Origin of the sequence: Streptomyces colonosanans, assembly GCF_001866645.1 — a bacterium.
GTDB lineage: Bacteria > Actinomycetota > Actinomycetes > Streptomycetales > Streptomycetaceae > Streptomyces > Streptomyces colonosanans.
On sequence record NZ_MLYP01000058.1, the window covers coordinates 286813 to 341881 of the forward strand.

47 protein-coding genes and 8 pseudogenes (1 of these 55 cut by a window edge) are annotated in these 55069 nt (G+C 68.6%); 21 read left to right on the forward strand and 34 right to left on the reverse strand.

From position 1 onward, the window contains the following. The 3 genes in view from BIV24_RS22770 to BIV24_RS22780 are tightly spaced (at most 19 nt apart) and all read right to left on the reverse strand, a layout consistent with a single transcriptional unit that may run on beyond the window. On the reverse strand, positions 1-735 hold the beginning of the coding sequence (locus BIV24_RS22770; RefSeq protein WP_071368253.1) for a GMC oxidoreductase. 888 nt of this gene lie to the left of the window's left edge; only the first 735 of its 1623 coding nucleotides appear in the window; its start codon is at positions 733-735; the stop codon falls past the left edge of the window. Positions 736-754: 19 nt separating this feature from the next. Further along, entirely contained in the window at positions 755-1699 is a 945-nt protein-coding gene (locus tag BIV24_RS22775; RefSeq protein WP_107459634.1) for a cyclase family protein, read from the reverse strand. Then, positions 1660-3552: a glycoside hydrolase family 15 protein gene (locus tag BIV24_RS22780; protein WP_079168449.1), complete on the reverse strand. Its 1893-nt coding sequence runs from the start codon at positions 3550-3552 to the stop codon at positions 1660-1662. Before BIV24_RS22780 ends, BIV24_RS22775 begins: the two co-directional genes overlap by 40 nt. Positions 3553-3755: 203 nt before the next feature. Here BIV24_RS22780 and BIV24_RS22785 point away from each other — a divergent pair, with 203 nt between their 5' ends. Both BIV24_RS22785 and BIV24_RS22790 read left to right on the forward strand, forming a co-directional pair. Then, on the forward strand, positions 3756-4595 hold the full coding sequence (locus BIV24_RS22785) for an SDR family oxidoreductase (RefSeq protein WP_071368254.1): 840 nt from the start codon (positions 3756-3758) through the stop codon (positions 4593-4595). 364 nt (positions 4596-4959) lie between these two features. Further along, positions 4960-6600, forward strand: coding sequence for a molybdopterin-dependent oxidoreductase (locus BIV24_RS22790; RefSeq protein ID WP_245766900.1), 1641 nt, complete (start codon positions 4960-4962; stop codon positions 6598-6600). A gap of 390 nt (positions 6601-6990) precedes the next feature. On the opposite strand, the gene BIV24_RS22795 is transcribed toward BIV24_RS22790, so the two are convergent. Continuing rightward, positions 6991-7668, reverse strand: a complete 678-nt coding sequence (locus tag BIV24_RS22795) for a GAP family protein (RefSeq protein ID WP_071368255.1) — start codon at positions 7666-7668, stop codon at positions 6991-6993. 557 nt (positions 7669-8225) lie between these two features. On the opposite strand from BIV24_RS22795, the gene BIV24_RS22800 reads away from it, so the two are divergent. From BIV24_RS22800 to BIV24_RS22815, 4 genes are all read left to right on the forward strand, one after another. Continuing rightward, entirely contained in the window at positions 8226-8816 is a 591-nt protein-coding gene (locus tag BIV24_RS22800; protein WP_245766901.1) for a hypothetical protein, read from the forward strand. 109 nt (positions 8817-8925) lie between these two features. Continuing rightward, entirely contained in the window at positions 8926-10278 is a 1353-nt protein-coding gene (locus tag BIV24_RS22805; RefSeq protein WP_071368257.1) for a Dyp-type peroxidase, read from the forward strand. 57 nt (positions 10279-10335) lie between these two features. Further along, the gene (locus tag BIV24_RS22810) at positions 10336-11466 is read left to right on the forward strand and encodes a catalase family protein (protein ID WP_071368258.1); all 1131 of its coding nucleotides are present in this window, start codon (positions 10336-10338) and stop codon (positions 11464-11466) included. A gap of 191 nt (positions 11467-11657) precedes the next feature. After that, positions 11658-12722 (forward strand): integrase core domain-containing protein, encoded by a 1065-nt coding sequence (locus BIV24_RS22815; protein WP_245766902.1) that lies wholly within the window; start codon positions 11658-11660, stop codon positions 12720-12722. Between the two features lie 29 nt (positions 12723-12751). Here BIV24_RS22815 and BIV24_RS32330 read toward each other — a convergent pair. Together BIV24_RS32330 and arr are read right to left on the reverse strand one after the other, a co-directional pair. Beyond that, positions 12752-12958 (reverse strand): annotated as a pseudogene (locus tag BIV24_RS32330) (IS5/IS1182 family transposase); the annotation flags it as partial. A gap of 43 nt (positions 12959-13001) precedes the next feature. Next, entirely contained in the window at positions 13002-13412 is a 411-nt protein-coding gene (gene arr, locus BIV24_RS22820) for an NAD(+)--rifampin ADP-ribosyltransferase (protein ID WP_071368260.1), read from the reverse strand. A gap of 101 nt (positions 13413-13513) precedes the next feature. Here arr and BIV24_RS22825 point away from each other — a divergent pair, with 101 nt between their 5' ends. Together BIV24_RS22825 and BIV24_RS22830 are read left to right on the forward strand one after the other, a co-directional pair. Beyond that, positions 13514-14524, forward strand: coding sequence for an IS3 family transposase (locus BIV24_RS22825; protein WP_218149330.1), 1011 nt, complete (start codon positions 13514-13516; stop codon positions 14522-14524). Positions 14525-14657: 133 nt separating this feature from the next. After that, positions 14658-15836 (forward strand): CPBP family intramembrane glutamic endopeptidase, encoded by a 1179-nt coding sequence (locus BIV24_RS22830; RefSeq protein ID WP_245766904.1) that lies wholly within the window; start codon positions 14658-14660, stop codon positions 15834-15836. A gap of 536 nt (positions 15837-16372) precedes the next feature. Here BIV24_RS22830 and BIV24_RS22835 read toward each other — a convergent pair. Beyond that, positions 16373-17935 carry an MFS transporter gene (locus BIV24_RS22835; protein ID WP_079168451.1) on the reverse strand — a complete coding sequence of 521 codons (1563 nt, stop codon included), beginning with the start codon at positions 17933-17935 and terminating at the stop codon, positions 16373-16375. 89 nt (positions 17936-18024) lie between these two features. Between BIV24_RS22835 and BIV24_RS22840 the strand changes: the two genes are divergently transcribed. Further along, positions 18025-18390 (forward strand): winged helix-turn-helix transcriptional regulator, encoded by a 366-nt coding sequence (locus tag BIV24_RS22840; RefSeq protein WP_071368262.1) that lies wholly within the window; start codon positions 18025-18027, stop codon positions 18388-18390. A gap of 102 nt (positions 18391-18492) precedes the next feature. Here the strand turns inward: BIV24_RS22840 and BIV24_RS22845 are convergent, their stop codons facing one another. From BIV24_RS22845 to BIV24_RS22855, 3 genes are all read right to left on the reverse strand, one after another. Continuing rightward, positions 18493-18714, reverse strand: coding sequence for a hypothetical protein (locus BIV24_RS22845; RefSeq protein ID WP_245766910.1), 222 nt, complete (start codon positions 18712-18714; stop codon positions 18493-18495). Between the two features lie 375 nt (positions 18715-19089). Next, on the reverse strand, positions 19090-20370 hold the full coding sequence (locus tag BIV24_RS22850) for a M14 family metallopeptidase (RefSeq protein WP_071368264.1): 1281 nt from the start codon (positions 20368-20370) through the stop codon (positions 19090-19092). Beyond that, a complete protein-coding gene (locus tag BIV24_RS22855; RefSeq protein WP_071368315.1) occupies positions 20370-22421 on the reverse strand; it encodes a Xaa-Pro dipeptidyl-peptidase in 2052 nt (683 codons plus the stop codon). The genes BIV24_RS22850 and BIV24_RS22855 overlap by 1 nt, the downstream gene beginning before the upstream one ends. 507 nt (positions 22422-22928) lie before the next feature. Between BIV24_RS22855 and BIV24_RS34520 the strand changes: the two genes are divergently transcribed. Together BIV24_RS34520 and BIV24_RS22865 are read left to right on the forward strand one after the other, a co-directional pair. Further along, a complete protein-coding gene (locus tag BIV24_RS34520) occupies positions 22929-23132 on the forward strand; it encodes a hypothetical protein (protein WP_071368265.1) in 204 nt (67 codons plus the stop codon). Further along, positions 23129-23655: pseudogene (locus BIV24_RS22865) on the forward strand (integrase core domain-containing protein); the annotation flags it as partial. The gene BIV24_RS34520 and the pseudogene BIV24_RS22865, both read left to right, overlap by 4 nt. Here BIV24_RS22865 and BIV24_RS22870 read toward each other — a convergent pair. Both BIV24_RS22870 and BIV24_RS22875 read right to left on the reverse strand, forming a co-directional pair. After that, a pseudogene (locus BIV24_RS22870) lies at positions 23630-24754 on the reverse strand (RNA polymerase sigma factor); the annotation flags it as partial. The pseudogenes BIV24_RS22865 and BIV24_RS22870 sit on opposite strands and share 26 nt — an antisense overlap. Beyond that, positions 24751-25104, reverse strand: a complete 354-nt coding sequence (locus tag BIV24_RS22875; protein ID WP_071368316.1) for a YciI family protein — start codon at positions 25102-25104, stop codon at positions 24751-24753. The pseudogene BIV24_RS22870 and the gene BIV24_RS22875, both read right to left, overlap by 4 nt. A 251-nt stretch (positions 25105-25355) precedes the next feature. On the opposite strand from BIV24_RS22875, the gene BIV24_RS22880 reads away from it, so the two are divergent. After that, entirely contained in the window at positions 25356-25643 is a 288-nt protein-coding gene (locus BIV24_RS22880) for an integrase (RefSeq protein WP_071368266.1), read from the forward strand. A 50-nt stretch (positions 25644-25693) separates the two neighbouring features. Continuing rightward, positions 25694-25771: pseudogene (locus BIV24_RS36540) on the forward strand (transposase); the annotation flags it as partial. On the opposite strand, the pseudogene BIV24_RS22885 reads toward BIV24_RS36540, so the two are convergent. Next, positions 25771-25998 (reverse strand): annotated as a pseudogene (locus BIV24_RS22885) (helix-turn-helix domain-containing protein); the annotation flags it as partial. The pseudogenes BIV24_RS36540 and BIV24_RS22885 sit on opposite strands and share 1 nt — an antisense overlap. Before the next feature lie 5 nt (positions 25999-26003). Between BIV24_RS22885 and BIV24_RS33550 the strand changes: the two are divergent. Continuing rightward, positions 26004-26132: pseudogene (locus BIV24_RS33550) on the forward strand (IS5 family transposase); the annotation flags it as partial. A gap of 197 nt (positions 26133-26329) precedes the next feature. Here BIV24_RS33550 and BIV24_RS22895 read toward each other — a convergent pair. From BIV24_RS22895 to BIV24_RS22905, 3 genes and pseudogenes are all read right to left on the reverse strand, one after another. Continuing rightward, on the reverse strand, positions 26330-27139 hold the full coding sequence (locus tag BIV24_RS22895; protein ID WP_071368268.1) for a hypothetical protein: 810 nt from the start codon (positions 27137-27139) through the stop codon (positions 26330-26332). After that, positions 27136-27768 (reverse strand): RNA polymerase sigma factor, encoded by a 633-nt coding sequence (locus tag BIV24_RS22900; RefSeq protein WP_071368269.1) that lies wholly within the window; start codon positions 27766-27768, stop codon positions 27136-27138. The genes BIV24_RS22895 and BIV24_RS22900 overlap by 4 nt, the downstream gene beginning before the upstream one ends. Positions 27769-27919: 151 nt before the next feature. Continuing rightward, positions 27920-28249, reverse strand: a pseudogene (locus BIV24_RS22905) (transposase family protein); the annotation flags it as partial. 254 nt (positions 28250-28503) lie between these two features. Here BIV24_RS22905 and BIV24_RS22910 point away from each other — a divergent pair. Together BIV24_RS22910 and BIV24_RS22915 are read left to right on the forward strand one after the other, a co-directional pair. Then, positions 28504-31938, forward strand: coding sequence for a S8 family serine peptidase (locus BIV24_RS22910; RefSeq protein ID WP_071368270.1), 3435 nt, complete (start codon positions 28504-28506; stop codon positions 31936-31938). 234 nt (positions 31939-32172) lie between these two features. Further along, a complete protein-coding gene (locus tag BIV24_RS22915; protein ID WP_071368271.1) occupies positions 32173-32733 on the forward strand; it encodes a hypothetical protein in 561 nt (186 codons plus the stop codon). Between the two features lie 309 nt (positions 32734-33042). Here the strand turns inward: BIV24_RS22915 and BIV24_RS22920 are convergent, their stop codons facing one another. Together BIV24_RS22920 and BIV24_RS22925 are read right to left on the reverse strand one after the other, a co-directional pair. Further along, positions 33043-34488, reverse strand: a complete 1446-nt coding sequence (locus BIV24_RS22920) for a DHA2 family efflux MFS transporter permease subunit (RefSeq protein ID WP_071368272.1) — start codon at positions 34486-34488, stop codon at positions 33043-33045. A gap of 116 nt (positions 34489-34604) precedes the next feature. Next, positions 34605-35261 (reverse strand): DUF899 domain-containing protein, encoded by a 657-nt coding sequence (locus tag BIV24_RS22925; protein WP_071368273.1) that lies wholly within the window; start codon positions 35259-35261, stop codon positions 34605-34607. 114 nt (positions 35262-35375) lie between these two features. Between BIV24_RS22925 and BIV24_RS22930 the strand changes: the two genes are divergently transcribed. Further along, on the forward strand, positions 35376-36026 hold the full coding sequence (locus BIV24_RS22930; protein WP_071368274.1) for a winged helix-turn-helix transcriptional regulator: 651 nt from the start codon (positions 35376-35378) through the stop codon (positions 36024-36026). Positions 36027-36372: 346 nt separating this feature from the next. On the opposite strand, the gene BIV24_RS22935 is transcribed toward BIV24_RS22930, so the two are convergent. After that, positions 36373-36600 carry a transposase gene (locus BIV24_RS22935; protein WP_079168455.1) on the reverse strand — a complete coding sequence of 76 codons (228 nt, stop codon included), beginning with the start codon at positions 36598-36600 and terminating at the stop codon, positions 36373-36375. Positions 36601-36933: 333 nt separating this feature from the next. After that, complete coding sequence (locus tag BIV24_RS22940) at positions 36934-39180, reverse strand: penicillin acylase family protein (protein WP_218149326.1); 2247 nt, start codon at positions 39178-39180, stop codon at positions 36934-36936. A gap of 888 nt (positions 39181-40068) precedes the next feature. On the opposite strand from BIV24_RS22940, the gene BIV24_RS34525 reads away from it, so the two are divergent. After that, positions 40069-40245: a hypothetical protein gene (locus BIV24_RS34525; RefSeq protein ID WP_177198795.1), complete on the forward strand. Its 177-nt coding sequence runs from the start codon at positions 40069-40071 to the stop codon at positions 40243-40245. 82 nt (positions 40246-40327) lie between these two features. Here the strand turns inward: BIV24_RS34525 and BIV24_RS35630 are convergent, their stop codons facing one another. Continuing rightward, positions 40328-40510 (reverse strand): hypothetical protein, encoded by a 183-nt coding sequence (locus BIV24_RS35630; RefSeq protein ID WP_245766911.1) that lies wholly within the window; start codon positions 40508-40510, stop codon positions 40328-40330. Between the two features lie 353 nt (positions 40511-40863). On the opposite strand from BIV24_RS35630, the gene BIV24_RS22945 reads away from it, so the two are divergent. After that, positions 40864-41316, forward strand: coding sequence for a hypothetical protein (locus BIV24_RS22945; RefSeq protein WP_143064651.1), 453 nt, complete (start codon positions 40864-40866; stop codon positions 41314-41316). 200 nt (positions 41317-41516) lie between these two features. Here the strand turns inward: BIV24_RS22945 and BIV24_RS22950 are convergent, their stop codons facing one another. The 3 genes from BIV24_RS22950 to BIV24_RS34535 form a co-directional block, all read right to left on the reverse strand. Beyond that, positions 41517-42119, reverse strand: a complete 603-nt coding sequence (locus BIV24_RS22950; RefSeq protein ID WP_079168457.1) for an SRPBCC domain-containing protein — start codon at positions 42117-42119, stop codon at positions 41517-41519. 53 nt (positions 42120-42172) lie between these two features. Beyond that, positions 42173-42784 carry a TetR/AcrR family transcriptional regulator gene (locus BIV24_RS34530; RefSeq protein WP_071368276.1) on the reverse strand — a complete coding sequence of 204 codons (612 nt, stop codon included), beginning with the start codon at positions 42782-42784 and terminating at the stop codon, positions 42173-42175. A 230-nt stretch (positions 42785-43014) separates the two neighbouring features. Beyond that, the gene (locus BIV24_RS34535) at positions 43015-43395 is read right to left on the reverse strand and encodes a hypothetical protein (protein ID WP_177198796.1); all 381 of its coding nucleotides are present in this window, start codon (positions 43393-43395) and stop codon (positions 43015-43017) included. 66 nt (positions 43396-43461) lie between these two features. On the opposite strand from BIV24_RS34535, the gene BIV24_RS34540 reads away from it, so the two are divergent. After that, on the forward strand, positions 43462-43620 hold the full coding sequence (locus tag BIV24_RS34540; RefSeq protein WP_177198797.1) for a hypothetical protein: 159 nt from the start codon (positions 43462-43464) through the stop codon (positions 43618-43620). A 451-nt stretch (positions 43621-44071) separates the two neighbouring features. On the opposite strand, the gene BIV24_RS22965 is transcribed toward BIV24_RS34540, so the two are convergent. The 10 genes from BIV24_RS22965 to BIV24_RS23010 all read right to left on the reverse strand — a co-directional run bounded on the left by BIV24_RS22965 (position 44072) and on the right by BIV24_RS23010 (position 54639). Next, positions 44072-45310: a M20 family metallopeptidase gene (locus tag BIV24_RS22965; protein WP_071368278.1), complete on the reverse strand. Its 1239-nt coding sequence runs from the start codon at positions 45308-45310 to the stop codon at positions 44072-44074. Further along, a complete protein-coding gene (locus BIV24_RS22970; RefSeq protein ID WP_079168459.1) occupies positions 45297-46778 on the reverse strand; it encodes a diaminopimelate decarboxylase family protein in 1482 nt (493 codons plus the stop codon). Before BIV24_RS22970 ends, BIV24_RS22965 begins: the two co-directional genes overlap by 14 nt. Next, positions 46768-48462: a thiamine pyrophosphate-binding protein gene (locus BIV24_RS22975; protein WP_071368280.1), complete on the reverse strand. Its 1695-nt coding sequence runs from the start codon at positions 48460-48462 to the stop codon at positions 46768-46770. The genes BIV24_RS22970 and BIV24_RS22975 overlap by 11 nt, the downstream gene beginning before the upstream one ends. Positions 48463-48534: 72 nt before the next feature. Continuing rightward, complete coding sequence (locus BIV24_RS22980; protein WP_071368281.1) at positions 48535-49248, reverse strand: GntR family transcriptional regulator; 714 nt, start codon at positions 49246-49248, stop codon at positions 48535-48537. Continuing rightward, positions 49245-50048, reverse strand: a complete 804-nt coding sequence (locus BIV24_RS22985) for an SDR family NAD(P)-dependent oxidoreductase (RefSeq protein ID WP_177198798.1) — start codon at positions 50046-50048, stop codon at positions 49245-49247. The genes BIV24_RS22980 and BIV24_RS22985 overlap by 4 nt, the downstream gene beginning before the upstream one ends. Beyond that, on the reverse strand, positions 50045-50779 hold the full coding sequence (locus tag BIV24_RS22990) for an SDR family NAD(P)-dependent oxidoreductase (RefSeq protein WP_071368282.1): 735 nt from the start codon (positions 50777-50779) through the stop codon (positions 50045-50047). The genes BIV24_RS22985 and BIV24_RS22990 overlap by 4 nt, the downstream gene beginning before the upstream one ends. After that, positions 50776-51885, reverse strand: coding sequence for an ABC transporter ATP-binding protein (locus BIV24_RS22995; protein WP_071368283.1), 1110 nt, complete (start codon positions 51883-51885; stop codon positions 50776-50778). Before BIV24_RS22995 ends, BIV24_RS22990 begins: the two co-directional genes overlap by 4 nt. Beyond that, positions 51882-52673 (reverse strand): ABC transporter permease, encoded by a 792-nt coding sequence (locus BIV24_RS23000; protein ID WP_071368284.1) that lies wholly within the window; start codon positions 52671-52673, stop codon positions 51882-51884. The genes BIV24_RS22995 and BIV24_RS23000 overlap by 4 nt, the downstream gene beginning before the upstream one ends. Continuing rightward, entirely contained in the window at positions 52670-53536 is an 867-nt protein-coding gene (locus tag BIV24_RS23005; RefSeq protein ID WP_177198799.1) for an ABC transporter permease, read from the reverse strand. The genes BIV24_RS23000 and BIV24_RS23005 overlap by 4 nt, the downstream gene beginning before the upstream one ends. Positions 53537-53550: 14 nt before the next feature. After that, positions 53551-54639: an extracellular solute-binding protein gene (locus tag BIV24_RS23010; RefSeq protein WP_079168461.1), complete on the reverse strand. Its 1089-nt coding sequence runs from the start codon at positions 54637-54639 to the stop codon at positions 53551-53553. A gap of 184 nt (positions 54640-54823) precedes the next feature. On the opposite strand from BIV24_RS23010, the pseudogene BIV24_RS23015 reads away from it, so the two are divergent. After that, positions 54824-55069, forward strand: a pseudogene (locus BIV24_RS23015) (IS256 family transposase); the annotation flags it as partial.

A 55069-nucleotide genomic window follows, 5' to 3' on the forward strand; every position in this document is an offset into this window, starting at 1 on the left:
ACCGGTCACCAGGGTGACGTTGGGGTATTCCAGGGCGGGGTCGACGCAGATGACCTGGGAGTCGGACTTGGCGCCCAGCAGGCAGGGGAATCCGTCCACCCGGTCGCAGCGGATGCAGGCACTGCGATGGGTGGGGCGCCCCTGCTCATCCTGGGTGAGGTTGACGCCGATGGGGAGGTGGAAGGGGCGCAGTCCCTGCTTCTCCAGGTCGTCGCTGAGTTGCTGGATCCTCGGCTCGTGCTGGACTGGGGGGTGAGCGTACTGGGCGCTGGTAGGTCCTTCGGTCGGGTCCTCTCCGTGGCGCCCGTGGACGAGGTAGAGGTGTTCGGCCTGGGTGTAGTACGGCTCGAAGTCCTGGTAGCTCAGGGGCCAGGCGGGGGAGATGCCGTCGTGGTGGCGAAGTTTGCCGAAGTCCTCGGGGCGCAGCCGGAACAGCGCGGCCCCGTAGAACTTGGTGTTGCCGCCGACGTAGTAGTTGACCTCCGGCGGGAAGGTCCTGCCGTTCTGGTCGTACCACAGTTCGGGGGCGCGGTACTTGGCCCTGACGAAGACGGCGGAGGAATCCCAGTTGTCGCGCTCGCGCGGCAGGTAGCCGCCGCGTTCGAGAAGGAGGATGCGCTTGCCGGTGCCGGCGAGGCGGTGAGCGAGTGTGCCACCGCCCGCGCCGGTGCCGATGACGATGACGTCGTAGTGCTGTCCTGTGTCGGAGTGCGGGCCGGTCGGCTCGTCGTGCATGGTGTTCCACCTTCTTCGCTCAGAGAATGGCGATCGGATTGACGGGGCAGCCGGTGGCAGCCGGGAGCCGCAGCGGCGCGACGACGCACAGGAAGGACCAGCGGCCCTGCTGCGCGCACTGCGGCGCCAGCTCTTCGAACTGCAGGTAGTCGAGGAGGTGCAGTCCCAGGGCATGGACGGCGAGCACGTGCACGGGAAAAGCGACTCCGTCGACGGCGCTGGGTGCCGGGTCGCTGTTGCTGTCACAGCCGAGCGCGGCGATCTGCCGTGCGGCGGCGAACTCCAGGGTGGTGGGGTGCAGCCCGGCGCGTGCCCGGGTCACGTCCCAGGCGCCCAGGTCGATGCGACGTCGCCGGTGCCCCACGCGCACGAAGAGCAGGTCGCCGCGGCCGACCCGGACGCCCTGGGCCGCTTCGGCGGCGGCGAGTTCCTCGGTGGTGACCTGGGTGCCGGGCTCCAGCCACGGCACGCCGTTCAGCCTGGGGATGTCGAGCAGTACGCCGCGTCCGACGATGCCGTCGTGGGTGAGGTCGAGGGAGAGGGCGCCGGCCCCGGTGGAGGTGAAGGAGTCGGCGGGGAGGTTTCCGTAGAGTGTTCCGTCCCAGATGACATGGCAGAGGGCGTCGAGATGACTGTCGACGTCATTGTGGACGTTCATCGCGAAGCGGTCCCGGGCGAAGTGGAGCGCGTCACCGGGCGGCTCGCTGTCGACCGGGGCGGTGAGCTGGTGCCGAGCCGGGTCTGGAGCATCGGGTGCCGGAGTCGTCTGCACCGGCGCGGCCAAGGAGACGGCGCGTCCGGAGCGGACTTCCGCCGCGGCGGTGAGCACCTGCTGTGGGGTGATCGTGGCCAGGGCACCGCGCTCTGGTCCGCCGGCGCGTGCGGCGTGCAGGCGGCCGTGCAGGAGGCGGAAGTCCGTGGCGCTCAGAGCGAGTGGTCCGCCGGATTCCGTCCGGTGAGCCATGGGGCTGGTTCCTCGCGTTCCGGCCCGCCGCCGTCCTGCCGGCGGCGGTCGAGGGCGTCGTCGAGGGTGGAGGCGGCCATGATGAGCGAGAGGTGGGTGAAGGCTTGAGGAAAGTTGCCCAACTGGGCACCGTCCGGGCCGATCTCCTCCGCGAACAGGCCGACGTGGTTGGCGTAGGTGTGCATCTTCTCGAAGGTGTAACGCGCCTGGTCGAGCCGACCGGTCCGGGCGAGTGCGTCGACATACAGGAAGGTGCACAGGCTGAAGGTGCCTTCCGAGCCGCGCAGGCCATCGGGTGAGGCGGCCGGGTCGTAGCGGTAGACGAGGCTGTCGGAGACCAGCTTGCGGTCGATGGCGTCCAGGGTGGACAGCCAGCCCGGGCCCAGCGATGGCAGGAAGCCCACCCGGGGGACCAGCAGCAGGGAGGCGTCGAGTACGTCGCCGTCGTAGTGCTGCACCAGGGCCTGCTCGGTCTTGCTCCAGCCGCGCTCCATGACCTGGGCGAGGATGGCGTCGCGGGCCGCGGTCCAGCGTTGGACGTCGGCCGGGCGACGCCATTCGTCGGCCAAGCGCAGTCCGCTGTCAAAGGCGGCCCAGCACATCACCCGGCTGTAGGTGAAGTCTTGGCGTCCGCCACGGGTCTCCCAGATGCCTTCGTCCGGGCGGTCCCAGGAGTCGGCGAGCCAGTCGAGGGTGCGGGCGAGCGCCGTCCATTCGTCGTAGCCCACGTGCATGCCCAACTGGCGGCTCTCTGCCAGGGCGTAGAGGGCCTCCCCGTAGATGTCCAACTGCACTTGGGCGGCGGCGGCGTTGCCGGCTCGCACCGGGGAGGAGCCGCGGTAGCCCTCGAAGTGGTCGAGGATCTCCTCGGTCAGCCGGGGGTCGCCGTCGACCCGGTACATGATCTGCAGGGGCTCACTGCCGGGGCCGCCCTGCTCGTGCAGCCGCTGGCCGAGCCAGCGAACGAACGCGACCGCCTCCTCGACGAAGCCGAGGTCGACCAGGGCCCGCACTGACAACGCACCGTCTCGGATCCAGGTGTAGCGGTAGTCCCAGTTGCGCTCGCCACCGACCTGCTCGGGCAGGCCCATGGTCGCCGCCGCGACGGGGGCGCCGGTGGGGGCGTAGGTGAGCAGTTTCAGGGTGATGGCGGAGCGGTGCACCATGCCCGGCCACCGGCCGCGGTAGCGGGAGGTAATCAGCCAGCGGTGCCAGAAGCCGACCATCCCCCATAGTTCGCGGGCGAGCTCGTCCTCGGTCGGCTGCGGCGGAGCGGGGCCGCCGGCGCGGCAGACGGTGAACAGTGTTCCGGCGACCTGCCCCTCGCGCAGCGTCACTTCGCCGCGGACGTCCTGGCCGTCGCGCTGTAGCGGGAAGGTGCTGCGCAGGTGGGCGGTGAGGTGGGGGCTGTGGAAGGCTGCTCCGCCGGGATCCAGGTCGAGGGTGTGCTCGGCGCGGGCGTAGTCGAAGCGCGGCCGGCAGTCGAGGGTGAAGCGCACGGTGCCGCGCACTGCCCGGGCGACCCGCACGAGGGTGTGCCGGTCGGTGGCCCGGCACGAGGGGTCGGGGACCATCCCGTCGATCACCTCCCCGACTCCGTCGGGTGACATGAATCGGGTCACCAGCAGCGCACTACCCGGGTAGTAGAGCTGGCGCCAAGTGCCCTGACCGCTGTCTTCGGGCGCCAGCCGGAACCAGCCACCGCGGTCGTGGTCGAGCAACGCGGCGAAGACGCTTGGCGAGTCGAATCGCGGGGCCGCGAACCAGTCGACGACGCCATGATCCGAGATCAGAGCGGCTGTCTGCAGGTCCCCGACCAGTCCATGGTCGGCAATGGGAGGGTACCGATCCATATCTCCAATATGCGACTCTTTTTGACTAATTGCGCGCCCAGAATGGCACCGAGGCGAGCACCCAGAGTTATCATTTGGACACGATCCGCATTGCACCGCCAAGGTGGGGTTCATGAGCCGGGACCACCGCGCACGCGGTGCTCCCGGGAGCAGCTTGCACCCCGGGGCGGGCCCGGGCGACGGACAGAGACGGAGACCCACCCGTGGCAACCACCGCCAGCGAAACCCGGCCGCTTGCTGCCTTGCCGCTGCTGAAGGGGCAGAAGGCGCTGGTGACCGGCGCGAACTCCGGCATCGGCAAGGCCACCGCCATCGGTCTGGGCCGGGTCGGCGCCGATGTCGTGGTCAACTACGTCGCGGGCAAGGAGGCCGCCGAGGACGTCGTCCGGGAGATCCAGAGCTTCGGGGTGCGCGCTTACGCCCACGAAGCAGACGTCTCCCAGGAGGACCAAGTCGTCGCGATGATCGCGCGCGTGGTCGAAGAGTTCGGCACCATCGACATCATGGTGGCCAACGCTGGGTTGCAGCGGGACGCGTCGGTCACCGACATGACTCTGGCCCAGTGGCACAAGGTCCTGGACGTCAACCTGACCGGGCAGTTCCTGTGCGCCCGCGAGGCGGCCAAGGAGTTCATGCGCCGTGGCGTCGTCCCCGAGGTGTCCTGCGCGGCAGGGAAGATCATCTGCATGAGCTCGGTCCACCAGATCATCCCCTGGGCCGGGCATGTGAACTACGCGGCTTCCAAGGGCGGCGTGCTGATGATGATGCAGACCCTGGCCCAGGAGCTCGCACCCCACCGGATCAGGGTCAACGCGGTGGCGCCCGGCGCGATCCGCACTCCCATCAACCGCAGCGCCTGGGACACTCCTGAAGCCGAGGAAGCCCTGCTGCGGCTGATCCCTTACCGGCGGGTGGGTGACCCGGAGGACATTGCCAATGCCGTCGCGGTCCTGGCCTCGGACTTCATGGACTACGTGGTGGGCAGCACCCTGTACGTGGACGGCGGCATGACACTCTTCCCCGGCTTCGCCACCGGCGGCTGACGACGGCGCATGTGGAGAGCCTGCTGGCGCAGACCCCGGCCCAGGAACTGCCCTGGCGGGAACTAACTGATGGCCTTCATCCTCGCCGCCCACATCACCCTGATGCCGCTCGCGGTGGCACTGCCTGAGCACACATCTGCACGCAGCTATTTGGAGTGACGAGGTCCTCATGAGTCGGCCTGAGGGTCAACCAGACAGAAGGGGCAGGGCGGAGGAGGCGCGCGCAGCCACTGGCGCGGCATCGGGCTCCGACCCTCTCGGCGCCCCCGATCCCCTCGAGAACGAGCTCAGCTCTGCCGAGGACCGCGTCGTCGTCGCGGAGTGGTCGCGGCGGATCCCCCCGATCAGGGCGCGGATCCCGGAAGTGCGCATCGGCAAGCGCTGGTACAGCACCGCCTGGCTGATCCCGATAAGCGTCGCGGGGCTGATCGTCTGGATCGCGGTGTGCCAGCAGTTGCGTACCTATTCGGCGGTGCAGAGTTGGCTCGCCAGCCATCCCGGGACGGGCGACTTCCAGCCGCCAGTCATCAGCGGGTTCCCGTTGTGGCTGCGCATCCTGCACTTCCTGAACTTGCTGTTCATGCTGTTCATCATCCGGGCTGGGATCCAGATCCTGGCCGACCATCCACGACTGCAAACAGACGCCGGGTCCATGCCCGGCCGGGAGCGACTGCGGCTGCGCGGCCCTGTGCCGCCCGACCGGATGGCGCAGGAACCGCCAGAGCGTGCCTGGACGGCCAAGGACGACGCGGTCACCCTGCCTCGCTGGCTCGGCCTACCGGGGATCCGGCACTCGATCGGCCTCGCCCGCTGGTGGCACTTCAGCTGTGACTTCCTGTGGGTCCTTACCGGCGTGACGTTCTATGTGCTGCTGTTCACCACCGGGCAGTGGGCGCGGCTGGTGCCGGTGAACTGGAGCGTCATCCCCAATGCCATCTCGACTGCTATCCAGTACGGGTCGCTGGACTTCCCCGCGAACAAGGGCTGGACGCAGTACAACGGCATGCAGATCATCGCCTACTTCGTTGTGGTCTTCATCGCCGGGCCACTGGCGCTCATCACCGGCCTGCTGCAGGCGCCGGCCATCGCCGCCAGGTTCGGGCTGGGCTGGGGCCGGATCAACCGCCAGACGGCCCGCATCGTCCATTTCATGGTGCTCGTAACTTTTGTTGGGTTCATTTTCATCCACACCGTCATGGTCTGGATCACCGGGCTGCTCAAGAACCTCAACCACATCACCATCGGCATGAACACCGCCTCCTGGACCGGATGGTGGCTGTACGTCATCTGGATGGCCATCGTGGTGGCCGTCTGGTGGGCCGCATCACCGCTCACGCTGCGCTATCCGCGGGTGGTGCAGAAGACCGGCAGGTTCCTTATCGGCTGGGCAAAGGCGCTGTTGGAGAATACGGATCCGCGCGCAACCTACCCCGAAAAGGCGATCTCGCCGTTCTTCTGGCCCAACGGCACGCTGCCGGACAGTCAGGAATACGCAGACCTGCGGGACAACGGCTTCCGCGACTACAGGCTGCGCGTCGACGGACTCGTAGACAAGCCCGTCACCCTGTCCTACGAGCAGCTGAGGGCGATGCCCAAACAAGAGCAGACCACCCAGCACTACTGCATCCAGGGCTGGTCAGGCGTCGCCAAGTGGGGCGGCGTGCCAATGCGGGAGATCCTCAAGCTGGTGCAACCATCGCCGAAGGCGCGTTTTGCGGTGTTCTACTCCCTCGCCTCCGGTGCCGAGGGCGGGGTCTACTACGACGCTCACAAGATCGAGCACATGCAGCACCACCTGACCATCCTCGCCTACGAGATGAACGGTGAACCGCTCAATGAGCTACACGGCGCTCCGCTCCGGCTGCGTAACGAGCTTGAGCTGGGTTTCAAGCAGGTCAAGTGGATCCGGGCCATCGAGTTCGTCGAGAGCTTCTCCCACCTCGGCGCGGGGCAGGGCGGCTACAACGAGGACCATGAGTTCTACGGCTACCGAATGCCTATCTGACAGCCCATCGCCAGGAATCTCTGCCGCCCCTGCGGCGCGCTCCGGCGAGGACGGCATCGCGTTGGGAGCAGTGCCATGCTGGCGAACGTGACCTGTCGCAGGACCCATGAGGAAAGTACGCCCGGGGACGGCAGCCGGACCCTGGTGGCCCATGTCCGGCCTCGCCGAACGCAGGCGGAGGCGAACCGCGACGAAGGGCTGCATGACGTCGCCCCCGCCGTGCGACCGCGCTGCCGGCACGCCCGCGAGCCGCGCCGCCTCAACGACCTGGCCCGAGGCTCGCACCGGCACTGCGGAAGCCTAATGCCGTGTCGGTCTCATCCGAGATCGCGATCTTCGCCGGTTCGCGCGCCCGTGATCGAATCACGCCACCACACCTGGCGAATCCCGTCAGGAGGTGAGGATGGAGATGCCATCTCCGAGCAGTTTCAACCCGAGAACGAAGAACAGGATGGCCATCACAGCGACGCTGTGCTGAGCTGCCCACTCTTTCCAGTTGCCGAGCGTGGTCTTGGCTCGCTCTCCCCCGAGGAGAAAGACTGCCAGCGGGGCCAGCAGGCCGAGGGTGGCGATCACGACGAAGATCGCCAGCGATGCGATCTGCTGCCCGACCGGTAGTCCTGCTGAGCCGATCGCGGCGCCCGCGGCGATGGTCAGCGGTGCGTTCTTGGCGTTGAGCGCGGCCAAGGCCAGTCCGAGTGCGAAAACCTTGACCGGCGTGAGGCGGTCGGTCGCGCCCATCCACTTCGGCAGCTGGGCTTGCGAGGGATCCCTTGGGCGTCGGCGCCACTGCCGGGCACCGAAGGAGACGAGGAACACGCCCAGAGCGAGCTTGAGCGCTCCCACCCAGGTGGCCGGGTGCTTGTGGGCGGAGGCGCCTGCCGGGGAAGCGATCGCCAGCATCACCGCGCCCAGTGCCGCGAGTCCCAGGATCCAGCCGACGGTGAAGAGGACGCCGTTGAGCCGTCCTCGGGGCGTGGCGAGTATGAGGATGACGGCGATGATCGGGAGGGGACTGACCGCGACGGCCGCCGCGAAACCCAGCACGTCACCGAGAACTGCGCCCATGGTTGCCTCCGGATGGCGATCCAGTGGAGCGGGCTTGGCGGAAGCGGGTGATCCGACCCTCTGTACGGTGCAACGGCTTGTTCTGTGATCGGCTGCGCCGTTGTCTTCACGGCTGTGCGGAAGTGGTTGCCAGAAATGGCGACGGCGGCATACTCAGCACGTCCCACCGCTTCCATCTTCCTGTGCCTATCCGGATCTGTCCTCGGGAGCTTCTCGGGACGCGAAGCCCCCGGGACTGGTCTGCCGCACCCACTCTGATGCCGTCTCGGAACCGGTCGGCAAGCTGGCACTCGAGGCTGCTTTTCCTGCTCAGCACCATGACGGAAACGCTGCACGGAACGTAGTCGCCCCTGGTGGGGGCATCGTGAAGTGGTCAGGATGAACACTCGCCAGTACCGGAGTTTCCCAGGGGAATCCGTCCCAGGTGAAAGCGTCGATCAGGGTTTGAAAATGCGAGGCAGAGCATCCGCCGAGAGGATTGACATGTGAGGGCGATGGCGCTCCATGTTCGGGTGCTTGGCGACCCTCGCACCGATCCGTGGCAGGAGAGTTTCACGATGACTGCGACGACAGGTGCAGCCCAGTCAGCGCGCCCCGAGCGGCCAGGCAGGTCGGATGGGGTCTGCAGCGAGTTCACCGTCTTCACCGAGATCAAGCCGGGCCATGCGGAAGCGTTGCGTGAGGATCTCGCCGCGATGGCTGACGCGGCGGCTGCCGAGAGGACTCATGCGGCGGTGCGCCAGATCGGCACCTTGCACGACGCACGGCATGTGATCTTCGACAACGACACCCGGTTCATGTTCGCCAGCGTCTTCGACGGCTCCTGGGACACCTACATCGACGACTTCGCGAAGACGGTGGTCGGGGAACGCTTCGACAAGGTCTTCTCGCACAGCGAAGGGTTCCCCGGCGTCAAGGATCCTGGGGTGAAGGACTGGTTCCTCGCCCACCAGGAGCCCGCCGGAGTGTTCGTCAGCGCCTATCCCGACCTGACCGTTCAGCAGATCTACAAGGACCAGCGCGTGGACGACGCGTTCCAGGAGGTGCTGGACACCCCCGAGTTCCGGTCGGCCCTGGAGAACCCGGCCAACGCGGAGTTGGTGGCCACGCCTGCCTTCCAGAAGCTGTTGGAGCAAGCCTCGGCCTAGAACCCGGACACAACCGATCCTCGGAACCGACCCAACGTTGGACCGCATCGGCGGGTGCGGCCGCAGCGGTGTTGCCCAGGCAGAGACCGATGTGGAGGCACAAGCGATCATGAACAGCGCGGACAGCAGCAGCGCGGCCGGTGTGAGCGTCGAGATCGACGATGTCCAGAGCGGGGCGCTGCGTCCGAGGCCCGTGCCGTACGAGGGAAAGTTCGTCTTCCTGCGTGTCGATGACCGTCATGCCGGGCGCGCCCTGCTGCGGCGGCTGCTCCCGGTGACCTCGGGTGGTTTGCCCAGCGTGGAACGGAGCCAGGATGCCTGGGTCGCCGTGGCGTTCACCTATGAGGGGCTGAAGGCCCTAGGGGTACCCCAGGCGTCGCTGGACAGCTTTCCGCGGGCGTTTCGTGAGGGCATGGCCGCGCGGGCGGAGCTGATCGGCGACGTGGGCGAGAGTGCACCGGCCCACTGGGAGGCACCGTTCGGAACGGGCGGTGTCCACATCGCGTTGAGTGCCCTCTCCTCAGATACGGCACAGCTGGACAAGGAACTGAAGCGGGCCCGTGTCGCCTACGAGGAGACACCCGGTGTCCAGGTGATCTGGCAGCAGGACGTCCACCAGCACCCGACCGGGCGCACCACCTTCGGCTTCCGTGACGGCATCAGCCATCCGAACATTGAGGGCGTCGGACTGCCCGGCTCCAACCCGCAGGAAGCCCCCATCAAGGCCGGCGAGTTCATCCTCGGCTACCTAGATGAAACCGGCAGCCTGCCGCCCATGCCCAGCCCCGATGTGCTGGGGCGCAACGGGACCTACGCGGCCGTCCGCAAGATCCACACCAACGTGGCGGCCTGGCGCCGGTACCTGCGCGCGAACAGCTCCAGTGCCGAGGAGGAGGCACTCCTGGCAGCCAAGATGGTCGGGCGCTGGCCGAGCGGAGCGCCGTTGACGCTGACCCCGGAGCACGATGATCCGGAGCTGGCGGGCGATGCGCACCGCGTCAACAACTTCCTGTACCGGGAGAACGACGACCGGGGGTACCGGTGCCCCGCCGGTGCGCACATCCGGCGCACCAACCCCCGTGATTCCATCATCATTGGCGATGCGCGGATGCACCGCCTCATCCGCCGTGGCACCACCTACGGCCCGCCGCTGCCGGAGGGCGTGCTTGAGGACGACGGCGCCGACCGGGGCCTGGTCGGAGTCTTCCTCGGGGCCCATCTGGAACGGCAGTTTGAGTTCATCAAGGCCGAATGGGTCAACGACGGCAATTTCATCGGCTACCCCGGCGAGAAGGATCCAGTAGCCGGGCATCACGGCGGAACCGGCAGCGTCACCATCCCGGAGAAGCCGGTCCGGCGCCGTCTGCAGAACCTGCCCAGCTTCGTGGTCACCCGGGGCGGCGAGTACTGCTTTGTGCCGGGGCTGCGCGCTTTGCGCTGGCTCGCCGAACTGGAGGGCTGAGGGTAATTCCAAGCCCCTGAGGTGCGATCACGGTCTCCGAGAGGAGAGGTCGAAGTCATGGCAGCACAGTTCGTCCGCTACACGCCTGACGTCGAAGACGACGACCCGGACTTCGACCGCAACGTGCAGATGGTGATCGAGAAGACCGAGAGCTACATCGCCGAGTCGGTTAAGGCCGGCGGCACCGGGCGGGCCCTTCGGGACGCTCATGCCAAGGGTTACGGGCTGCTCCGTGGGGAAGTGGAGATCCTGGACGGGCTGCCCCCGGAGTACGCCCAAGGTATCTACGCGACCCCGGGAACGCACGATGCGCTCATTCGCTTTTCCAACGGCTCGCCTCACACTGGAGCCGACGCACGACTGGGCACCGCCACCGGACTGGCGCTGAAAATATTCGACATCCCGGGCCCGACCTTGCTGGAAGACGAACCGGACACGGGCACCTTCGACTACGCCAACATCAATGGACCGATCTTCTTCTGCAACACAGTCGAGCACTACCTGTTCATCCAGGAACTGTTCCTGAACGCGCCGGCCTACTTCTCCCAGGGCCGTCCCGGAGCACATCGCTTCTTCACCGAGTTCGTGACCGGAAAGGGAACGCTGGACCAGGACAACTGGGCATGGGACGAGTTCCTGGCCTTCCTGCGTCTCTCCAAGACCCCTGCGGTGAACCTGCTGCTTTCGAGCTACTGGACCATGGGCGCGGTCCGGCACGGGGACTACATCGCCAAGGTGCGCATCACCCCCGACCCGTCCTTCGCCGCCGCGGTGGTCCGGCGCACGATCGACCCGACCTCGGGGGCGGAGGTCTTCCGACCGGCCCTGCAAGCCGAGCTGCACGAGCGACCCTACGCCTTCGACATCCAGGTCCAACTCTGCACCGACCTCGAGCGCATGCCGGTGGAGGACACCACCGTGGAGTGGCCCGAACAGCTCTCGCCTTCCGTCACCGTGGCCAAGCTGCGCCTGCCGCAGCAGGACATCTCCGAGCCGGAGAATCTGGAGAAGATGGACGCCCTGTCCTTCACGCCCTGGCGGGTCACCGCCGAGCACGCGCCCCTGGGCAACATCATGCGTGCCCGCAAGGAGGTCTACCGGCGATCCTCCATCGCGCGCCACAAGCTCAACCAACAGCCACGCACAGAGCCGCGCAGCGCCGACGAAGTACTTGGCCCGGCCCAATGAGGCCGACTGATGTAACGGCAAGCGACCCCCAATTTCGGGGCAGAGTGTGCGGGTGCCGATAAAGCATCCGCCCAGGTCACGACCTTGATCGAGTATCTCGGCTGTGGTCGCGGCTCGCCCCGGACCTTCACCTGCCGGGGGCATCGGCGGCATGATGACCTGTCGTACTGCTGCGCCTGGCCTATCTCGCTGTGACCAACGCCTTCGCGCTCCTGCGCCTGCTGCCGATGAGCGGCCGGGACAAAGACCTCGAAATCCTGGCGCTGCGGCACCAACTCCTGGTCCTGCAGCGCCAGGCCGCAAAACCGGTGTTCACCGACACGGACCGCGCGGTCCTCGCCGGCCTGCTCCACCACCTCCCTACCGACAGGCTGCGGCGCCTCCTGCTGCTGGTCCGCGCGGACACAGTCCTGCGGTGGCATCGCGACCTGGTCGAACGGCGCCACGCCACCGCCTGCGTGCCGAAGCGTCGCGTGCGCCCGCCTACCGTCCGCTCGATCCGCGCCCTGGTCCTACGCATGGCCCGCGAGAACAGCTCGTGGGGCTACCGGCGAATCCACGGCGAACTCGCAGCCCTCGGCATCGAAGTCGCCGCCTCCACCGTCTGGGAGATCCTCCGCAAGCACGGCATCCCACCAGCGCCCGAGCGGCAGAGCGCGACCTGGGCCGACTTCCGGCGCAGCCAGGCCGACGCCCCGCTCGCCTGCGACCTCTTCGAGACCCGTGCCCTGACCGGAGCCCGCCTGTACGCCTTCGCCGTCATCGAGCACGCGACCTGCAGGATCCGGATCCTCGGCGCCACCGCACGCCCCACTGCAGAGTGGATCGTGCAACTCGGACGCAACCTCCTCATGGACCTCGAAGACGCCGGCAGCACGGCCAGGTTCCTGATCCGCGACCGCGACGCCAAGTTCACCGCCGCCTTCGACGCCCTCATGGCCGGCGCCGGCCTGAAGGCCGTCACCACCGGCATCCGGATGCCACGGATGAACTCCCTGATGGAGCGCTGGATACAGACCTGCCGCAGAGAGCTCCTGGACCGCACTCTGATCTGGAACCAGCGCCACCTCCTGCACGCGCTCCGCGAGTTCGAGACCCACTACGACCAGCACCGGCCACTCCGAGCCCTCGGGCAAGCCGCACCGCTACGCCCTTTCCCCGAACCGATCAACCCGCCAGCCCACATCACCCACCTGGACGTCCGACGACGAGATCGACTCGCCGGAACCCTCCACGAGTACAGACATGCCGCTTGACCAGCCTGGATGATGCATCGGCACCCGCACAGCTGGCGCAGCGTCAAGTCCGTGCGCCAGTACGCCGCGACCAGCAGCACCCGGTCCTCCAGCGGCAGTCCCCACCGCCGTCCGCGCCGCACCTCGTCAGCGCCCTCGCTGCGCAGTGCGGTCACCAACTTGCCGGAGTAGCGCGGGCTCAGCCCGGTGAACGGGGCTATCCAGGACGGCTCGGACGCCGTGATCACACCAGCCACAGCAAGATCATCTCACCGTGACCCAGTAGTTGAGGAACGATCCTTAGTTGATGATTTCGGCGCGGTCATCCATGCGGATTGCAGCCAGCCGGTCTCGCCACACCTGGAGAGCTTCGGGTGTCTGTCGCGTCCAGTCGGTGACCTCGCCAACGATCCGGAGCGGTTCCCTGCTGCGATAGGAGCGGGTGGGGTTGCCAGGGAACTTCTTGTCGGTGACGTTTGGATCGTTCTCGAACTCCCCGGTCGGTTCGACGACGTACACTCGCGGGGCTCCGTCGCCTGCGGCGAGTTCGGCGGCGAGTCCCGCGCCGTCGCGCAACGCGGTGAAGTAGATGTGGTTCATCACGATTTCGGGCCGGTAGTTGGAACGGAAACCGGCGGTGAGGTGATCTCCGACCCGGAGCTCGGCCTTTGTGCCGTGAAAGAATGGCCCCTCGTCCAATGCCTCGTCCATCGCCACAGGTTATCAACCCAGGCTGTCGTGACGGCCAGCTATCCAGGACGGCTCGGACGCCGTGATCACACCAGCCACAGCAAGATCAGACCGAGCACGGCATCCCGCACACCGTCTCGTGCCGCGCCCTGGGCGTGAGCGAGTCGTGGTTCTACAAGTGGCGCGACCGGCGGCCCACCGGGCGTGAACTGCGCAGGCAGCGCCTGACGGACGAGATCAAGGAGATCTTCACCGAGTCCGGTGGCACCTACGGATCACCGAAGATCTTCATCCTGCCGGTCCGCAAGGGCTGGCGCATCTCGGTGAACACGGTCGCGAAGCTGATGGCCGAACTCGGCCTCGCTGCCCGGGTGGTGAGACGCCGGAGCGGGCTGACCAGGCCGGGCAGGCGGCCGGCCGTACCCGACTTCGTCAAGCGGGACTTCGCTACCGAGGAACCCGACCTCGTCTGGGCGGGCGACATGACGGAGATCGTCACCGAGGAGGGCAAGCTCTACCTCGCCACGGTCATCGACCTGTTCTCCCGGCGCCTGCTCGGCTACGCGATAGGCGCCCACCACGACGCGGACCTGGTCGTGGCCGCGCTGAACATGGCAGCGGTCACCCGCGGCGGCGACGTCCATGGCGTGATCTTCCATTCGGACCGCGGCAGTGAATACACGTCCCGGAAGTTCGCCCGCGCCTGCCGCCGACTGGGCGTCACCCAGTCTATGGGCCGGGTCGGCTCGTGCTTCGACAACGCCGTCAGCGAGGCGTTCAACAGCGTCCTCAAGGTCGAGTACGTCCACCGTCACGCCTTCCGCACCCGCACCGAGGCGCGGAGCAGGATCGCCACCTGGATCACCGACTTCTACAACACCCGCCGACTACACAGCGTGTGCGGGTTCAAGAGCCCGATGGACTACGAGAACGAGTACTGGGCCGGCCTCACCGTGAGACTGGCTGCCCAGGAAGGACTCCACAGTTCGAGGGGATTGACAGTATCCCGTGCCCCTCCGCCCATGATGCTGCCCGCAATCCGCACCGCACGAAGATCGCCTGGATGCGAGGAAAGACATGCCTGTGATGGGATACTCGCCGGGGTGGCGAGCACCGGCCGCACCGAGCCCTGAGTCAAGCGACTCCGCTCCGTCTGCTGCCGGAGGCCGAATGCGGGGTTCTTGGTCGAGGTCCTGGCCGGGCGGATGGGCCCGGGGCTGAGCAATGCGTACACCTGCCCTAGTCCGACCGGGCACGATGTCGCTCATGACAGCAACGCCCCCTCACCTTCCCGGGCTTCCGTATCACCGCATGGCCCGGTACACCGCTTTCCACCGCTGGTGGCGACCGCTGCTCGGCACTCTGATGCTGGTCTGCGGGTCGCTCCTGGTCACGGTCTTCCTCTACATCCTCGCCGACTTGCTCGGGAGGGCCGCCGGCTACCCGGAACTGCCGGACGGCGACGTCGACTTCGGCCCGATTCTGGGCACGGCACTGGATCTGGCGTTCATAGCCCTGGACCTGCCGCTGGTCCTCCTGGCCGTGCGCTGGGTGGGCCGGCGTCCAGCCGGCACGGTGTCGTCGGTGACCGGCCGCCCGCGTTGGCGATGGCTGGCCTGGTGCCTGCTGGCAGCAGTACCCGCCATGGTGCTGCTGCCGGTGGTCTCGATCTTCCTGCCGGACGAGCAGGGCGGCGCCGGAACGGCCGACGTATGGGTGGGGTGGCAGACGTTCCTCCTCTCCCTGGCCATGTTGGCCGCCCTCGTGCCTCTGCAGGCCGCGGCAGAGGAGTATGTCTTCCGGGGCTGGCTGTTGCAGGCGACAGGGAGCTTCGTCCGTTACCCCTGGTTCGCGGTGCTGCCGCAGGCGGTGCTCTTCGCGGCCGCGCACGGATGGGGAACGGCCTGGGGATTCGCCGATCTGGTGTTCTTCGGCCTGGTGGCCGGCTGGCTGACCATCCGCACGGGTGGCCTGGAGGCATCCGTCGCCCTGCATGTGATGAACAACCTGCTGGCCTTCGGTCTGTCCGCCGCGTTCGTGGACGGCCTCGCGTCCGACGACACGGCGGCCGACGCCCCCTGGCAACTGGCCGTCGCCGACATGTCGACGGTCCTGGTCTACGCCGCGATCGTGCTGTGGCTGGCCCGGCGCCGCTCTCCGCTGAACGTGTCTCGCCCGGCCCCGGCGCTGACCGCGCCCTTTTTTCCGTACCCGCAGGCACCGTACCCGTACAGCCCGTACCCGCAGCCGCAGGGCCTGTACGGCTCCTACCCGCAGCCGCAGGGCCTGCACGGCTCCTACCCGCAGCCGCAGGGTCCCTACGGGCCGTACCCGCCATCGCAGAGCACGTACGGGCAGTACGGAACGCCGCCCCCAGACCCGGACGTGCCCGACGCCGGTGGGCCCGACGCCCACGAGCAGCCGCCGCACCCTCGGGACAGCTGAGGCGCCAGGCTCGACACCGCTCGGGTGAGAACCACGTACAGGAGGCATAGGCCGGTGCGTTCGCCGGGTTCGCCATCGACCACGGTGCGGCTCGTCGAGGACTACCCAGTTACACCCGAGGCCCTTCTCCGGGGTTCCGTAGCTGCGGCGTGAAGCCGCAGCTCTGCGGGTGCCAAATATTGCGTCCTTGTAGGTCAACCGGCACGAGCGTACTCGTGGAGGACGCCGCCGAGTCGATCACGTCGATGGACTTCGACCGACACCGGCCACACCAAGGCCGAGATCAACTCGCTCCCCTCGACGACCCGAACGTCACCCCCCTTCCCCGCCGCCAGGATCGAGCGGCGGCGGCAAGCCGTCGCCAACCTAATCAACGAGTACCACAGGGCGAGTTGATCAAGGGACAACCTCCCAGGTCAGAGCCTGTGAAGCCGTTTTGAAGCACTACGGGCCGCAGTACCGAGTGCTCCGCTGGCACGGGAGGCGAGACCCGCAGGTCTTGCAGCAGGGCCGCGACCTCGGGCAAATTCGGCCCGTCACCTCGCCTTCGGCGGGCGCAGCAGGACGGCCGTCATTGCGGCGGTGACGACCAGGCCGATGGCGGCGAACCTGAGCACGATGGTAAAGCCGTGGTCGTAGGCATGTTGTGCCGCGCGCAGCAGTGTCTGGGCGGTTTCGGGCGGAAGGTTGGCCATCAGGTCCTCGGCGTGCGCGAACGATTCCTCAGCCGTCGCCCGCCCGTTCGGGCCGAGCCCCGGTACCTGGGGCAGGTCGGTTCGGTACACGGCGGTCAGGACGGTGCCGAGGACGGCAACGCCGAGCCCTGCGCCGAGTTCGAACGACGTCTCCTGGATGGCGGCCGCCTCCCCGGAGCGTTCCGGCTGTGCGGCGCTCATGATGGAGTCGGCTCCCAGGGTCATTACGATGCCGGCGCCGTACCCCGCGCCCAGCAACGGCACGAGCAGTACTCCGTAGTGGGCGGTGCCGCCGACGACGGCCATGGCGGCGAGGGCGGTGGCGAAGAGGGCGAGCGCCCCGGTGAGCGCCCACCGGTTGCCCCATCGGTTTGCGGCCCAGGGCGCGGTGACCGCGCCGACGGCGTTGGCGCCGGCAAGTGGCATCAGCGCGAGTCCGGCGCGCAGCGGCGAGTACTCGCCCACCTGCTGCAGCCACTGGGTGAGGAAGAACAGCAGGGCGACGTAAGAGCCGAAGCAGCTGATGACGCACAGGGTGGCGGTGGTGAAGCGGCGTTCACGGAAGAGGGAGAAGTCCAGCAGCGGCTCGGTGATGCGTCGCTGACGGCGTACGAAGAGGTAGAGAAGGACGCTGCCGGCGGCGGCCGTGGTGATGATGACGCCGTCTACTCCGGCGTGCTCGCCGGCCTGCTTGAGCGCGTAGACCACGCCGGCCAGGCCGGTGACGGACAGAGCCACACCGGCCAGGTCCCAGCGGCGGGGAACGGGGTTCTGGGACTCGGGGATGACCCAGACGCCAACGGCCAGGATGACGAAGATGACGGGCACGTTGATCAGGAAGACCGCGCCCCAGCCCCACTTCGCGGTGACCAGACCGCCGACCAGCGGACCGATCGTGGCGCCGACGCTGTGGGCGGCTGTCCAGATGCCGAGGGCGACAGCCCGTTCGCGGTCGTCGGTGAAGACGACCCTGATGATCGCCACCGTGGACGCCATGAACATCGCCGCGCCGATTCCGAGCGCGGCGCGCGCGGCGATGAGTTGCGCCGTCGACGTCGAAAAGGCGGCCGCCGCCGAGGCGAGGCCGAAGGTGACAAAGCCGTTGAGCACCATACGGCGCCGGCCGATCCGGTCGCCGAGCGTACCGCAGGTCACGAGCAGGGCCGCGAGCGTAAGCGAGTAGACGTCAACGATCCACAACAGCCCGGCGGGAGAGGGCTCGAGCTCCCGGCTCATGCTGGGTACAGCGACGTGCAACACGGTGAGGTCGATACCGCACAGCAGCAGGCCGCCCGACACCACGGCCAGCACCAGCCACCGCTGACTGGGCGGGGCGGCCGAAGTCTCCGTATGCTCCCTCTCTTCGATCGCACGCACCGGTGCGGGTGCCTCCTTGTTCGACATAGCCTCAGTTTCAGGGCGTATCAACTCGGGCCACAAGTACTGTCTTTGGTGTCCCTTAGTGCCACGCTGTATACCAATGGAGGTCAGTCGTGCGTTCCAGCGTCGAAGAAGCCCCGGATCACTGCGCGATAGAGTTCGCCATGGAGATGCTCGGGGGCCGTTGGAAACTGGCCATTCTCAAGCAGTTGGTCGTGGGCACCCATCGATTCGGTGAACTCAGTCGCGCGCTGCCAGGCATCACCCAGCGCATGCTGACCCGCCAGTTACGGGAACTGGAAGCCGACGGCCTGGTGACGCGGACCGTGTACCGCGAGGTGCCGCCGCGGGTCGAATACGCGCTCACTGACGTCGGGCACAGCCTGGACTCCATCACGGAGGAGTTGGACAAGTGGGGCCGCTGGTACCGCGAGACAGTGCGCCGCGCGGGCCCGTCCGGCCCTCGACCACCCGCGTGACCTGGGCGAAGGCCGGTCGGCGCGGCGTCACAGTGACGCACACACCTCGCCGTACGCCTTCAGTACCGACGCTGCGCTTGCCGGAAACCTCGTCCGTGCAGGTCACGCGGCATGTTCGTACTCGTGGAGGATGCCGCCCAGCAACGCCGCCAGGAACGTCCGATCGCTCGCGTCGAACCGCGGCCTGCTCCCGCCCAGTTGCCGTTCCAGCACCGTGATCTGATGGCGCAGCTCCAGGATTTCCACCTCCTTGTCTCGGTCGCTCATCGGCAGCATGCGCAGCAGGGCGAACGCATTCGTCACGCCCAGGTAGGCCAGTCGCATCAGCACGATCGATCATGTTGCCGCAGCCGTCGGCAGCCGCGCCAGAGCACCGACTCGAGCGACCGGTGTCAAGATCCCGCGCACCCCGCATACTGACCCCCACCAGGACGGATGAGGTTTTCGGCAAGGGCAAGGCTAGGGAAGGCGTGCAAACGGGCAGGCCAACTCCCGTACGGGACTTTCGGCACCCCACAGGGGTGCTGGTGCACAACTCCGGCCCCGGCGGCGTCGGGGTCACCGTGGCGTGGGGTTGCGCCCGCGAGGCGGCCCGGCTGGTGCTCGGGGGCCGGGCCGCCTCGGTCTAATCGAGCGAGTCCCTGTCCTCGTCGTGCAGCCGAAGGGCAGGCATGACGAGGACCCAACTGCGGTGGGTCGTCAGCACTTGTCCACGGGCGTGCCCGCCACGAGCTCGTACTGCGCACGCGTGTCGAGCAGCAGCGGTACCAGCGCGCGCATCGACTGCCGCAGCGGCACGAACGCGCCATCGCCCTCGGGCCGCACCGTCACGCCGTGCAGGGCGAGTTCGTCCTTGACGTCGGCGTACTGGGCTGCGGTGAGCCGGTAGCCGCAGGGCGCGTTGTTCAGTACCTCGGACGGCTGTGCGGGCTCGTTGTCCGCGCCGCCGAGGTAGACCGGGCCGCGGTCGCTGTAGCCCGCCGTCCTGGCGGAGTGGGTGGCCGACACGATCTGGCCGTGCTGCTCCCTGGTGAAGTCGAACAGGCCGCCGAGAGCGGAGAGGTGGGATTGCACGCGACGACGGTGGTTCAGTGCCGGGTCGGCCTTCTCGGCGTCACTGAGCGCGTCGACGCGGCTCTCGATGAGCAGGCCGACGGAGTGCTTGACCCCCGCCATATTGCGCAGGATGCGTTCCTGCCCGTCACCGGCGGTCTGCTTGAGGGGCTCATCGGTGACCGGGTCGGTCCAGATGCCGTACGTGCCGGTCGAGTAACCGGCACCGTTCGCGGCCGGCCGTACATACGAACCCGACAGGGCTTCGGCCGTCTCGTGCACCTTGGGGTCGGTGTTGAGATTGCGCGGCCACAGGTCGAAGAGGTCCTTGTCGTAGTACTTGGGTGTGGCGCCGTACTCGTGCAGGTCGTAGATGACGTCGGGCTTCTGGTCGCGGATCACGGCGGCCATGGCCCGCCCTTCGGCGGTCTGCAGGGCAAGGTGGTCGCGGTTGATGTCGACGCCGTCGGAGTTGCCCCGGGTGTTGGCGGCGCGGCCGTCCGGGTTGGCGGTGGGCACGACGAGGAGGGTGCTGTGGGCGAGCCAGTTGCGGGTCCGCGCGTCCTGCGCGAAGGAGAGGTCGCGGATGGTGGTCAGACAGGCCTCGCGTCCGGAGGGCTCGTTGCCGTGCTGGGAACAGACCAGCAACACCGTTTCGGCGGTGCGGTGTTCGCCGATTCGTACGAGCTGGAGCGGGCGCCCCTGCTTGGTGGTGCCGATCCGGGACACGGACATCCGGTCGCTGGCCTTGTTGACGGCGGCGAGGAAGTCCTGCTCCTCGGGCTGGGTCGTCCAGCGCGCACCGCCGGAGGTCTCGAATCCGGTACGGGGCGGGGAGTCGGCGGCCTGCGCGGGCGCCGTCACCAGGGGTGCGGCAAGTGCGGCCGTCGCGATGGCCAGGGCGAGGGTGCGGCTACGCGGTGTCATCAGAGACTACCTCCCGGGATGCGGTGGGCCGGGCGCGGCGGGGCCACGCCCTCGGAACGGGACGCGTGGGGGGTGACAGACGCGGACGGCACGGAGGTGCCCCCTGCTCGAGCGGAGCCGAGAGCTTGGGGGACCTCGGTGGCGCGTACGAAGGCCTCGGCGCCGCCGACGAACGGCACCCGGGCCGAGGTACGGGCCAGGTCGAGGGTGAGGGTCGGGGTGCTGGACGGCGGGTCGATGAGGTCCTGGTCGGTGCCGGCGACGATCAGGGCAAGGCGGTGTCCGGCCGGGACGACGTGGTCGCTCGCCGCGAGGGACAGGGCGATCGTGTAGGGCTTGCCGGGGGTGAGGGGCCGGCCCTTTCCGGGGTCGGCGTAGGTGCCGAGGTCGGCCCAGCCGCGGCTGAAGACGGTGTGGTTGACGTCGGTGGTCTTCGCCTTGGTCTCCTTGAAGCAGGAGCTGTCGCCGCTGGTGCTCGTGCCCCAGCAGGTCCGGTCGGTGAGGGTGGTGATGCCTTCGCCGGAGCCCGCGTAGTCGCGGATGGTGGCGGGTCCGAGGTCGACGAGGACGGCCGACAGGTGAGCGGTCGTGGTCGTGGGGGTCGCGATCACGGTCACCGTGGACGAACCGGACAGGCGCAGGTCGTGGGCTAGCGGCGGCGTCACGAATCCGGCCTTGGCGGCAGTCGGTTGGTCGATCCCGGCGGCCCAGTCGTCCTCGCTCAGCTCCGGGTCGTCGGTGAAGGTCTCGGTGGCGCCTGCGGGGGCGCGGTGCAGGCCGAGGGTGCCAACGCCCGGTGTGCTGCCGTTTCCGGGATGCAGGGTGGTCGCGGCGGTGGAGCGGGGCGGCCAGACTCGGTCGGTGGACCAGTGGTCCGGGGTGCGCTCGATGTCGGCCATGGGCTCGCGGTCGATGCCGTTGTCGTAGCCGAGGAGTTCATGGTCGAACCAGCGGTGCAGGGTGTGGACCCACTCCGCGCGCCGGAAGTCGAAGGGGTCGACATGGCCGGTCTGCGACAGCCAGATCTTGCGCTCGACGCCTGCCTTCGCGAGGGCGTCCCACCACTGTCCGAAGTGCTTGGTGCGCACGTTCAGGTCCTGCATGCCGTGGATGACGAAGACGCTGGCCTTCACCTTGTGGGCGTCCTTGACGTAGTCGCGCTCGTTCCACAGCCGGGTCCAGTCGCCGGTGCGCGGCGCCTCGTCGACCAGGCGCTTCTGCACGGCGGCGCAGCGGGCGCGGGCGGCCGGGCTCTCCACGTAGTCGGACAGCCAGTCGGGTCCTGAGTCGTAGAGCGGGGCGCCCTGCGCGAAGTAGTAGTCGTACCAGGAGGAGATGCCGCCGATCGGGACGATCGTCTTGAGGCCCTTGACGCCGGTCGCGGCGACGCCGTTGGCGATGGTGCCGTCGTAGCTCTTGCCGATCATTCCGGTGGCGCCGTTGGTCCAGGAGGCTCCGACGCGGTCGCCGCCGGTGCGGGTGGCGTAGCCGCGGGCGCGGCCGCCGAGCCAGTCGACGACGGCCTTTGCGGACTGGATGTCGGAGCGGCCGCCGACGTCGACGCAGCCGTCGGAACGGTTCGTGCCGGCCAGGTCCACGGCGACGAAGGCGTAGCCGCGGGGCACGAAGTAGTTGTCGTAGAAGAGCGGGAACTGGACCGGGTTGCCGTGCGCGTCGTAGGTCTTCTTCTGGCTTTCGTTGCCGCGCCCGCAGCAGGAGTAGTAGGGGCTCGCGTCCATGATCACGGGTATCTTGCGGCCCTGGGCGGCGGGTTCGCGGGGGCGGACGATGTCGACGGCGACGCGGTCGGTGCGGCCGTCGCCGTCACCGTCGAGCCCGGTGTCGACCCAGACGGTTTCGCGGATCGCGTCGGCGTACGAGTAGACGGGCTGGCTCTCGCGCGGAGTCGCGGCAGCGGCTGCTGCGACTCGCTCGGTTCCGGGGGCGCCATGTGCGGCACCCGGGGACAGGAACACGGTCATTAAGGCGGCGGTGGCCGCGGCCGCCAGTGAGGTGCGTCTGAGGCGCGTGCGGCGGACGGATATCGGCATGCGCGGAAGGTACATCGGTCAACTGCTGTGCAAAAGAGGGCAGTATGCGATCGAGGAAGGTCCGGGGGGTGGATTTACACGTGTCGGCCGAATGGCGATCGCACGACACGTGCGGCCATGGACACGCCAGAGGCGACCGAGGCTGCAAGGTCAAAGAACCACGTGTGCCTACGACTTGGAGCTTCAGTGCACCGCAGACTCATCGCCCCGGGCGCGCTCGCGGCCTGCCTCCTGCTGGCGATCCCGGCGTCGGCCGCCGACTACTCGCCCGGGTCCCCGGGCATCGGGGATCCCCACGCCGAAACCTGTGAGTGCCGACAATCCTGTCACGTACGCTGAGCTGCGACTTGGGGGTCACGATGTGATCACGTCGAAAGCACTCGTGAGCGCGTCGGCGCACGCTTGGAAGTCGTGACGTTCCGTCTGGTCTACCGATTCGGCTGACTGCTGCTCGGCTGGCTGCGCCTGCTGGCGCGGTCCTCCGCGGCCAAGGACGTCGAGATACTGGTGCTCCGGCGCCAGCTGACCGTCCTGCAGCGCAGCAGCCCAAAGCCCGTGCACGTCTCGGAGACCTGCCACCCACCGTCCGACGGCGACCGGCCAACCCACCCGAACCTGATCACCAACGTCACGACCACCTGTTCCGCCCTGCCGGACGGCAAAGCCCTGGACACGATCCACCAGGTCCTTCGCCGCCGCCACCTGCTGTGACCGGAGCCCGCCTGTACACCTTCGCCGTCATCGAGCACGCCACCCGCAGGATCCGGATCCTCGGCGCCACCGGACACCCCACCGCAGAGTGGATCGTGCAACTCGGACGCAACCTCCTCATGGACCTCGAAGACGCCGGCAGCACGGCCAGGATCCTGATCCGCGACCGCGACGCCAAGTTCACCGCCGCCTTCGACGCCCTCATGGCCGGCGCCGGCCTGAAGGCCGTCACCACCGGCATCCGGATGCCACGGATGAACTCCCTGATGGAGCGCTGGATACAGACCTGCCGCAGAGAGCTCCTGGACCGCACCCTGATCTGGAACCAGCGCCACCTCCTGCACGCGCTCCGCGAGTTCGAGACCCACTACAACCAGCACCGGCCACACCGAGCCCTCGGACAAGCCGCACCGCTACGCCCTTACCCGAACCGATCAACCCGCCAGCCCACATCACCCACCTGGACGTCCGACGACGAGATCGACTCGCCGGAACCCTCCACGAGTACAGACATGCCGCTTGACCAGCCTGGATGATGCATCGGCACCCGCAGAGTCCAGCACGGTGAGGCCTGCCTCGGCCCCGTCGCGCCTGGCGATGGCCACGGCCCGGTTCAGTGCGACGAGCGGGGATGGCTCGATCTGGAGCAGCACGTCATAGAGTGCGACCATCTGTGGCCAGTCGGTCGTCTCGAAGCCGGGCGCCTCGTCGTGCAGCGCCGCGATCGCCGCTTGCACCGTGTAGGGTCCGACGCCGGGGCCGGTCAGGGCCGGCACGACGAGCCGCTGCCCCTCGGCGATGAGGTCGGCGTCCCATAGAGCGCGGTCTTGATCTTCGAGCAGCACCTGGCCTCCCGCAGCGTCGATCCTGGCCGCGCGCCGGGCGTCGGTGAGAAGCAGGAGCGCGAGCAGCCCGGTCACCTCTCGTTCTCGGGGGAGTAGATGGTGCCGGATCCGAGCGAGCCGGATGGCTTCGTCGGCCAGGTCGGGGCGCAGCAGGTCGTTGCCGTAGCTGGCGGCGTACCCCTCGGTGAAGACCAGGTAGATGACCCACAGCACACTCGGCAACCGCGCGGGCAGTTCATCCGGCCCTGGCACACGGAACGGGATGCGCGCACTGCGGATCTTGCGTTTCGCGCGCACGATCCGCTGGGCCGTCGTCGCGGCAGGGACCAAGAATGCCCGGGCGACCTCGGGTGTGGTCAGGCCCGCGAGAAAGCGCAGTGTCAGCGCGGTTTGTGCCTCCAGTGAGAGCGCGGGGTGGCAGCAGGTGAAAAACAGCTGGAGTCGTTCGTCGGGGATGTCGTCGAAACCGGGCTCGGCGGGGACCTCAGCGGCGACCCGATCGCTTTCCACCTACAGCACCGCCAGCCGCTCCGCGTACGCCCGGTCGCGCCGGATGCGGTCGACGGCCTTGCGGCGTGCCGTGGTGAGCAACCACGCCAGCGGCTTGCCCGGCACTCCGTCGACCGGCCACCGCTCCAACGCGACCTCGATCGCGTCGGAGGCGATCTCCTCGGCAAGGTCAAGGTCTCCGAACCGGTTAGCGAGCAGAGCGAGCAGCCGGCTCCGGCCTTCGCGGAACACCGCCTCCACGGAGCGGGCCGCTCGCTGCTCGTTCACGACTGATCCGGCTCCCAGACCGTCCGGACCTCGACGGTGCCGTGCCGGGCCCCGGGGCACCGAGCCGCCCAGTCAAGCGCGGCATCGAGGTCGGGAACATCGATCAGGTAGTAGCCGCCGACGATCTCCCGGGTCTCGGCGAACGGCCCGTCGGTCACGACGCGCTCGCCATTCACGCGGACGCGTACGGTGGTCGCGTTCGAGGTGTCCAGGGCGTTGCCGTCGAGCTTGACGCCGGAATCGGAGACGGCCTTGTCGAACGCCATGAACTCTTCCACGGTCGGTCCTTCGGCCGGTCGCTCTTCGGTGGAGTCGAGCGAAGCGGTGTTGATCAGCAGCAGGTACTTCACGGTGCGCTCCTCGTGCATCGGGTCGGTTGCACAGATATGACGAATGACCGGAGGAAGAATCGACAGGACAACCGGAGAATCTTGTCGTGATTTTAGGGAGACCGGGAGTGCCGCTGGCGCGCCATCACTTCTTGTCGGTCATGTCCCGGTCGCGCAGCGGCCGCATCCGCGTATTGCTTCAAAACCCCTTCACCGCTGCTGACCTGGCCCGACGCGCCCGACCGGACGACCGTCCGGCATCATCGGAACTTGTGCTCGTACGGATGATCTACCTACTCGCCACCCGGATCTACACCTGGCTCGTCCTGCTGTGCCAATCCTCCGCCGCCAAGAACGCCGAGATACTGATCCTTCGGCACGAGGTCGCAGTGCTGCGCCAGCAGGTCGACGCCCCGAAGCCGACCTGGCCGGACCGCGCCCTGTTCGCAGCCCTGGCCCGGCTGCTGCCGCGGATCCTGCACGACCACCGGATCGTCTCCCCGCGCACCCTGCTCGCCTGGCACCAGCACCTGGTCAAGCAGAAGTGGACCCGGCCCTGATCGCCGGGACGGCCACCGATATCCGACGAACTTCGCCACCTCATCATCCGCCGCAGGCCAAGACCTGGTCGCAGCGCGGCCGCACCCCGGTGGTGCGGGTACGCGGCCGCTTCCGCAGACGGATCTCCTGGCAGGACCAGCCGTTGCGTGCCCGCAGCTTGCGCACGCCCTGAATCGTGTAGGTCAGGTGGAAGCGCCGGCCGATCAGTTTCTTCACCCGGCTCAAGGTCCAGCGCTGTTCCTCCCAGCCGTGCGCGGTCAGCCCCTTGGCCAGCTCCGCCTCCAGCTGCACGAACTGTGCCTCGCTCAGCCTCGGCAGTGACGCCGGTCCTTGTGATCGAAGAGCTCCGCCGCCTCGGCATCGACGTCGAAGTCGTCCAACGCGACCCCGGCGTCAAAGGGTTCAAAGTAATCCCTCGACGCTGGGTCGTCGAGCGGACCTTCGGCTGGCTCATGCACCACCGCCGACTCGCCCGCGACTACGAAACCCACCCTGAACCTCGAAACAAACAACCCCGCCGGGTCAAAACGCTCATTAAGGTCGGCGAAGATCCGTCGATTGCGTCCGGCCGGGCAGACACCGTTGGGGACCGACGCCATTTCGGTGTCGGTCCCCAACCTTCGAACGCGTTCTGTGCTCTCCTGCGGCGGAGTCCGCAGGTTTATGCGATTGCAGGTGAGTGCAGTCAGGAGGTGATGGGCCCGAACTGGATGGCGCCCTTGGGCGGGGCGGGGATGCATGCGGGCGGGGTGCCGTCGATGGTCCTGCCTTCGATGATGGACCAGGCGTGATCAGGCTCGGTGTGGGCCAGGGGGAAGCTGACCATGAGCTTCTGCCCGGCAGGAATCTTGTCGGGGCGGACGTAGAGGACGGGCTTGCCGTTGTTCACTTCAACCCTCCAACTGGAAGCTGGGTGCTCGGACGCCAGGCCGCTCGGGGTCCGGGATACTTCGGGCTGTGAGGCGGGCGCAGTTGGGATCGGGTCAGGGGTGGAGGTCGGCGATGAACTGGGGTCGGCGGGGGTGGGGCAGTTCGGGTCTCCGGCGTAGACGCGGGCCGGGACGCCGAGGCGGTCCAGGTCACGCTGGAGTCCGGGCAGGTCGAGCTTGCCGGCCGGGTCGATGATGGCCAGTCTGACCAGGCCATGGTCTTCTTGCTGCAGGGTGTAGGCAGCGGCGGTGATTTTCAGCGGCTGTCCGCTGCTGCTGTGCTGATTTGCCTGAACCGGGTTGGTGGCATGACCGGTGGCCAGAGCGGTGAAGACGGCGCCGGCCGCGACGGCGGTGGCCAGCGGGATAGCGAGGAAGGCCTTGCGGCGTCGGGAGCGGGCGGGGACAGCAGCATCGGGGTCGGCGTCGTGGTGGATCTCGTTCATCAGGTAGTCCTTGAAGAGTTGATGCCGGCCCGCAGGCAGGTCCCGTTCGGCCGGGACCGGCAGCAGCCGGGCCATCTCCTCGCGTTCGGCCGGGTCGGGCCGGAACGATTGGCGGCTCATCGGGTTTCCTCCTGGGTTGGCCGGGCCGCGGTATTGCGGCCACCTTCTACCTGTCCGCAGCCGAACTGCGGTTCCCGATTTTTCACAGAAAGTGCAGCATCAGTGAGTTTCTGTAGTTTCTTGCGGGCTCGGGCCAGTCGGGAGCGCACCGTTCCCACCGGAATGCCAAGGGCCTGAGCGGCACCGCCGTAGTCCAGTCCGGCCCACACGCATAGTGTGAACACCTCGCGCTCACTACGCCGTAGCGTCGTCAGCGCGGCCCGGGCGGCGGCGAGCCGCTCGGTGTCGTCAATCCGTCCGACCAGCTCGTCGGCGAAGTCCGGCATGATTTCATCGCGCGGGAGCCGGGCGATTGCCGCTTCATGCCGCCGGGCGGCGCGAGCGGTGTTGCGGGCAGCGTTGGTCGCGATTCCCAGCAGCCAGGGCCGCAGCGATCCACCGTCGAGGTCGACCTTCGCGCGAAGCCGCCAGGCCTCCAGGAAGGTCAAAGCCACCACGTCCTCGGCCGTGGACCAGTTGCCCGTCAGTCGAAATGCATGGTTATAAACCGAACGGGCATATTGATCGAATAATTGCCCGAACGCAAGGGGATCCCCGGTTCGTATCCGGGCGCGCTCATCCTTCTCCACACCATCAAGCTGTCCGGCTGCCTGCAGCCAGTTCCCGTGACCTGCATCACAGTGAGCTTGTCGTCGATGCGGTCACGGACATTGGGGCCTGGGTGCGATTGGCTCACTGAGCCCTTCTCGGTAACGTCTCGTGACGGATGGTGATCTTCGTTCAGCTGGTGCGTCCTTGTTCGAGCTGGAGCAGGACGAGGGCGGCTCGGGCGATGTGGGTGATGGCCGCGGGGTCGAGGCTGACCCGGCGCAGGGCCTTGAAGGTGACCTTCAGTAGGGCGTTGGCGCGTTCGGCGACGGCGTGGATCCCCCGGATCACGGCGTTGAACGTCTGGGCTTGTTCGGTGAGTTCGCCGCGCTTGGGTTTCTTGACCGGGTGGCGGAAGCCGTCGTCCGCGTTGTCGTAGCCGAGGTCGGTCAGGGTGGGGATGCCCGGAGCGGCGGCGAGCCGGTTGCGGGCATGGATCAGACCGTGGGCGCGGGCGCAGGTGACACAGGTGACCGGTACGCAATGCGTTCCTCCGTTCGTCTCTGCCCCCTTCGACGGAGCGGGCCGGGCGCGGGGATGTCACGGGACGTGAGATCTCTTCGAATTGTTTTTTCTGACGTCCCGTGACCTCCCCGCGCTGCATCCGCTCCGTCGTTCCTGTCGAGACATGGAGCAGGCGGCGCCCGCGTCCGTGGCGTCCGCCCGCGTGATGCGGGCGGACGCTGCCGCGGGGCCGCGCGATCGAGAGGACACGTATGCGACGCATACGTACGACAAGCCCGCCGACCGCCGTCGTGCTGGGCGCACTGCTGATCGGTACGGCGGCCGCACCGCCCGCCGGGGCGGCCCCGCCCCGCGCGGCCACCGCGGCCGGAACGGGGTCCGTGGTGAACCTGACGCTCATCACGGGCGACAGGGTCACCGCCCGGGTCGGCGCCGACGGCACGGTGTCCGTGGTCACGGTACGGCCCGGTCCCGGACGCGAGGACATCGCGTTCGCCCAGCAGGGCGCCGGGGGTTCGGTGTCGCTGGTGCCGCAGGACGCGATGGCGCCGCTGCACGCCGGGCACCTGGACCCTCGCCTGTTCGACATCACGGGGCTCGTGGCCCAGGGGTACGACGACGCCCACAGCCCGCAGCTGCCGCTGATCGTCACCTACGACGAGGCAGCCGGCAAGAAAGCCGCACCGCAGCCGCCGGCCGGGGCAACAGCGGTGCGCGCCCTGGCGAGTGTGCACGGCGCGGCGCTGCGGGCCGACAAGAAGCGGGTGTCCCAGGTCTGGAAGCAGTGGGGCCCCGCCGTGTCGCAGCAGAAGTCGGCGGCAACCCTCGCCCCGGGCGTGGCCAAGGTGTGGCTCGACGGCAAGGTCGGCGCCAGCCTGGACCGCAGCACGGCCCAGGTCGGTGCGCCGCAGGCGTGGAAGTCCGGCTGGACCGGAAAGGGCGTGAAGGTCGCGGTGTTGGACACCGGCATCGACTCCACGCACCCCGACTTCTCCGGCTCGATCGGTGAGTCGGCGGACTTCACGCAGGACAACGGCGCCGTCGGCAGCGGCGTTGTTGACGGCGACGGTCACGGCACGCACGTGGCCTCCATCATCGCCGGGGACGGCGCCGCGTCCGACGGCCGCTACCGGGGCATGGCGCCCGACGCCGAACTGCTGGTCGGCAAGGTGCTGGACGACGATGGCGGCGGGCAGGAGTCGTGGGTCCTCCAGGGCCTGGAGTGGGCCGCGGCGCGGGCGCCGATCGTCAACATCAGCCTGTCCGGCGGTGTCACCGACGGCACCGACCCTCTCTCGCAGGCCGTCGACAACCTCGCCGCGAGCCACGGCACGCTGTTCGTCGCGGCAGCCGGCAACCTCGGACGCCCCGGCACGGTCAGCGCGCCCGGTACGGCCGATGCCGCACTGACCGTGGGCGCCGTCGAACGCAACGACGCGCTCGCCGACCTGTCGAGCCAGGGGCCGCGCCTGGGCGATCACGCGGTCAAGCCCGACCTGACGGCACCGGGCATCGGCATCGTCGCGGCCCGCGCAGCCGGCACCGACGGCGAGAACCCGGTCAACGACCGCTACACCGCCCTGTCGGGCACCTCGATGGCCACGCCGCATGTCGCCGGCGCCGCCGCGCTGCTAGCCCAGGCCCACCCGGACTGGAAGGGGCCGCAGCTCAAGGCCGCACTGACCTCCTCGGCGAAGCCGATCGCCGGACAGGGGGCGTACGAGCAGGGCGCCGGACGCCTGGACGTGGCACGGGCCACCGCCCAGAGCGTGTTCGCCACCGCCGAGGACACCGGCGTGTACTTCGCCGACCCGAAGACCACCGAGCCGGTCACCCGCACCGTCACATACCACAACACCGGCACGACGATGGTCTCCCTCACCGCGGCCGCCGCAACCACCGGCCGGACCGGCGAGCCGGGACCGAAGGGGCTGCTCACCGTGTCGCCGAGCGGTCTGACCGTCCCCGCCGGGGGCACGGCCCGGGCCACGGTCACCATCGATCCGGGGACCGCGGCGGCCGGTACCTCCTTCAGCGGACGTCTGACCGCGACCGCCGAGGACGGCACCGTGGTGACCGGCCCCGCCTTCGCGGTCACCAAGGAGGCCGTACAGCGCCAGGTCACGGTCGCGGCCGTCGACCGCAACGGCGCCCCCCTCGGCCCGGGCTCACGCGAACAGGGCATCTCCACCGTACAGTTGACGAGCCTCGCCGACGGCCGGACGTTCGACCTCACCTTCGACGACGGCACAGCCACCGCCCGCGTGCCGGAGGGCCGCTACAACCTCGGCGGCACCCTGGTCACCCCCGGAACCAACGGCGCCGCACCGACGCCGACCATGTTCCTCCAGCCCGAGCTGGACGTCCGCCAGGACAGCCGGCTCACGGTGGACGCCCGGCAGGGCAAGCCGATCACCGTCGCCGTCCCGGCCCCGGGGGTTCAGCCCTACTCGCTGTCGGCCGGCTACTGTTACCACGCGGCCGGGGACAAGACGTGCACGGACCAGGTCGCCCTGCTCGGCAGGCCCGGACGGCTCTACGTCATACCCGGCAAGCAGGTGTCCGACGGCACGCTCGGCTTCTACGTCCGCAGCATCCAGAACGCCACGCAGGCATCGAAGGGACGCCTGCCCGACCACTACGACCTGCTCCTGCTCACCACCGGTTCCCTCCCCGACCCGGCCTTCCGCCTCGCCCGGAAGGATCTGGCCGCCGTCAAGAACGACTACTACGCACAGGGGCCCGGTACCGCCGGCACCATGGACAGTTGGCCCACCGAGTCCGGTCTGGGCGGGATGAGCATCGCCGAACCGGACTTCGCGCTGCCCGCGGCACGCACCGAGTACATGACCGTGCGCGGCCAGCACCGCGAGACGTACTTCAGCCAGCAGGTCGGCGAGGGGGGCGAGTACCTGCCGCTGTCCGTCACCCAGACCGGCATCGTCTCGTGCACGGCCGGCAGCACCTGCGCCGACCGGTGGAACGCCTCCGTCATCGGCCCGGGCCTGGCGCCCGTCAAGAACGACGCGTCGTCGATCGGCCGCGCCAGTGACGGCACCATCAGCGCGGAACCGCAGCTGTTCAGCGACGCAGCCCCCAGGCACTACGGCGGCCCGATGCCCCACTGGCAGCAGGACACCGTGCACATCACCCTGGCGAAGAACGGGCAGAAGCTCGGCTCCAGCGACTCCCCCAGGGCCACCTTTGCCGTCCCCCGGGACGCGGCCACCTACCGCCTGACCGCCCGGGCCACCCGTGAGGAGCCGTGGGCGTCGCTGTCGACGACGGTGGAGACGGCATGGACGTTCCGCTCCGCGGCGGTCGCCCCCGGCCCCGACGACGAGGTGCGCACCGAAGCGCTGCCACTGGACGTCGTACGCTTCATCGCCCCCGTCGACACCACCAACCAGACCGCCCGCACCAGGCACACACTGACCGCACGGGTGGAACGGCAGGCCGGCGCCGCGGAGTCCAGGACCAAGAGCCTCACCGTGCAGGTCTCCTTCGACGACGGCGCGACCTGGCAAGACGCCCCGGTGGCCTCGGACGGCACCGCGAACCACCGCGTCACCATCACCCCGCCCGCAGGCTCCGGCTCCTTCGTCTCCCTGAAGGCCACGGCACGCACCACCGACGGCGGCACCGTGGAACAAACCATCCTGCACGCCTACCGCCTGGCCCCCTGACCGCGGCGAACCACCCCGCGCAACACACCTTCCACTCCCCGAGCCGCCCCGGCAGACACTGCCGGGGCGGTTCCGCAGGATCTGCGGAACTGCCACCGCCCTCGCGCCTGGCCGGATCGCACGGTCGGTCCTGCTGATCGGCCGACGCGCTCCGCCCGTTCGAGTTGTCCGTCCTCGCCCGTGCGAGCGTCCCCACCCGCTAGGCGGTCCCAGCCCGGTAGGCCGAGCCGCTAATTGATCTGGTGGCTGTGGGCCGACAGGCTGAGACCTCTCACCCGCAGCACGTCCGTCGCCGCCTTGGGCGCCCTCGTTCTGGGCATCGCGACGCTCACCGGTTGCGGCGGATCCGGGCACGGCGACGCCAGGCCACGCGCCGCCGCAGCCCAGGTCGCCCTGCCCGCGCCGCGTACCGCTCCTGCCCCGGCGCCCACGCTCACTCCCGCTCCCCGCGGCGGCGAAGTCCGCATCGAGCAGGGCCCGTTCACCGACCGGATCCGACTCGCCCACCTCACGCTGACGAAGAAGCCGGCGGTCACCGGGCACCTGAAGATCACGTCCGACGTCAGCGACGTCCTCGCCCTGGAGCTGCGCGCCGCGTACTACGACGCCCACGGCCGGCTGCTGGGCACCGGCGACTTCGAGTACCAGAAGGAGGGCGAGGACGCGCACGGAGCCGAGCACCACGACGGCCCGCGGGCCGGGAGAGACGGCATCGACGTCGTGATCCCCGCGAAGCACCTCACTGACACCCCGGCCGCCGCCGTGGTCTCCGTGCCCGTCCTGGTCAACGAGTAACCCGCGCGGGAGCGGCGCGAAGCCTCGCTGTCGGCTGCCGGATGCCGGCTGGAGAGCACACGTCGGGCCCAGCGCAGTCCGTCCGCATGACGCAGTGCGAGGGGCACCGGATCACGGTCACCACCACCTACGACCAACTGCCCTGAAGCCATCGCCGCGCCCACCGCCCAGTCGAGCCGCGCCGCCGGATGCGTGACTGCCGTTGCGGTGCCTTGCGGGCGGAGCCGGCGGCGCGTCGGGGCCGGGAGACGGCACCGCCCCCGCCTACGGGGGCGTGGCTGGGGCGGCGGTCCGTGGTCTGACACAGGGTCAGACCGTCTCGGGGTTCTTCTGAATGGCGGCCGGGGCGGCATCCATGGGCGGGTGCGACTTGCCGGGGGCGAACAGCGCGGCGACCACGCCGACGGCGGAGGAGACGGCGCCCAGCACCAAGGCGGCGCGGAAGCCGTCGATGGCGGAGGCCGCGTTGTCGTAGCTGCCGTTGGCTGCGAATACCAAGCTGAGGAAGGCCACGCCGAACACTCCGCCGACCTCGCGCATGGCGCTGTTGGAACCGGAGGCGATACCCATGTCCTCCGGGGCGACCGAGCCGAACACCATGTTGATGGTGGTGGGCAGGCACATCGCGATGCCGACTCCGCCGAGGATCAGCGGGACGACCAGGGCGCCATAGCCGGTACCCGGGCTGGCAACGTCGGCGATCCAGGCCAGGCCGACCGCCTGGAGCAGCAGGCCGCCGACCATGAACGGCCGGTTGCCGTGCTTGTCGGCGAGGCCACCGGCCAGCGGGGCGACGATCATCGGCATGGCGGTCCAGGCGAGCAGCCGCAGGCCGGTGCCGAGCGGGCCGTGGCCGAAGCCGACCTGGAACAGCTGGGAGAGGATGAACAGCGCGCCGATCAGCGCGAAGTGCTGGAAGAATGCGGAGATGTTGGACACCGTGAAGCCGCGGTTGCCGAACAGGCGCATCGGCAGCAGCGGGTGGGCGGTGCGGCGCTCCCAGGCCACGAACAGGATCAGCAGCAGCACGCCGACAGCCAGCGAGAGCAGGACATCGCCGCTGCCCCAGCCGACGCCGGGGGCGCGGACGGCGGCCCAGACCAGGCCGAGCAGGCCGAACGAGGCGAGCAGCAGGCCGACCAGGTCGATCTTGGGCGCGGTGCCGTAGCTCTCGCGGAGCAGCACGGCGGACAGCATGGTGCCGGCGGCGCCGAACGGCACGTTCAGCCAGAAGATCCAGTGCCAGTTGAGGCCTTCGGTGATGAAGCCGCCGACCATCGGGCCGGCCGCGACGGCGAGGCCGGAGACGCTGCCCCAGATGCCCATCGCCCAGCCGCGCCGCTCCGGCGGGTAGGCGTCGCCGAGCAGGGTGAGGCTGACTGGGATGGCGATGCCGGCCGCGACGCCCTGGAGCACGCGGGCGAGGATCAGCACCTCGACATTGCCGGCGACGGCGGCGAGCACCGAGGCGAGGGTGAACAGGGCAAGTCCGAAGACGTAGACCTTCAACCGGCCGAACCGGTCGCCGAGGGCCGCGCCGGTGAGCATGAGGCAGGCGAACGCCAGGTTGTAGGCATTGATCGTCCACTCAAGGTCGGCGAGGCTCGCGTTGAGCTCGGTGCGCATGGTGGGCAGTGCGGTGACCACCACCATGACGTCCAGTGAGGTCAGGAAGGCGCAGACCGCTACCAGTGCGAGCGCCCAGCCCGGGCGCACCGGGCGGTTGGTGGAGTCTGTCCTGGTTCTAGTTGTCACGGCGTAACCCCCGTGGGGTCGGGGCCAGCGCGTTCCTGGCCATCGCTGCTTCCGTTTCGGTGCGGTGGTGCGGGTGGGACGGTCGGTGCGGGTGACGGCGGGGGCGCCGTCGGCACTCAGTCCCCGTACTCGTCGTGCAGGCGCCACCACTGGTAGGGGGCGGTCTGCGGCCGGCCCTCCGGGGAGTCCTCCCAGGTCTCCTGGCGGCCGTACGGGGTGAGGTCGAGCAGGTTGAAGTCGGCGCGCAGCCGGTCGACGCCGCGTGAGGTGGTGAAATAGGTGCGGAAGATCCGGTCACCGTCGCGCAGGAAGACGCTCAGGCCGAAGCCTCCACCGAGGCCACAGTCGGCGTTGAAGTCGCTGCCCTGCGAGGAGTACCAGGGCAGGGTCCAGCCCATCCGGGTGCGGTAGGCCTCGATCTGGGCGAGTGGGGCCGGGGAGGCGAGCACCATGGTGGTGTCGCGGGCGCGCAGGTGGGCCAGGTTGCCGATGTTGTCGGTGAAGGTGGAGCAGCCCTTGCAGTAGTGGTCGGAGCCGGGCTCCATCATGAAGTGGTACACGATCAACTGGCGACGGCCCTCGAAGAGTTCTAGCAGGGTTGCCTTCCCGCCCGGGCCGTCGAACAGGTACTCCTTCTCGAACGCGACCATCGGGAGCCGACGACGTTCGGCGGCCAGGGCGTCCAGGGCTCGGGTGGCGGCCTTCTCCTTGACAAGCAGCGCGCCCCGGGCGGCCTGCCACTTCTGGGGCGACACGATCGGCGGAAGGCTCATGACATCTCCTGGCGGTAGTGCGTCCGGCTAGTGACTTCGAATACAGTAGCAGTTACTCCTAATTTCTAAGCAACCATACTTCGATAAAGAAGCAACCCGGGCTATGCTGGGACCGTGGCAGGTAAACGCAGATACGACGACGGGTGCGGGGTCGCGCACGCCCTGGAGATAGTCGGCGAGCGCTGGGCGCTGCTGATCGTCCGGGACCTGCTGCTCGGCCCGAAGCGCTTCACCGACCTGCAGGCCGGACTGCCCGGAGCCGGGCCGAACGTGCTCACCCAGCGGCTGCGCGACCTGGAGCAGGCCGGGGTGGTGCAGCGCCGCACGCTGCCCCCGCCGGCCGGCTCCCGGGTCTACGAACTCACCGAGTGGGGCGGCCAGTTGGAGCCCATCGTGGTGGCCCTCGGACTGTGGGGGTCGCACTCCCCGGTGCTGCCCCTGGAGGGCGCTGTGCGCGCCGACTCGCTGATGATCTCGATGCGCTGCGCCTTCGACCCGGGCACCGAGCCGGCCTGGTCGGCCAGCTACGAGATCCGGCTGGACCGGGACCGGTTCACCGCCCAGGTGGTCGATGGCCGGCTGGTCGCGCTCACCCGCGGCCAGCCCACCGAGCCCGCCGACGTGGTTCTGGAGACCGCCCCGGCCACCCTGGACGCCGTGCTCAGCGGTCGCACGTCCACCGACGCGGCGCTCGGCGACGGCTCGCTGCGGCTGACCGGCGACACCGAGGCGGCCTGCCGGCTGCTGCGCGCGGCGCACTCCTGAGATCGACGAGCCCCCGGCGTCTGCCGACGAGTGCGCTAACGAGGCACAGGTTGGTGGCTTCACCGACATGCAGCTTGAACAGTGGCCGCTCAAGGTGGGCAACGGGGAAGCTGTGCCCGAATCGCAACTCGCGTGCATAGCCGGCATGCCGGGGTCCGGGCCGGTGCAACGAGCCGACGTACTCGTGAAGGCTCACGGGCAAGTCCGGAAGCGAAGTGCACGGGAGCGAGCGCCAAGGCCCTACCTGCCGACGCGAGCTCCTGGACCGCACCCTGATCTGGAACCAGCGACACCTGCTCCACGCGCTACGCGATTTCGAAGACTTCTACAACGCCCACCGGCCCCATCAAGGCATCCCCGGCAGATTCGCCTGCGATAGGTAGGTCGCGGCCCGGCGCAGGACCTTGTTCTCCTGCTCCAGCAGCTTGATCCGCCGACGCGCCTCCCGTAGTTCCGCGTTCTCCTGCGCGGTCGTCCCCGGTTTCACACCGTCGTCGATGTCCGCGCGGCGCATCCACTTCGACAGCGTCATCACATGGACTCCGAAGTCAGCGGCCACCTGCTCGAGCGTCACGCCCGGGCCGCGGTCCTCGCGGCCCGCACGACATCCTCACGGAACTCCTCGGGACAAGGCTTGGGCACAGCGACATCCTTCCCACCTGCCCTACAGGGCAAGCCAGTTCAGATGTCACCCGATCGTGCATCAGACCCTGCCCCGACCCCATCCCTTGTCAACAAACCAGCCCTGCCCTGCAACGTCCTCCCGGCGGGGCTGGTCAGCATGGGTGGCCGCGGAGATCGGTCGCCTACGCGGCGAAAGGCAGCTTCAGCTGAAAACCATCTGCGGCTCGATTCCGCGTCGTCGGCGGACAAGTCGAGATCTTTCTCGCCGGCGCAAGGGCCGGCCTCATTTGCCTGGACGGTACCTTCGCTCGATGTGACCCTTGAGGTCATCCGCATAGAAGTAGACCGGCCGCAGGTCACCCTTGGCGTAGCGTTCAGCCTGGTCGTCGAAGTGCGGTGAATCGGGATGTCCGCTCGCACCGCCCGCAGTCACCGCCCAGGCGCGCAGTCGCGGCCCGAACTCCACCACGGCCACGAAGCTGTTGCCGCTGGTGCCGTAGTAGCGCTTCGTTCCCGGGTAGGCCTTCGCTCCGAACGAGGCGAGGGAGCCCCAGCGCGATGAGGCGAAGGGCACCGGGATGCTCGGCTTGGCGTCGCTGAACTGCTGGACGATCGCTCCGTTGTTGCGCTGGTAGCGGTTGATGTCGCCCCAGGGCACCTTCCAGCTGCCGAAGTCCCGTGCCAGGCGCCGTGTCGCGGTCTCGAGCGCGTCGAGTCGCTGCGCGTCACTGGCGCGGTCGGCCATGTAGTCCCACACCGACATTCCTGCGTCCGCCGCCGCCTGGGCGGTGAGTGCCCACAGGTCTTCACCCCAGAACACGGCCACCGACGTCGCGGTCGACTCCGCGGCCCACCGGTGGTCCCAGTCACGCAGCAGACCGACAGGGCCGGCCAGCGTCGCCTTCTGTCCGTTGTCCTTGGGCAGTTGGTTCCACGCTGCGACGAGCCCGGGAGTCAGCCGCGCGAAAGCCGTCAGGTACGGATCGAACGCGGCTTCGATCAATGTCTGCGGGGTGAAGTCGTCACGCGCGGACAGCACCCGCTCCGCCTGTGGCCCGCGTGGGTTCTCGCCGACCCTGTCGAAGTACCGCGGGTAGTCTGCCGCCTTGGGGCTGTCCGCACCGGCGGCGGTCCACGGCCAGTTGTTCGTGTTGAAAGCCCAGCCGTTCTTCGGGTTCACGACGTGCGGCATGCTGTCCAGGCTGTGCAGTCCGTGCCAGTCGGTCGCCGGATCACTGCCGTCGACGGGCCTGCGGTAGTCGAAGCGATCGTCTCTCACAGGCATGAACTGCGGCATCAGGAAGGCAATCTCACCCTTCGAGTCCGCAAAGAGCGTGTTGTTCGAGCTGTTCGCCTTCAGGCCCGCCACGCGGAGATAGTCCGCGTAGTTCCCCGTCGTGGTGCGCAGGAAGCTCTGCTTGAGCGCCTCGACGGGCTTGTTCATCAGCGCACACGCGATCCACTTGCCGTTCGCCTCGCGCACGATGGGGCCGTGATGGGTGGCGAACGTGGTGAAGCTGCGTTTGTCCTGTCCCCCCTCCTCGGTACGGAAGGACAAGGTGATCGTCGTCGTTGTGACGGGGCGCAGTTCGTCGCCGTAGCGGTAGTAGCGGATTCCGTCGGCCCCCGTGACGACCGTCTCGGTGAACTCGTCGATGTTGTCGACACCGCTCGTCGTGTGCATCCACCCCGTGTGCGCGTTGAAGCCCTGGTAGATGAAGAACTGGCCCCAGGTGGCGGCACCGTAGACGTTGAGCCCCTCGCCGCTCGTCACATGCTGTTCCGAGCGGAAGAAGAAGCTGGTGTGCGGGTTGATCAGGAGCAACGCGTGGCCGTCACGCGTGTGGCTCGGCGCGACCGCGAAGCCGTTCGACCCCGTGGGTTCGCGCAGCACCAGCCCGCGTTCCTCGTCTGTCAGCGGCACGTCCCGCTTGTCGTAGAAGGCTTCGAGCTGGGTGAGCAGCACCGACTCGATGTCGCCGCCGATGCTGCCCTCCGAGAAGCTCAGCGGCATCCACGGCTCGAACCGGTCGAGCACACGCGGACGCACCTCGGGGTGTGTCGCAAGGTAGTAGTTGAGCCCATCCGCCCAAGCCTGCATCAACGTGCGCAGCCACGCGGGGCACTTCGCATAGTCCTTCTTCAGCGCCTCCGGGTCGAGGAACAGCCGCTGCCGCAGGTCCTGCCAGATGGCGCTCTTTCCCTCGGCCTCGGCGAGGCGGCCCAGGGCAACGAGGTAGTTCTGTTCGATCCGGTTGAAGTCGTCCTCCGCCTGCGCGTACATCATTCCGAACACCGCGTCGGCATCGGTCTTGCCCACGATGTGCGGAACGCCCCAGTCGTCCCGCGTGATCGTCACGTGGGCGGCGTGTCTGTTCCAACGAGCCTCTTCGGGCAGCGTCTGCGGCGGTGCCGCGAACGCGGCTGCGGACGGCACTCCCGCCGCGGCCGCGGCCAGTCCGGCTGCCGTGCCCAGCACACGCCGCCGACTCACTCCCGTCTTGCGCACATGACCCACGAGCTGCTCCACCTTCCATCCGGAAATCAACGGATCGTGCAGTTCACACGCTCGGGAGGAGGGCGGTCCACGCGCAGGGTCCACTACGCCTTCGGCCGTCGGCGCGCACGCGCCATATCACTGCAGCGCCGCCCCTCCACAACGGACAGTTGCACCGGTGGACCGCAGCCCGACCACCGCAACGGCAGCAACCACATGCGCAGCAACCGTCACAGCAGGAGACACAGACCTTCGGTGATCACTCACATCGGCAGTTTTATCCGCCACGTGGCCCACTGACAAGACCTCGATCGACAGTGAACGGAACGCCATCTCGCATCGCCCCGCCCAGGCGCCAACTCCATGACAGCTCCTGGTTATTGTGCGGGCGACAACCGGCGGCCCGGTCTGCTCGGGCCGCGATCCGGAAGGCGTTCAGCGTGACCTTCGCCATGCCGGCCCGCGAATGCGCCAGTGCCGGGTAGCAGCGTTGCACAGCCTCCCGATGTCTGCCCGGGACGTCCGGTATCGCGGGGCACGCATCGTGCGCCTGCCGAAAACCCCACCCGCACACAACTCCCTCGACATGAACGTCGAGAACGAGTTCCCCCGGTGGGACGACGTCAGCGCGAGCAGCAGCGCGGTCAGTAACGCGAGCACGGCGCACGAGGCCAATCCGCAGTGGCCTCGCCCTCGGCGGCACGCCGCTGACCGCTCAGGAGGATCCGTTGCTGGGGTTCCCCGACTCCGGAGGGGGCTCTGGTGCGCTGTGTCCGGGGGCGGCGTTCTCCTCTTCCGGCTCCTCGAGGTCGGGCCAGAGTCCGAAGGAATCGTGTTCTCCGGGGCCAGCGGCGCCGAGCACGCCGGGGCCCTTCCAGCGGTGGGGCGGCATGGGGACCACTGGGTGTCTCCGTTCCGGGTTTGCGCGAGCAGCTGGGCCACCACTTTGTCGGAGCCGTCCTGAGCCTGGCGGGTCAGGTCGTCCAGCACGTCGTCCCCGTCCAGGACTTGCGCGGTGAGCCGTTCCATCAGCTCCGGGTCGGTGCCGCTGCCTGGCCCGGTGATGCGGGCGCGGACCGGACGGCCGGGGGCCGATGACCTGCGTGACAGATGGGCAGTGGGCGGTCGCCGCTATCAAGCTGTGACCAGCACCGTCGAAACATAGCCGGCCGGCTGCTGATTACCGCCGACGCGGGCGGTTCCAACGGCTACCGCACCCGCACCGGGAAGACCGAGCTCGCCCGGTTCGCAGCTCGACGGCGTACAGCTCGGCCTCCGTGTGCTGGGCGGCGACCAGGTCGCCGGGGAAGTCGTGCGGATCGAACGGGGCGGCCGCAGCCGTCTCGGGGGCAGGGGTGGTCATGCTTCGGAGCCTAGTTCGACCCAATGACAACGCCCGGCCACCAGGTGCGGGGTCGGGCGCAGCCGGGAAGTGACGTGATGCGGCATCCCACACCCGTACTGCGTCACGTCACCTAAGTACCTACTTCCGAGCCGCCTGACTTCCGTGGCAGCGTGCTCCTCGTGGTGCGCACCGCGCGGCGGGGGAGAGAGATGACTGTGGGGGTTTCGATGGGGCACATGAGTCCGTCGCAGAGCGACTTCCTCATCCATTTCACTGGCCCAGGCCGCAGGCCGCACCCGGACTGGGTGGATGCGGACATCCGGAGCATGTCACCGGAGGAGCGCCTCCGGTCCATAGTCAGCGGCGGACTGATGAGAACGTTCCCTCCCTACGGCGCAGAGATGGGCTGCGTGTGCTTCTCGGAGACGACCATCGAGCACCTACGTTTCCTGCTGGGAGACGGCCGTTACCTCCCGTGGGGCATCGTGCTGACACGTGAGCAGGTGCTGCTCAAGGGCGGCGGCACGGTGGCCTGCATACAGGAGGAGAAGACGCTGGCGAAGTTCAAAGAGGCGGGGCTCGATCACTGGGCGGTGCGCACTGGCGGCTTCACCGACTGGACGCACGAGTGGGAGTGGCGCATCCCTTGGCACAGGCCAAAGATGCGCCTGGGCGAAGTCCGGGCAATCCTTGTACCCGATGCGTCCTGGCGGCCGGTGCCCAAGGGCGAGGAGCTGCCGGAGCTGTGGGTGAAGTCGCGGATCTGGGTGTGGAACGCCAAGGAGAAGAAGGTCGGGGAGCACGAGCCCGGCACGCTCGTGTGAAGGTACTGGGAGCGGCAGTACAGCGCAGCCCGGCCTGCCGCGATGCGGCGATGGCCGGTTGTCCTGCGCGGTGCCCGCCCGTCACCGTGGGACGCGCTCAGCGTTGCGACAGGTCAGTCGCAGTCAGCAATCTCTCTGGTCTGGCCCGACCTGTACACCCAGGACGAGTCGCCACCCGAACGGGGTCGACTGACGTCCAGTCAGCCTTGGCCGAGTGCGGTGACCCGCGCCGCAAGGGCCTGGTTCATCAGCCGGAACTGGGGGAGCGTGGTGCTGTCGAGCCAGCCGCCGAGGAAGGGCACGGCCACGCCGGTGAAGCTCTCGCTCTGGGTAAGGCGCACGCGGTGCGGCCCGAGCTGCTCGATGGTGAACCGGTGCTCGCCGTCCACGATCCAGCCCGGACCGAACCGGCCCAGCCAGCGCAGCTCCCGGCCGGGGGAGACGGTGAGCAGTTCCGGGGTGAAGACGGTGGTGCTGCCGTCGGCAAAGTGCAGGACGTTGCGCAGGTGCGCGCCCTGCCGCAGGGCGCCTCCCGAGGAGGTCACCTGTGCCGAGGTGATGAACGGGTTCCACTCCGGGTAGGCCGGCAGGTCGGTGAGTACCTGCCAGACCTGGTCGGGCGTCGCGTCGATCTCGACGGAGGCGGTGAGCCGGGTCGGGTGGGTGGTGGTCCAAGCGGTCCAGCCGGCGAGGAGGGTCACCAGTGCGGCGAGCGCCCCCAGGAGGAGGCGGCGCCTGCGGTTCCGCCGGGGGCGGACGGGGTGCGCGGTGCGGGAGGTAGCGGAAGATGCTGTCACGGTCATGGACTCTCCACTTTCGCGTAGGGCCGTTCCTTCCGGGCAGGCCCGGGGGTGGGTCAGCGGGCCGCTCCCTCGAGGGCCGTGCTGACGAGGCGGCCGACGTATGCCCCGTCGAGGGGTCGGCCGGTGACGAGCAGGCGGTAGTACAGGGCTCCGGCGAGCTGGTCGAAGAGGACCTCGGGATCCAGGTCGGGGCGCAATTCCCCCTGGCTTCTGGCTTCTTGGAGCAGGGCGAGGACAACGGCGTTGCGACGGGCGAACATGGCGTGCACAGCCGCGCCGACATCGGCGTGTCGGGCCGCTGCGGCGGCGACCTCGGCGACGAGGCCGGCCGAGGCGTCACCGGAACCGGCCGGACGCCCGGCCCGCCGGACCCGGTCCAGGCCGTGCACGATGGCGTTGAGGTAGCGGGTGAGGTCGGCCCGCACGTCGCCGCTGTAGCGGACCGGCACCTCGTCCTGCATCCGGGCGACCACCGCGACGATCAGATGGTCCTTGGTGGGCCAGCGCCGGTACAGCGTGGTCTTGGCGACGCCGGCGGTGGCTGCGGCCTCGTCCACGGAGAAGCGGTCGTAGCCGCGTTCCAGCAGGAGCTCCAGCGCCGCCCCAAGGATTTTCTCGTCGGCTCCTTCGGCGCGGGGGCGTCCGCGTCGTGCAGCAGGGACCACGGCTCGGGCCTCCCTTTGAGTTAGTTTCGCTACGGCCGTTTCGTAAAGGACGGTAGAGCCGGCGCGGCCGTTTACGCAACAGGCGGAGCGGAATTGTCGATGATCGGTCAGCGACCGGAGCGACTCGCGCGGCTCCGGAACGGACTTGTACCGGCCCTGGAGTACGGGCTGTTCAGGACATACGTGAAGGGGGGCGCTGCCGATGGGCCCCCCTCGATCGTGGTGGCCGGTTACCGTGCGGGGGCGACGGCCCCCTCGCGCAGTTCCAGGCGCGACCCTGTGAAGTCGGCCCGCATGCGGCGGTCGTGGGTGACGAGCATGTCCTGGGCCGAAGAGGACGATGGGCTGAGGGCGGCGGCTGCTGGGGCCTTCGCCGGCCCCCAGACCCCCGCTCCCGCCCGCCACCACCGCTCGGTCTGGTTGCACTGGCTGCCTTGCTTCCTCGACCCGGGCTTATCCCAGTCGACGTTCTCCCGGACCCACTCCAGCGCCCGCCTGACCTCCAGGATCGACGCCCGGACCTCGTTGACGGTCAGCAGCCGCTGCGCCTCCCGCAGCGTCCGTCCAACCTCGTCCCGCTCCGGATCGCCGAGCGGGTACGGCACGGCCATCTCGAACGCCGCTGACGGCCCCAGCTGCGCCAGCTGCTGTTCCCACCGGCTCTTGGCGATGGTGATGTGCGCCGTATCCTGGGCGCTCCCCGGGTACCCGGGCGCCCGGTCTTCGCCTGGCTGGCCCGCTACAACACCCGCCGCCGGCACTCCGCCAACGGCCACCTCAGCCCCAACGAATACGAACGCCGACACCACGCGGCTAAACTCACGCTCGCCGCGTGATCAACGAAGCGTGTCCACCATCACGGGGGAAGGCCCCCCTGGGTCAAGCGGCCCGCTCCGCCTGCTGCCGGAACCGATCACCGAGCCAGGACAAATCAGACCCCGGAGATCCGCTGACGAGATCTGCTCGGCGGCACCCTTCGCGAGTACCGACATGCAGCCTGAGCTGGGCGGATGAATAATCGGCACCCGCACTGCCGCCGAGCTTCGCCTCCACGAGCCTTTCCGCCTCGTTGATGGACCGCTGGCTGGGCACGGGTGCTCCCTCATAATCGTCACCGGGCCGCGGACCCGGTGGGGTCCGCGGCCGTTCGGTGTCGAATTGTACGGGCGCACCGGTCGCGTCCGCCGGGTGCGGTACCCGTGAGGGTTGTGCGGGTACCGCACGCGAAGCCTCCCGAAGGCTGGCGCGCACCGGATAACGCGCCTTCCGGGCAGACCTTGCTCCCTGTCAGAGTTCGAGTCCGGCGACCGCGACCGCGATCACGGCTGCCGCGTCGATCAGCTCCTGCTCGGCAAGATGCTCCGCGGGACCGTGCGCGAGGCTCATCGGGCCGGGGCCGAAGAGCACGGTCGGGATTCCGAGCTCACCGTAGAAGCCCGCGTCGGATCCGGCCGTGAGCGCACGGGGGGCGGTGTCCCGTCCGACCTGCCCGACCGCGCCGAGCATGGCCCGGACGAGTGGCGAGTCGGGGGGAGTGCTCCAGCCGGCCAGGCCCGCGACCACCTGGAGGCGCGACGGTTCCGGCCACTCCCGGCCCGCGTCGACCGAGGCCACCAGGTCCGTCAAGGAGGCGGCGGCATCCGCCACCTTCTGCCCGGGGGCGAGACCGAACCGGACGCTCATCTCCGCGTGTGCGGGAACGGCGTTGCGGTATGTCCCCGCACTCACCACACCGGCCACGAAGGGAAGCGGGACCGGAATCCCGTCGAACGCCGGATCGTCGAGCCCGGCGTTCTGTTTTTGCGACCTCGCGGCGAGCGCGGCGTGCATACGGAGCAGATGCAGGAACGCATCCCTGCCCAGCCAGGGGCTGGAGGTGTGCGCGGTCGCGCCGTCCACCGCGAGTTCGCACTGGATCAGCCCGGAGCTGGCGGTGACGACCCGTGAGTCGCTCGCCTCCAGGACGATCGCCGCGGCCGGGCGCGGCCGGAGTTCGAGTGAGGCCCGGGTTCCGACCCCGGAGCGCTCCTCTCCGACCACCAGGTGCAGAGCGACGTCGAACGGCGGCCTCTCCCCGTGTCGGCGCAGGGTGTCCAGCCCGATCAGCGCCGCGACGATGCCGCCCTTGGTGTCCACGGCACCGCGGCCGTGGACCGCGCCGTCGACCCGGGAGCCGCTGAAGGGGTCGTCGTCCTTCCAGCCTTCCGACGGTCCCGGGGGGACCACGTCGATGTGGCCGTTGACCACGAGAAGCGGCGCCCTGGTCGGGCTCCAGGGGTACGCCAGGACGTTGGCGCGCTTCTCCACCCGCTCCTCGTCGGCGATCTCGCCGCGACGGTGGAGCTCCGTTCCCGTCAGGGGTTGGATCTCGACCGTCCACCCGTGCGACCGGCACCATTCGGCGAGCACGCCGGACACCTCGTCCTCGTACCCGGTGACACTGGGGCAGCGGATGATCCGCGAGAGGAGGTCCGCCGCCTCGTCGGTGCGTTCGGCGACCGCCGCCGCGAGCTCAGCGCCGCGCATGCGTGCCTGCTCGCTGTTCGTCGGACGGCGTGGTCGGCCACAGGGTGGCGGGCGAGACCTCGCGCTGGGTGATGTCCGAGAGCGTTTCGCGGCGGCGGACGAGACGATGCGCCTCACCGTCGACCATGGCCACGGCAGGCCGCGGGATGCCGTTGAACTGTGTCGAGGTCATCTCGGAGTAAGCGCCCTGGTTGAGCACGACCAGCACATCGCCGACCTCCACGTCGGGGAGCGCGATGTCCTCGGCGATCGAGTCGTACGCGCACGTCGGGCCGACCACCTCGACCGGGCGGCCGTCGACCGGGTGGTCAGGGCCCTTGCCCGCCACGAAGACGGGGTACCCCACCCTCGACGATCCGCGGCTCGTGAACATGGTGGCCGCGGTGTCGACCGTCAGGAACCGACCGTGCGTGAAGTGTTCGGTGTCCTTGACGTCCTGGATCGTGGTGAGCAGGACGCAGGAGTTCGCGACCTGGAAGCCACCGGTCTCGAACTGCACGACAGGCCGCGGCGCATTGCCCCAGCCCTCGTCGATGCCCTGGCGGACGGCGGCGACGTAGTCGCGTGTGGACGGCAGGGGATGGTAGGCCGCGTCGCCGCCGTCGCCCGGCGTCGACAGCATCACGTACTTCCCCGAACGCAGGCCGCCGCCGACGTCGAGGCGCTCCGTGTCGATCCCGAGCCCGCGCAGCGTGCCGGCGAACTCGCTCATCTCCCGCGCGCACTCGCGCAGGTGCATCGTCTGGAGTTCGGGACGGTAGTTGGCCCGGTATCCGGCGAATCCCGCGTGGTGCGAGAGGCCACGGAATCGCAGCGCATCGCTGTCGGTGATCGCGTTCGCGACATCGATCGCCTCGCCGGTGACCGTGCTGCTGCCGAACTTGGCCTCGGCGACGCGCAGGGTGCGCTCGTACGACGGATCGACGGTCAGCAGCCGCTGGTATCCCAGCTTGACGCGCACCACGCAGTCGACCGTGACACCGAGCTCGCGGGCGATGCGCTCGAGGCGCCGCACCTCGGCCGACGAGTCGACGTTGATCTGCCGCACACCGAGCGCGGCCGCCGCAGTGAGGTACGACTCGGCCTTGCCGTTGCCGTTCACGATGATCCGGTTCGCGGGCGTGCCCGCCTGCACCGCGATCTGCAGCTCGTACTCGGAGCTGCAGTCCACGAAGGCGCCCTCCCCGACGAGGGTCTGCAGGACCGCCCGGTTGTTGTTCGCCTTCATCGAGTAGGCGATCTCGGTCGAGCCGAGCAGGTCCTCCGCCGCGTCGCGCAGCTCGTGGAAGTTGCCGCGCAGCTGTGCGGAGGAGAACACCCACAACGGGCTTCCGTACTCCCGCAGCAGTGTGGCGAGCGGCACGCCCTCCACACGGTCCACTCCGTCCGGGCCGTACGGTACATGGCGCGGGGTGATCTCCACGGGGTCGATTCCGTGGGTGTCCGTGACCTTCACTTCAGTGGCCAACGTGGCGCTCCTTTCTGAACGGGGGAAGCTCGTGCGGGTCCAGGACGACGTCGACGACGGACAGCCCGTCGTGGTCGAGCGAGGTCCGCAGCACGGGCAGCAGAGCGTCGCGGGACTCGACCCTCACACCGTGCCCGCCCACGGCGCTCGCCAGGACGTCGTGATGGACATCGACGAACTCGAGGTTGCGCGCGTGGGTCCCATTGAGCTCGTGCCAGAGGACCTGGTAGGCGAACATGGAGTTGTTCAGCACGACGCAGGTGATGTTCGCGCCGATGCGTGCCGCGGTCTCCAGCTCGCCCCAGGTGAAGCCGAACCCGCCGTCGCCCACCAGGGCGACGACACGGCGGTCCGGGTACGCGACCGAGGCGCCGATGGCGCCGGGGAATCCGAAGCCCAGAGTTCCGGCGGCGCGGCCGTATGTGATGCGGTGGAAATGCTCGCCCTGAGTGAGGTAACTGAGCGCCCAGACACTGCTGTAGGCCGCGTCGCAGACGAGGAGGTCGTCGGGGCGCAACGCCTGTTGCAGCGCGCCCATCAGGAACGACGGCCTGATGACCGGTGATCCGGCGGCGATGCGGTCGCGCTGCGCGTCGCGCACGACGGCCCACTTCCGCGCCAGCGCTTCGCGGGTCCCCCGGACACTCGCTCCCGGGAGGGCCGCGGTGAGAGCGGGAACGTAGGACGTGATGTCGGCGAGCACCGTATGCGCGGCGCGGGTGTCGAGCGCGAGCGTCCCGGCGTCGACGTCGACCCGGACGAGGGTGGCGCGGGCGGCCGGAAGACGGCCCCCGTCCGTGGTCACACCGTCCATCCCCGTACCGAGAGCGAGCACCACGTCGGCCGCCGCGAGCATGGCGTTGGCGACCGCGCCGGAACCGTCCTCGCGGTCGCTCATGAATCCGCAGACGCCGGCGAAGAGGTGGTGCCTCTCGGGGAATGCTCCTCGACCCGTATGAGTGACGCACACCGCCGCGTCGAGCCGTTCCGCCAGGGCGACCAGGTCCTCGCACGCGGTCTGGAGGGCCCCCGAGCCCAGGAGGAGAACCGGTGCGGTCGCCCCCGACAGCTCGGTGACGACCCGGGCGTCGGCCGGTGTCGCTGTCAGCGTCACCGGGGGCGCCGCGTACTCCTCGGCCGGCTGCTCCACTGTGAGGACGTCGTTGGGCAGTTCGACCAGCACCGGCCCCGGGCGGCCCGACGTCGCTACGCGGATCGCCCGTTCCAGGGTCGAACGCACCCGGTCCGGTCGTTCGACGCGCGCCGCCCACTTGACGAGCGGCCTCGCGGCGGCGACGTGGTCGGCTTCCTGGAAGGCGCCAGTGCCCTTGGTCGTGGTCTCGATCCCGCTGATGAGCGCGATGACCGGAGAGCTGGCTTCGCGCGCTTCGAACAACGCGGTGGTCAGGTTGAGCGCCCCCGGCCCGTGGATCCCCGTGGCGACCGCGGGGCGTCCCGTGAGGCGCGCGACCGCGTCGGCCGCGAATCCGGCAGAGCGCTCGTCGCGCATGGTGGTCACCCTGAACCGGGAATGGTCCAGCACGGCGAAGAGGAGCTCCGGCGAATCCTGGCCGAAGATCTCGGTGATGCCGTGTTCTTCGAGTACCTGTGCCACGACGTGTCCACCATGGCGGCGGACGGTCGCGTCCGCCGTCACGGTGGCCCGTGGCTGCGAAAGGGTCATGACTTCTCCTTCGATCGCATACGTGTATACAGAATGGGCGACACGTGTCCCTTGAACGTGTCCACGCCGCCGTTACCTCGTCGCCTCGCGCTCCAGGAGGACCGGTTCGAGCAGCGCTCGCGTCCGCGCGAGGTGGCGACGCGTGATCTCGACCGCTGCCGCCTCGTCCCGCGCGCGAAACGCGTCGACGAGCTCGTGGTGTTCCCTGCACACCTCGGCCTGCGTGCGCGACTGGTCGAGGTCGCGGAACGCGCGGCGGTACTGCTGGGACGCGTTCTGCAGCTCGGTGACGAGTTTCCAGGCCCGTTTTCGGGGCGCGCCGGACATGGTCAGGAGGTGGAAGTCCCGGTCCACGCTCAGCACGTCCCCGTGCGACTCGACGCACTTGTCGAACAGGTCGGCGAGGGCCTGGAGGCGGTCCAACTGCTTCTCCGTCGCACTCCGCGCCGTCACCCCCACGACGTACGGCTCGAACAGCTCGCGCAGGTCGTAGATCTCCGCGAAGTCCGCGGCGTCGAGCCGCGCCACCTTCGCCGAACGATTGGAGGGGATGACCACCAGGCCCTCGGACTCCAATTGACGCAGCGCATCGCGAATCGGGATGCGGCTCATGTCGAGGCGCGTGGCGATGGACTCCTGTGGGATCTTCGACCCCGGCGCGAGTACGCCGGTCAGGATGCCTTCCCGGATGACGCGCGTCGCATATGCGGCCGATGATTCTCCGGCCAGCGGTGGCGAGAGCTCAAGCCGATCGGCGGCATCCGAGGTTGCGGTCACATCCGTCACAGGGCGAGCCCTCCATCGCACCGCAGTACCGTTCCCGTGACGTAGTTCGAGAGCGGCCCGGCCAGGAACTCCAGGACGTCCGCGCAGTCCTCGACTGTCGCGATGCGCCCGAGGGGGATGCCGGCGACCACGCCCTCTCTCCCCACAGATTCGATCTTGCGCGCGATCCGCACCGTCTCCACAGCCCCGGGTATCAGACAATTCGCGTGCACACCGTATGGAGCCACCTCGCGCGCCAGCGCCTTAGTGTACATCACGACACCGGCCTTGGCAGCGGCGTAGTGAGCGTAGCCTCCGTCCGGCCGCGGCACGATCCCCGAAGTGGATCCGACCGTCACGACCTTGCCCGCTCCCCGCTCCACCATTGCCGGTACGGCGGCGCGGCACACCGTCGCAGTCGTGACGAGGTTCGCCTCGTTGGCACGGCGCACGGCCTCGATGTCGATCTGGAGAGGCGAGTTCTCCCACATCTCGCCGCCCCCGCCCCCGCCGGCGTTGCAGACGAGCACGGATGCCGGGCCGAACGCCTCCGTCACCGCGCGGACCGCGGCGTCGGTCCGGTCCTCGTCGCTGAGATCTACCTCGATCTCCAGAGTCCTCACCCCCTGCTCCTCGACCTCGTCGACGGTCCGCCGGCCGTCCTCGGGCAGGGAGAGGCAGGCGTCCAGGACGGCCACGTCCGCCCCCATCCTCGCGAGCCGGCGAGCGTACGCCTGACCGATCCCCCGCGCCCCGCCGGTCACGATCGCGACCTCGCCGCGCAACGGGCGAGAGCTGCCCGTCCATGTCTCGGCGCTCAATATGAGGCCCTCCCTCCAGAAACATCCAGGACCGCCCCGGATGTGAACGTGCAGTCCTCTGACACCAGCCAGGCGATCGCTGCCGCCACCTCCTCCGGCTGCGCCATCCGCCCCAAGGGGGTGCGATCCACAACGTACGACACGTTCTGGCCGCCATGGCCACGCACGAGAGGGGTATCGGTGGCACCAGGCGTCACGCAGTTGATCAGGACGCCTTTGGGCCCGAGCTCGCGGGCGAGAGACTTCGTCATACCGATCACACCTGCCTTCGAGGCACTGTAGGCGACACTCCCGGGGTTGCCTTCTTTTCCGGCGACCGAGGAAACGGTGACGATGCGTCCGCTCCCTCGGGGAGCCATCACCGCTGCAGCCGCTCGAAGCACATTGCCGACCCCGATGAGATTGACCGAGACGATTTCCCGGAATTCCTCGTCCGTGAATTCCGCGAACGGCGCGATCCTCCCTCCGATACCGTGGCTGCACACGACAGCGTCCACACCGCCAACGCGACGGTCCAGCTCGCCGAGGGTGCGCGTGACATGGGCGGCGTCCTGGACATCCAGAACGACACAGCGCGCCCTGCCTCCGAACTCTCGCACGGAGGCTTCGATCGCCGACGCCTCGGCACGATCGGCGAGCAGCAGGTCGAACCCTTCGGCTGCGAGGCGGCAGGCGGTCGCCCCACCGATGCCACCGGCGGCACCGGTGACCAGAGCCGTCGGGCGGCTCATCCCTCGGGCTCCGGGAACACGATGCCTGAAGCCGGCTGCCACGCCATCACCACCGACGTCCCGCGCACGATCACCGGATCGACGGCACTCGCCGGTACGCGGACCTGCCGGGTCTCGCCCCCGGCCATCTCGATGACGTACTTCAGCGACGCCCCGATGTAGACGACGTCGCGGACGGTGCCGTCGACGTGGTTCGCCCCTTCCGGGATCTCCGCGCCCCGCGCCGTCACCGACATCCGCTCCGGCCGGACGACGAGCACCGCGCGTCGGCCGCTGCTCATCCGCGGCGCATCGCCGAGCGCGAGAAGCTGTCCGCCGTCCGTGCGCAGCGCGAGGCCGCCCGGCCCCGGCTCGACGGTGCCCGGGAAGGTGTTCGACTCACCGATGAACTCCGCCACGTACCGGCTGGTGGGCCGCTCGTACAGATCGTCGGCACTGCCGACCTGGAGGATGCTCCCGCTGTGGTAGATCGCGATCCGGTCACTCATGGTCAGGGCCTCCTCCTGATCATGGGTGACGTAGATGACGGTCATGCCGAGCTCGCGGTGGATGCGCATCACTTCCAGCTGCAGGCTCTCGCGCAGGCTCTTGTCCAGCGCGCCCATCGGCTCGTCCATCAGCAGGACGTCCGGGCGGAAGACGATCGTGCGGGCTATCGCCACACGCTGTTGCTGGCCGCCTGAGAGCTCGGACGGCTTACGATCCTCGAACCCGTTCAGGCGCACCGTTCGCAGCGCCTCCGCCACGCGCTCCTTCCGGTCCTCCTTGGGCGCACGACGTGCGCGCAGTGAGTACGCGACATTTTCGGCCACCGTCATGTGAGGGAAGAGCGCGTAGTTCTGGAACACCACGCCGATGTTCCGCTTGTGCGCCGGACGAGTCGTGATGTCGACCCCGTCGAGCAGGAGGGAACCGCTCGATGGCGAGACGAAGCCGGCGATGCACTGCAGGGTCGTCGTCTTGCCCGAACCCGATGCGCCGAGCAGCGTGACGAACTCACCGCGCCGCACGTCGAGATCGACCCCGTCGAGTGCGACGGTCGCTTTGTATCGCTTGGACAGCGAACGGATCGACAGGTGGGCGCTCTCCGCCCCGATCGTGGTCATGAAGACCTCTTTCGTCGTGAAACGGCGCCGATGATCGAAGCGGAGGCCAGGAGCGCCGCGGTAACGGCCAGCAGGATCGACGCCGCGGCTGCCACCGAAGGATCGACACCACTCGATATCTGACTGAAGATCAGCGAAGGCAGGGTCCTGACCTGCGGGCTGCTGAGGAACTGCGAGATGATGGCTTCGTCCCACGAGGTGATGAACGCGAACAGCGCACCCGACAGCACGCCGGGCAGGAGTTGCGGCAGTGTCACGGTGAAGAACGCGAAGAGCGGACTCGCTCCGAGGCTGTAGGCCGCGTTCTCCTGATTGCGATCGAACCGGCTCAGGCTGTTCGACACCGACACGACGACGAACGGCAGGCCCAGAACGGTGTGGGCGGCGATGAGACCGGCGGCTGTCCCGGTCAGCCCCCACTTGACGAAGACGAAGTAATTGGCGACCGCTGTGATCACCACGGGGACGATCATGGGTGAGAGAATGGCGATGGTCGCCACGTTCTTGCCGCGGAACCTGCCGCGCGACAGTCCGAGGGCGATTCCGGTACCGAGCACGGTCGCGGCGAGCGCGGCACCTGCGCCGACCTTCAGGCTCGTCATCGTTGCCGATCGCCACGTGGGATCCGTGAGCACCTCGTCGTACCACTTGAGTGAGAACCCGTGCGGCGGCCAGTTCAGCACCGAGTACTCGGTGAAGGAGAGCGGAATCACCACAAGGGTCGGGGCGACGAGGAAGACGGCCACCAGTGCTGCGGCTGCGCCGACAGCGGGATTCACACGCCTCATGACTCGCCTCGCAGTCCGACGATCTCCTTGAGGTCGACGAACCTGGCGCCGATCAGCAGGATGACAAGAGTGAGAACGAGCAGGATGATGCCGAGCGCACCGCCGCCGCCGAAGTCGAGCAGCGTGTTCACACGCTCAACGATGAGCTGGCTGATCAGCGGCTTCGTCGGGTCGCCGAGGATCGCGGGGGTCAGGTAGAAGCCGAGCGCGGTGACGAACACGATCAGACCGCCTGCGAAGACGCCGGGACCCGAAAGCGGCAGGAACACCCTGAGGAAGGTCCGCACCGGCCCCACACCGAGGCTTCGGGACGCCAGTTCGAGCGCGGGATCGATCCGCTTCATGGCGGTGACCAGGGACAGGACCATGAACGGCAGCAGCACCTGCGCCATGCCGACGGTCGTCCCGAGCGCATTGCCCATCAGAGCCATCGGTTCCCTGATCAGCCCGAGGCGAAGCAGGAACGTGTTGATCAGGCCGTTGTCCTGCAACCACACGGTCCACGCATAGGTGCGGACGAGGATGCTCATCCAGAACGGCATGAGGACGCAGAATCCGAGAATCATGGAAATCGGACGCGAACTACGCGCCATGACATAGGCGTACGGGTACCCGAGGACGAGGCAGACGACCACCGTCCACACCGCCACCAACAGCGTCGTCGCGTAGGACTTGAGATAGATCGACGAGGTGATGACCTCGACGTAGTTCCTCGGCGACGGGTCACTGAGCGACCGCACGAGCATGTACGCCAGCGGCACCACGAAGAACACGGCGAGGGCGGCTGCGCCGGGCAGTGCCAGAGCGCCCCACCGGCTGCGCACCCCCCTGAACCGCACGGCCGCGCCGGGAGAAGGCGCCATCTGGGAGGACATTGTCACTGCTGCAGCCATCTCTGGAACTTGGTTGTCAGTGTGCTGTAGTTCGACGCGTACCAGGCCCCGTTGAGTGTGTACTGATGACTCGACTTGTCAGGGGTCGGGAGGAAATCGAAGGTTGCGGTGGTCTTGTCGACCCGTGCTTTCGGGTTGCCGGGGCCTACGGGGTAGATCTTGGCCAGATCCGCGTTGGTCGCGGCATCCGTCATGTAAGCGGCCAGCTTGTTCGCGTTCGCCACGTGGGGCGCCCCCTTGGGGATCACGAGGTAGTCCACACCAAGACCCATGCCGTCCCACGCGACCTTGATGTCACCGCCGTTCTTCACCTGCGCGTACGCCTGGCCCGAGAAGACGTTTCCCATCACAGCAACGCCGCCGGCGACCAGGTCCGCGGTCTGCGTCGGGCTCGTCGCCCAGACAATGCTGTTCTTGATCGTGCCGAGCTTCTTCAGCGCCCGATCGACGTCCAGCGGGTAGAGCGTGTCCGCGGGAACGCCGTCGGCCAGCAGTGCGGCCTCGAAGATGCCCGAAGGGCCAGCTTCCTTGAGCAGCGCGCGCTTGCCCGGGAATTTCTTCACGTCGAAGAAGTCGGCCCAGTTGCTCGGTTCACCCGAAACCTTGGACGGGTTGTAGGCGAGGACCGACGCATAGGCGTGCAGGGGTAGCCGGTACGTCTCCGATTCGCCCGATGGACATTCGACTACGGCGCAGTCGAACGGTTGGAGGAGCTTCTGCTGGTCACCGGTGCCGAAGTCTGCGTTGACATCGGCGAGGTCCCACCCAACGTTGCCGGCCTGGATGGCCGCGACGAGCTTGGCAGGGTTGGTCGAGCCCGTGTCCTGGACGACCTTGATCCCGGATTTGGCTTTCTCGAACGGGCTGAAGTACGCCTTGGTCTGGGCCTCTTGAAGCTGACCGCCACCACCGATGAACGTGACCGACGCGGACGCCGAACCGGCGCCCGAGCCCGAGGAGCAGGCCACCAGGCCGGCCCCCATGGCGATGACGACGCCGGCCCCGAACATCCGCTTGAACGGACGCGACGAGAGGATGTTCCTCACTCTCGCGTGATTATTCGTTGCATGCATGAGCTGCTGCTCCTTCTGGCGGCAACGGCGAACGAATGTTGCGCGAGCAGATTCGCACCGGCCTCCAAGTGTATTCAAGTATACGATGTAACGATCAAATAACAGCCAGATCGTAGTGCGGCTGCCGTTCTAGGGGGGGGTCTGTACGGTCAACGGTGGATCTTCGAACAGGAAGTGACACCTGATGACAGATGTGATCGTCTCGGCTGAGGCCGTCGAGGAAGTGCAGCCCGCCGGGATGCCGGAGGCCCTGGACGACCAGTTGATCGGGCAGCTGGTGGACCGCGCGAAGGCTGGCGGGATCAAGTTGACCGGTGAGGGCGGGCTGCTGCAGCAGCTGACGAAGAGGCTCTTGGAGTCCGCTCTCGAGGGTGAGATCACCGATCATCTCGTCCACGAGAAGCATGAGAGGGCCGCCGACGGCAACACC

What these genes read in the sequence shown, in the direction of transcription:
- BIV24_RS23000 (WP_071368284.1), bottom strand. Translation starts at nt 52,673, where the DNA reads ATGAGGCGTGTGAATCCCGCTGTCGGCGCAGCCGCAGCACTGGTGGCC.
- BIV24_RS22810 (WP_071368258.1), top strand. Translation starts at nt 10,336, where the DNA reads ATGGCAGCACAGTTCGTCCGCTACACGCCTGACGTCGAAGACGACGAC.
- BIV24_RS22855 (WP_071368315.1), bottom strand. Translation starts at nt 22,421, where the DNA reads ATGCCGATATCCGTCCGCCGCACGCGCCTCAGACGCACCTCACTGGCG.
- BIV24_RS22895 (WP_071368268.1), bottom strand. Translation starts at nt 27,139, where the DNA reads ATGAGCCGCCAATCGTTCCGGCCCGACCCGGCCGAACGCGAGGAGATG.
- BIV24_RS22845 (WP_245766910.1), bottom strand. Translation starts at nt 18,714, where the DNA reads ATGCGACTGGCCTACCTGGGCGTGACGAATGCGTTCGCCCTGCTGCGC.
- BIV24_RS23010 (WP_079168461.1), bottom strand. Translation starts at nt 54,639, where the DNA reads ATGCATGCAACGAATAATCACGCGAGAGTGAGGAACATCCTCTCGTCG.
- BIV24_RS22805 (WP_071368257.1), top strand. Translation starts at nt 8,926, where the DNA reads ATGAACAGCGCGGACAGCAGCAGCGCGGCCGGTGTGAGCGTCGAGATC.
- BIV24_RS35630 (WP_245766911.1), bottom strand. Translation starts at nt 40,510, where the DNA reads ATGACCACCCCTGCCCCCGAGACGGCTGCGGCCGCCCCGTTCGATCCG.
- BIV24_RS22775 (WP_107459634.1), bottom strand. Translation starts at nt 1,699, where the DNA reads ATGGCTCACCGGACGGAATCCGGCGGACCACTCGCTCTGAGCGCCACG.
- BIV24_RS22800 (WP_245766901.1), top strand. Translation starts at nt 8,226, where the DNA reads ATGACTGCGACGACAGGTGCAGCCCAGTCAGCGCGCCCCGAGCGGCCA.
- BIV24_RS22780 (WP_079168449.1), bottom strand. Translation starts at nt 3,552, where the DNA reads ATGGATCGGTACCCTCCCATTGCCGACCATGGACTGGTCGGGGACCTG.
- BIV24_RS22995 (WP_071368283.1), bottom strand. Translation starts at nt 51,885, where the DNA reads ATGACCACGATCGGGGCGGAGAGCGCCCACCTGTCGATCCGTTCGCTG.
- BIV24_RS22795 (WP_071368255.1), bottom strand. Translation starts at nt 7,668, where the DNA reads ATGGGCGCAGTTCTCGGTGACGTGCTGGGTTTCGCGGCGGCCGTCGCG.
- arr (WP_071368260.1), bottom strand. Translation starts at nt 13,412, where the DNA reads ATGGACGAGGCATTGGACGAGGGGCCATTCTTTCACGGCACAAAGGCC.
- BIV24_RS22850 (WP_071368264.1), bottom strand. Translation starts at nt 20,370, where the DNA reads ATGACACCGCGTAGCCGCACCCTCGCCCTGGCCATCGCGACGGCCGCA.
- BIV24_RS22925 (WP_071368273.1), bottom strand. Translation starts at nt 35,261, where the DNA reads ATGAGCCTTCCGCCGATCGTGTCGCCCCAGAAGTGGCAGGCCGCCCGG.
- BIV24_RS22950 (WP_079168457.1), bottom strand. Translation starts at nt 42,119, where the DNA reads ATGACCGTGACAGCATCTTCCGCTACCTCCCGCACCGCGCACCCCGTC.
- BIV24_RS22965 (WP_071368278.1), bottom strand. Translation starts at nt 45,310, where the DNA reads ATGCGCGGCGCTGAGCTCGCGGCGGCGGTCGCCGAACGCACCGACGAG.
- BIV24_RS23005 (WP_177198799.1), bottom strand. Translation starts at nt 53,536, where the DNA reads ATGGCGCCTTCTCCCGGCGCGGCCGTGCGGTTCAGGGGGGTGCGCAGC.
- BIV24_RS22910 (WP_071368270.1), top strand. Translation starts at nt 28,504, where the DNA reads ATGCGACGCATACGTACGACAAGCCCGCCGACCGCCGTCGTGCTGGGC.
- BIV24_RS22945 (WP_143064651.1), top strand. Translation starts at nt 40,864, where the DNA reads ATGAGAACGTTCCCTCCCTACGGCGCAGAGATGGGCTGCGTGTGCTTC.
- BIV24_RS22975 (WP_071368280.1), bottom strand. Translation starts at nt 48,462, where the DNA reads ATGACCCTTTCGCAGCCACGGGCCACCGTGACGGCGGACGCGACCGTC.
- BIV24_RS22990 (WP_071368282.1), bottom strand. Translation starts at nt 50,779, where the DNA reads ATGAGCCGCCCGACGGCTCTGGTCACCGGTGCCGCCGGTGGCATCGGT.
- BIV24_RS34535 (WP_177198796.1), bottom strand. Translation starts at nt 43,395, where the DNA reads ATGGCCGTGCCGTACCCGCTCGGCGATCCGGAGCGGGACGAGGTTGGA.
- BIV24_RS22830 (WP_245766904.1), top strand. Translation starts at nt 14,658, where the DNA reads ATGACAGCAACGCCCCCTCACCTTCCCGGGCTTCCGTATCACCGCATG.
- BIV24_RS22835 (WP_079168451.1), bottom strand. Translation starts at nt 17,935, where the DNA reads ATGTCGAACAAGGAGGCACCCGCACCGGTGCGTGCGATCGAAGAGAGG.